The 55,799-nt window shown below is 72.0% G+C and carries 59 protein-coding genes (2 of these 59 only partly in view); 31 read left to right on the forward strand and 28 right to left on the reverse strand.

Features of this window, described 5'->3' with window-relative positions:
- Positions 1-144, reverse strand: partial view of a hypothetical protein gene (locus VIS07_06655; GenBank protein HEY8515173.1) — the 5' portion only. Its footprint begins 708 nt before the window's first position; only the first 144 of its 852 coding nucleotides appear in the window; it begins with the start codon at positions 142-144; its stop codon lies off the left edge, out of view.
- Positions 145-227: 83 nt separating this feature from the next.
- Here VIS07_06655 and VIS07_06660 point away from each other — a divergent pair, with 83 nt between their 5' ends.
- From VIS07_06660 to VIS07_06690, 7 genes are all read left to right on the forward strand, one after another.
- Positions 228-1,460 carry a glycosyltransferase family 1 protein gene (locus VIS07_06660; GenBank protein ID HEY8515174.1) on the forward strand — a complete coding sequence of 411 codons (1,233 nt, stop codon included), beginning with the start codon at positions 228-230 and terminating at the stop codon, positions 1,458-1,460.
- Positions 1,461-1,557: 97 nt separating this feature from the next.
- Entirely contained in the window at positions 1,558-2,085 is a 528-nt protein-coding gene (locus VIS07_06665; protein HEY8515175.1) for a nuclear transport factor 2 family protein, read from the forward strand.
- A 63-nt stretch (positions 2,086-2,148) separates the two neighbouring features.
- Positions 2,149-4,101 (forward strand): ABC transporter ATP-binding protein, encoded by a 1,953-nt coding sequence (locus VIS07_06670; GenBank protein ID HEY8515176.1) that lies wholly within the window; start codon positions 2,149-2,151, stop codon positions 4,099-4,101.
- A complete protein-coding gene (locus VIS07_06675) occupies positions 4,098-5,963 on the forward strand; it encodes an ABC transporter ATP-binding protein (GenBank protein ID HEY8515177.1) in 1,866 nt (621 codons plus the stop codon). Before VIS07_06670 ends, VIS07_06675 begins: the two co-directional genes overlap by 4 nt.
- Before the next feature lie 10 nt (positions 5,964-5,973).
- Complete coding sequence (locus VIS07_06680; protein ID HEY8515178.1) at positions 5,974-7,158, forward strand: aminopeptidase; 1,185 nt, start codon at positions 5,974-5,976, stop codon at positions 7,156-7,158.
- A gap of 10 nt (positions 7,159-7,168) precedes the next feature.
- Positions 7,169-7,699: a Mut7-C RNAse domain-containing protein gene (locus VIS07_06685; GenBank protein ID HEY8515179.1), complete on the forward strand. Its 531-nt coding sequence runs from the start codon at positions 7,169-7,171 to the stop codon at positions 7,697-7,699.
- Positions 7,692-7,976, forward strand: coding sequence for a hypothetical protein (locus VIS07_06690; GenBank protein ID HEY8515180.1), 285 nt, complete (start codon positions 7,692-7,694; stop codon positions 7,974-7,976). Before VIS07_06685 ends, VIS07_06690 begins: the two co-directional genes overlap by 8 nt.
- A gap of 41 nt (positions 7,977-8,017) precedes the next feature.
- Here VIS07_06690 and VIS07_06695 read toward each other — a convergent pair whose 3' ends face one another.
- Both VIS07_06695 and VIS07_06700 read right to left on the reverse strand, forming a co-directional pair.
- A complete protein-coding gene (locus tag VIS07_06695) occupies positions 8,018-8,467 on the reverse strand; it encodes a tRNA (cytidine(34)-2'-O)-methyltransferase (protein ID HEY8515181.1) in 450 nt (149 codons plus the stop codon).
- Entirely contained in the window at positions 8,458-8,931 is a 474-nt protein-coding gene (locus VIS07_06700) for a DUF1285 domain-containing protein (GenBank protein HEY8515182.1), read from the reverse strand. The genes VIS07_06695 and VIS07_06700 overlap by 10 nt, the downstream gene beginning before the upstream one ends.
- Positions 8,932-9,030: 99 nt before the next feature.
- On the opposite strand from VIS07_06700, the gene VIS07_06705 reads away from it, so the two are divergent.
- The gene (locus tag VIS07_06705; protein HEY8515183.1) at positions 9,031-10,305 is read left to right on the forward strand and encodes a prolipoprotein diacylglyceryl transferase family protein; all 1,275 of its coding nucleotides are present in this window, start codon (positions 9,031-9,033) and stop codon (positions 10,303-10,305) included.
- A 118-nt stretch (positions 10,306-10,423) separates the two neighbouring features.
- On the opposite strand, the gene VIS07_06710 is transcribed toward VIS07_06705, so the two are convergent.
- On the reverse strand, positions 10,424-10,819 hold the full coding sequence (locus VIS07_06710; protein HEY8515184.1) for an ACT domain-containing protein: 396 nt from the start codon (positions 10,817-10,819) through the stop codon (positions 10,424-10,426).
- Between the two features lie 207 nt (positions 10,820-11,026).
- Here VIS07_06710 and VIS07_06715 point away from each other — a divergent pair, with 207 nt between their 5' ends.
- From VIS07_06715 to VIS07_06770, 12 genes are all read left to right on the forward strand, one after another.
- A complete protein-coding gene (locus VIS07_06715) occupies positions 11,027-11,686 on the forward strand; it encodes an ATP-binding cassette domain-containing protein (protein ID HEY8515185.1) in 660 nt (219 codons plus the stop codon).
- Complete coding sequence (locus tag VIS07_06720) at positions 11,686-13,290, forward strand: peptidoglycan DD-metalloendopeptidase family protein (GenBank protein ID HEY8515186.1); 1,605 nt, start codon at positions 11,686-11,688, stop codon at positions 13,288-13,290. The genes VIS07_06715 and VIS07_06720 overlap by 1 nt, the downstream gene beginning before the upstream one ends.
- A 92-nt stretch (positions 13,291-13,382) precedes the next feature.
- Positions 13,383-14,792, forward strand: a complete 1,410-nt coding sequence (locus VIS07_06725) for a S41 family peptidase (GenBank protein ID HEY8515187.1) — start codon at positions 13,383-13,385, stop codon at positions 14,790-14,792.
- Positions 14,793-14,871: 79 nt separating this feature from the next.
- The gene (gene xseA, locus VIS07_06730) at positions 14,872-16,266 is read left to right on the forward strand and encodes an exodeoxyribonuclease VII large subunit (protein ID HEY8515188.1); all 1,395 of its coding nucleotides are present in this window, start codon (positions 14,872-14,874) and stop codon (positions 16,264-16,266) included.
- Positions 16,263-16,523 carry an exodeoxyribonuclease VII small subunit gene (gene xseB / locus VIS07_06735; GenBank protein HEY8515189.1) on the forward strand — a complete coding sequence of 87 codons (261 nt, stop codon included), beginning with the start codon at positions 16,263-16,265 and terminating at the stop codon, positions 16,521-16,523. The genes xseA and xseB overlap by 4 nt, the downstream gene beginning before the upstream one ends.
- Positions 16,520-17,428 carry a farnesyl diphosphate synthase gene (locus VIS07_06740; GenBank protein HEY8515190.1) on the forward strand — a complete coding sequence of 303 codons (909 nt, stop codon included), beginning with the start codon at positions 16,520-16,522 and terminating at the stop codon, positions 17,426-17,428. Before xseB ends, VIS07_06740 begins: the two co-directional genes overlap by 4 nt.
- Positions 17,406-18,146: a TlyA family RNA methyltransferase gene (locus VIS07_06745; protein ID HEY8515191.1), complete on the forward strand. Its 741-nt coding sequence runs from the start codon at positions 17,406-17,408 to the stop codon at positions 18,144-18,146. The genes VIS07_06740 and VIS07_06745 overlap by 23 nt, the downstream gene beginning before the upstream one ends.
- Positions 18,147-18,220: 74 nt before the next feature.
- Positions 18,221-18,664, forward strand: coding sequence for a hypothetical protein (locus VIS07_06750; GenBank protein HEY8515192.1), 444 nt, complete (start codon positions 18,221-18,223; stop codon positions 18,662-18,664).
- A gap of 153 nt (positions 18,665-18,817) precedes the next feature.
- Positions 18,818-19,012, forward strand: coding sequence for a DNA-directed RNA polymerase subunit omega (gene rpoZ / locus VIS07_06755; protein ID HEY8515193.1), 195 nt, complete (start codon positions 18,818-18,820; stop codon positions 19,010-19,012).
- Positions 19,013-19,056: 44 nt separating this feature from the next.
- Positions 19,057-20,148: a DnaJ C-terminal domain-containing protein gene (locus tag VIS07_06760; protein HEY8515194.1), complete on the forward strand. Its 1,092-nt coding sequence runs from the start codon at positions 19,057-19,059 to the stop codon at positions 20,146-20,148.
- Positions 20,145-21,296, forward strand: coding sequence for an RNA polymerase factor sigma-32 (locus VIS07_06765; GenBank protein HEY8515195.1), 1,152 nt, complete (start codon positions 20,145-20,147; stop codon positions 21,294-21,296). The genes VIS07_06760 and VIS07_06765 overlap by 4 nt, the downstream gene beginning before the upstream one ends.
- Positions 21,297-21,423: 127 nt before the next feature.
- Positions 21,424-22,245, forward strand: a complete 822-nt coding sequence (locus VIS07_06770; protein ID HEY8515196.1) for a hypothetical protein — start codon at positions 21,424-21,426, stop codon at positions 22,243-22,245.
- Positions 22,246-22,293: 48 nt separating this feature from the next.
- On the opposite strand, the gene ccrA is transcribed toward VIS07_06770, so the two are convergent.
- Genes ccrA through VIS07_06790 form a run of 4 tightly spaced genes read right to left on the reverse strand, consistent with a single transcriptional unit; the run spans position 22,294 to position 25,991 of the window.
- Positions 22,294-23,541: a crotonyl-CoA carboxylase/reductase gene (ccrA, locus tag VIS07_06775; protein HEY8515197.1), complete on the reverse strand. Its 1,248-nt coding sequence runs from the start codon at positions 23,539-23,541 to the stop codon at positions 22,294-22,296.
- Positions 23,542-23,580: 39 nt separating this feature from the next.
- Positions 23,581-24,270: an MBL fold metallo-hydrolase gene (locus VIS07_06780; protein ID HEY8515198.1), complete on the reverse strand. Its 690-nt coding sequence runs from the start codon at positions 24,268-24,270 to the stop codon at positions 23,581-23,583.
- Between the two features lie 13 nt (positions 24,271-24,283).
- Positions 24,284-24,940, reverse strand: a complete 657-nt coding sequence (locus VIS07_06785) for a cob(I)yrinic acid a,c-diamide adenosyltransferase (GenBank protein ID HEY8515199.1) — start codon at positions 24,938-24,940, stop codon at positions 24,284-24,286.
- 16 nt (positions 24,941-24,956) lie between these two features.
- The gene (locus tag VIS07_06790) at positions 24,957-25,991 is read right to left on the reverse strand and encodes a response regulator (protein ID HEY8515200.1); all 1,035 of its coding nucleotides are present in this window, start codon (positions 25,989-25,991) and stop codon (positions 24,957-24,959) included.
- On the opposite strand from VIS07_06790, the gene VIS07_06795 reads away from it, so the two are divergent.
- Positions 25,974-26,516, forward strand: coding sequence for a hypothetical protein (locus VIS07_06795; GenBank protein ID HEY8515201.1), 543 nt, complete (start codon positions 25,974-25,976; stop codon positions 26,514-26,516). The genes VIS07_06790 and VIS07_06795 overlap by 18 nt on opposite strands.
- Before the next feature lie 60 nt (positions 26,517-26,576).
- Here VIS07_06795 and folK read toward each other — a convergent pair whose 3' ends face one another.
- Positions 26,577-27,074, reverse strand: a complete 498-nt coding sequence (folK, locus tag VIS07_06800; protein HEY8515202.1) for a 2-amino-4-hydroxy-6-hydroxymethyldihydropteridine diphosphokinase — start codon at positions 27,072-27,074, stop codon at positions 26,577-26,579.
- A gap of 288 nt (positions 27,075-27,362) precedes the next feature.
- On the opposite strand from folK, the gene VIS07_06805 reads away from it, so the two are divergent.
- Entirely contained in the window at positions 27,363-27,656 is a 294-nt protein-coding gene (locus tag VIS07_06805) for an RNA-binding protein (GenBank protein ID HEY8515203.1), read from the forward strand.
- Positions 27,657-27,735: 79 nt separating this feature from the next.
- On the opposite strand, the gene dapB is transcribed toward VIS07_06805, so the two are convergent.
- From dapB to dapF, 3 genes are read right to left on the reverse strand one after another with little or no spacing between them, the layout of a single operon-like run.
- Complete coding sequence (dapB, locus tag VIS07_06810; protein HEY8515204.1) at positions 27,736-28,545, reverse strand: 4-hydroxy-tetrahydrodipicolinate reductase; 810 nt, start codon at positions 28,543-28,545, stop codon at positions 27,736-27,738.
- A complete protein-coding gene (gene dapA / locus VIS07_06815; protein HEY8515205.1) occupies positions 28,545-29,444 on the reverse strand; it encodes a 4-hydroxy-tetrahydrodipicolinate synthase in 900 nt (299 codons plus the stop codon). The genes dapB and dapA overlap by 1 nt, the downstream gene beginning before the upstream one ends.
- Entirely contained in the window at positions 29,441-30,280 is an 840-nt protein-coding gene (gene dapF / locus VIS07_06820; GenBank protein HEY8515206.1) for a diaminopimelate epimerase, read from the reverse strand. The genes dapA and dapF overlap by 4 nt, the downstream gene beginning before the upstream one ends.
- Before the next feature lie 142 nt (positions 30,281-30,422).
- Between dapF and lysA the strand changes: the two genes are divergently transcribed.
- Entirely contained in the window at positions 30,423-31,712 is a 1,290-nt protein-coding gene (gene lysA / locus VIS07_06825; GenBank protein HEY8515207.1) for a diaminopimelate decarboxylase, read from the forward strand.
- Positions 31,713-31,772: 60 nt separating this feature from the next.
- On the opposite strand, the gene VIS07_06830 is transcribed toward lysA, so the two are convergent.
- The 8 genes from VIS07_06830 to argB all read right to left on the reverse strand — a co-directional run bounded on the left by VIS07_06830 (position 31,773) and on the right by argB (position 39,899).
- Positions 31,773-32,204 carry a MaoC/PaaZ C-terminal domain-containing protein gene (locus VIS07_06830; GenBank protein HEY8515208.1) on the reverse strand — a complete coding sequence of 144 codons (432 nt, stop codon included), beginning with the start codon at positions 32,202-32,204 and terminating at the stop codon, positions 31,773-31,775.
- Between the two features lie 8 nt (positions 32,205-32,212).
- On the reverse strand, positions 32,213-32,686 hold the full coding sequence (locus tag VIS07_06835) for a hypothetical protein (protein ID HEY8515209.1): 474 nt from the start codon (positions 32,684-32,686) through the stop codon (positions 32,213-32,215).
- A complete protein-coding gene (gene argH / locus VIS07_06840) occupies positions 32,683-34,263 on the reverse strand; it encodes an argininosuccinate lyase (GenBank protein HEY8515210.1) in 1,581 nt (526 codons plus the stop codon). The genes VIS07_06835 and argH overlap by 4 nt, the downstream gene beginning before the upstream one ends.
- Before the next feature lie 70 nt (positions 34,264-34,333).
- Positions 34,334-35,455 carry a hypothetical protein gene (locus tag VIS07_06845; protein ID HEY8515211.1) on the reverse strand — a complete coding sequence of 374 codons (1,122 nt, stop codon included), beginning with the start codon at positions 35,453-35,455 and terminating at the stop codon, positions 34,334-34,336.
- A gap of 142 nt (positions 35,456-35,597) precedes the next feature.
- Positions 35,598-36,803 (reverse strand): argininosuccinate synthase, encoded by a 1,206-nt coding sequence (locus VIS07_06850; protein ID HEY8515212.1) that lies wholly within the window; start codon positions 36,801-36,803, stop codon positions 35,598-35,600.
- A gap of 35 nt (positions 36,804-36,838) precedes the next feature.
- On the reverse strand, positions 36,839-37,768 hold the full coding sequence (gene argF / locus VIS07_06855; protein HEY8515213.1) for an ornithine carbamoyltransferase: 930 nt from the start codon (positions 37,766-37,768) through the stop codon (positions 36,839-36,841).
- On the reverse strand, positions 37,765-38,991 hold the full coding sequence (locus VIS07_06860; protein HEY8515214.1) for an aspartate aminotransferase family protein: 1,227 nt from the start codon (positions 38,989-38,991) through the stop codon (positions 37,765-37,767). Before VIS07_06860 ends, argF begins: the two co-directional genes overlap by 4 nt.
- A complete protein-coding gene (argB, locus tag VIS07_06865) occupies positions 38,988-39,899 on the reverse strand; it encodes an acetylglutamate kinase (GenBank protein HEY8515215.1) in 912 nt (303 codons plus the stop codon). Before argB ends, VIS07_06860 begins: the two co-directional genes overlap by 4 nt.
- A gap of 137 nt (positions 39,900-40,036) precedes the next feature.
- Here argB and VIS07_06870 point away from each other — a divergent pair, with 137 nt between their 5' ends.
- From VIS07_06870 to VIS07_06885, 4 genes are all read left to right on the forward strand, one after another.
- Positions 40,037-41,233: a M20 family metallopeptidase gene (locus tag VIS07_06870; GenBank protein ID HEY8515216.1), complete on the forward strand. Its 1,197-nt coding sequence runs from the start codon at positions 40,037-40,039 to the stop codon at positions 41,231-41,233.
- A 97-nt stretch (positions 41,234-41,330) separates the two neighbouring features.
- Entirely contained in the window at positions 41,331-41,720 is a 390-nt protein-coding gene (locus VIS07_06875; GenBank protein ID HEY8515217.1) for a hypothetical protein, read from the forward strand.
- A gap of 225 nt (positions 41,721-41,945) precedes the next feature.
- On the forward strand, positions 41,946-42,992 hold the full coding sequence (locus tag VIS07_06880; protein ID HEY8515218.1) for a glycosyltransferase family 4 protein: 1,047 nt from the start codon (positions 41,946-41,948) through the stop codon (positions 42,990-42,992).
- A gap of 21 nt (positions 42,993-43,013) precedes the next feature.
- A complete protein-coding gene (locus VIS07_06885; protein ID HEY8515219.1) occupies positions 43,014-45,194 on the forward strand; it encodes an amylo-alpha-1,6-glucosidase in 2,181 nt (726 codons plus the stop codon).
- A 16-nt stretch (positions 45,195-45,210) separates the two neighbouring features.
- Here VIS07_06885 and VIS07_06890 read toward each other — a convergent pair whose 3' ends face one another.
- The 4 genes from VIS07_06890 to VIS07_06905 form a co-directional block, all read right to left on the reverse strand.
- Complete coding sequence (locus tag VIS07_06890; protein ID HEY8515220.1) at positions 45,211-45,426, reverse strand: hypothetical protein; 216 nt, start codon at positions 45,424-45,426, stop codon at positions 45,211-45,213.
- 80 nt (positions 45,427-45,506) lie between these two features.
- The gene (hslU, locus tag VIS07_06895) at positions 45,507-46,832 is read right to left on the reverse strand and encodes an ATP-dependent protease ATPase subunit HslU (protein ID HEY8515221.1); all 1,326 of its coding nucleotides are present in this window, start codon (positions 46,830-46,832) and stop codon (positions 45,507-45,509) included.
- A gap of 86 nt (positions 46,833-46,918) precedes the next feature.
- Positions 46,919-47,503, reverse strand: a complete 585-nt coding sequence (hslV, locus tag VIS07_06900) for an ATP-dependent protease subunit HslV (protein HEY8515222.1) — start codon at positions 47,501-47,503, stop codon at positions 46,919-46,921.
- Positions 47,504-47,576: 73 nt separating this feature from the next.
- Positions 47,577-48,485, reverse strand: a complete 909-nt coding sequence (locus VIS07_06905) for a tyrosine recombinase XerC (GenBank protein HEY8515223.1) — start codon at positions 48,483-48,485, stop codon at positions 47,577-47,579.
- A gap of 341 nt (positions 48,486-48,826) precedes the next feature.
- Here VIS07_06905 and VIS07_06910 point away from each other — a divergent pair, with 341 nt between their 5' ends.
- The 3 genes from VIS07_06910 to VIS07_06920 are packed head-to-tail and all read left to right on the forward strand — an operon-like array spanning position 48,827 to position 51,910.
- A complete protein-coding gene (locus VIS07_06910; protein HEY8515224.1) occupies positions 48,827-49,270 on the forward strand; it encodes a hypothetical protein in 444 nt (147 codons plus the stop codon).
- 58 nt (positions 49,271-49,328) lie between these two features.
- Positions 49,329-51,572 carry an AsmA family protein gene (locus tag VIS07_06915; GenBank protein ID HEY8515225.1) on the forward strand — a complete coding sequence of 748 codons (2,244 nt, stop codon included), beginning with the start codon at positions 49,329-49,331 and terminating at the stop codon, positions 51,570-51,572.
- Positions 51,569-51,910, forward strand: a complete 342-nt coding sequence (locus VIS07_06920; GenBank protein ID HEY8515226.1) for a DUF4911 domain-containing protein — start codon at positions 51,569-51,571, stop codon at positions 51,908-51,910. The genes VIS07_06915 and VIS07_06920 overlap by 4 nt, the downstream gene beginning before the upstream one ends.
- Before the next feature lie 31 nt (positions 51,911-51,941).
- On the opposite strand, the gene tatC is transcribed toward VIS07_06920, so the two are convergent.
- Together tatC and tatB are read right to left on the reverse strand one after the other, a co-directional pair.
- Positions 51,942-52,715: a twin-arginine translocase subunit TatC gene (gene tatC, locus VIS07_06925; protein HEY8515227.1), complete on the reverse strand. Its 774-nt coding sequence runs from the start codon at positions 52,713-52,715 to the stop codon at positions 51,942-51,944.
- A 48-nt stretch (positions 52,716-52,763) separates the two neighbouring features.
- Positions 52,764-53,267 (reverse strand): Sec-independent protein translocase protein TatB, encoded by a 504-nt coding sequence (gene tatB, locus VIS07_06930; GenBank protein HEY8515228.1) that lies wholly within the window; start codon positions 53,265-53,267, stop codon positions 52,764-52,766.
- Between the two features lie 79 nt (positions 53,268-53,346).
- On the opposite strand from tatB, the gene VIS07_06935 reads away from it, so the two are divergent.
- Entirely contained in the window at positions 53,347-53,796 is a 450-nt protein-coding gene (locus VIS07_06935) for a pyridoxamine 5'-phosphate oxidase family protein (protein ID HEY8515229.1), read from the forward strand.
- Between the two features lie 19 nt (positions 53,797-53,815).
- Here VIS07_06935 and VIS07_06940 read toward each other — a convergent pair whose 3' ends face one another.
- Both VIS07_06940 and VIS07_06945 read right to left on the reverse strand, forming a co-directional pair.
- Entirely contained in the window at positions 53,816-54,832 is a 1,017-nt protein-coding gene (locus VIS07_06940) for a histone deacetylase (protein HEY8515230.1), read from the reverse strand.
- A 56-nt stretch (positions 54,833-54,888) separates the two neighbouring features.
- Positions 54,889-55,799 carry the end of a PBP1A family penicillin-binding protein gene (locus VIS07_06945; GenBank protein ID HEY8515231.1) on the reverse strand. It continues 1,699 nt past the right edge of the window, so the window shows 911 of its 2,610 coding nt (coding positions 1,700-2,610); its start codon lies off the right edge, out of view — the gene reads right to left on this strand; its stop codon occupies positions 54,889-54,891.

Genomic DNA, 55,799 nt, shown 5'->3' on the forward strand with positions numbered 1-55,799 from the left:
CGCGTCGCACGCGGGCGCGACGACGAGCAGGCCGGCGAGGGCCGCGCGGGCGAGGGCCACGCCGCCGCGGGAGACGCGCGCGAGGGGCACGCCGCCGCGGCGCGCGCGCGCGAGGTCATGGACGCTGCGGTCGCGGATCGTCACGCGGCGCTTGTCGCCGCTTCGCGCCGCGTCCGCAAGGGCGCGCTTTTCCTGCGTCACCGCGTCCGCTAAACCGCCGCTCGACCGTGAGCGAGCGAGCAGGACAGCGCGAGGACGCGCGAGCCGTCTGGTTCGACGCCCGCGGTCTCCAGGTCGGCTTCAAGGAGCACGGCGGACGCGGCATCGGCACCTACGTCGCCGCGCTCGCCACCGAGCTCGACCATCAGGCGGCGCCCGATCGCCTGCGCATGCTGGTCGAGCGCGGCGCGGAGCTGCTGCACGGGGTCTCGCCGTCGCGCTTGCTGTACGTCCCGCGCGCGCTCGGCGGACGCGGCCCGCTCGCGACGCACCTCCACCAGCACGCGCAGCTCGCGGCGTGGCTTTCGGCGCGGCGTCCTGCGGCGGTGCACTTCCCGGCGCAGACCGACGCGCCCGCCGTGCTCGGCGTGCGCACGGTGGTGAGCGTGCACGACGTCGTCCTGCACCGCCACGGCGCCTGGTACGAGGCCGGGACGCCGGACTCGCTGCGGGCGCGCGCGCGACGCGCGCGCTTCCGCACGATGCGCTTGCTCGAGCGGCTCGCGATCGCGCACGCGTCGCGCATCATCGTGCCGTCGCGGGTGACGGCGGAAGAGCTCGTGCGCGAGCTCGCGGTGCCGCGCGCGAAGATCTCGATCATCCCGCTCGCGGCGGCGCCGCGCTTCTCGCCGGAGCCCGCGCCGAACGACGCCGCGGTGCGCGCCCGGCTGCGCTTGCCCGAGCGCTACCTGCTGCACACCGGCGGCGCCGATCCGCGCAAGCGCGTCCCCGAGCTGATCGACGTCTTCGACGCGATCGCACGCGACGACGCGAGCCTCGGCCTCGTGCTGGCGGGACCGGTCGCGAACGGCGCGGCCTATCCGGCGGTCCGGCAAGCGATCGAGCGCGCCGCCGCGCGCGACCGCATCGTGCTGCCCGGTGTGGTACGCGACGAGGAGCTGCCGGCGCTCTACCGCGGCGCCGCGGCGCTCGTCCTCGCGACGCGCTACGAGGGCTTCGGCCTGCCAGTGGTCGAGGCGTTCGCGTGCGGCACGCCGGTGGTCGCGACCGCGGCGGACGCGGTCCGCGAGGTCGCCGGCGACGCGGCGCTGCTCGTGCCGGTCGCGGAGATCGGCGAGCTGCGCCAGGCGGTGCGTCGCGTCTTGAACGACGCCGAGCTCGCGGCGTCGCTGCGCGAGCGCGGGCTCGAGCGCGCGGCGCAGTTTCGCTGGAGCCTCGCCGCGGCCGAGACGCTCGCGGTGTACGAGGAGGTCACCGGCGAGCACCTGCGCGCTGCTTGACGCGCGCCGCGGCGCGCTGCGGCGGCCGCTCGTCCGAGCTTCGGCGCTGCGCTGGGCGCGATTGACCTGCGCTCGACGACCCGGCTAGCACGGTCGCATGACGCCCGCCGACCTCGTCGAGATCGAGCTCATCAAGCGGCTCAAGTACAAGTACATGCGCTGCCTCGACCAGAAGCTGTGGGACGAGATGGCGGAGACGCTGACCGAGGACGCGGTCGCGTCGTACAGCGCGGGGAAGTACGAATTCCACGGTCGTGACGCGATCCTCGCGTTCTTCCGCGCCTCGATGGGGTCGCCGAGCTTTCTCTCGAGCCACCGCGTGCACCATCCCGAGATCGACTTGACGAGCCCGACCACCGCGCGCGGCGTGTGGGCGCTCGAGGACGTCGTGGTCGACCCGTCGCGCGACTTCGAGCTGCGCGGCGCCGCCTTCTACACCGACGAGTACGTCAAGCAGGACGGCCAGTGGCGGATCCAGCGGACGGCGTACAAGCGGACGTACGAGGAGGTGTGGAAGCGCAGCCAGGGCGCGCCCCGCACGCTCACCGCGAGCTGGTGGGAGACCGGCGGGCAGAGCCAGCTGCCGATCCCGGAGCACGTCGCGCACCTGATCACGAAGCGCTAGCGCGGCGCTCGAGCGGCGCTCCTGTGCTGAGCAGGACGCGTACGCTAGAGACAGTGGGATCGGATGCGCCGCCTCTGGAAGTATCTTGCCCGCTACCGAGCGCGCTACGTCGCCGGCTGCCTGTGCCTGATCGGCACCGCGACGCTCGCGATGACGATCCCGGTGCTGCTCAAGCGCGCGGTCGACAGCATCCCGGTCGCGGCCAACGTGGCGGCCGGTACGGCCGGCAGCGCGAGCACGGCCGCGTGGTACGCGCTCGCCGTCATCGTGATCGCGATCGCGCAGGGCGTCGTCCGCACGTTCTCGCGCTTCGTGATCTTCAACGTCGGGCGTGACGTCGAGTACGACCTGCGCAACGACCTCTTCCGCCACCTCGAGCGCCTGCCCTGGCAGTTCTATCAGGTGCACCCGACCGGTGATCTGATGTCGCGTCTGGTCAACGACATCTCCGCGGTGCGCATGCTGCTCGGGCCGGGCGTGCTGAACCTGCTCAACACGCCGCTCTACTACCTCTACGCGGTGACGATCATGGTCTCGATCGACCCGCTGCTGACGGTCGCGGCGCTGTCGCCGTACCCGATCATGCTGCTGGTCGTGAAGCGCTACAGCCGCCGCCTGATGGAGGGCACGCTGCGCGTGCAGGAGGGGCTCGCCGACATGAGCTCGCTCGTGCAGGAGAACGTGAGCGGCATCCACGTCGTCAAGGCGTACGTGCGCGAGGAGCACGAGATCGCGCGCTTCCGCGCGATGAACGATCGCTTCCGCGAGGTGAGCCTCGAGCTCGGGCGCGCGCGCGGCATCATCGCGCCGGTGATCCGCTCGGTGAGCGCGCTCGGCATCCTGGTCGTGCTCTGGCTCGGCGGGCGGCACGTCGCGCGCGGTCTGCTGACGATCGGCGACCTGGTGGCGTTCATCGGCTACCTGCACCTGCTCGCGTGGCCGACGATGGCGCTCGGCTGGATGCTCTCGACCCTGCAGCGCGGTCGCGCGGCGATGCAGCGCCTCGAGGAGCTGTTCGCGGTCGAGCCGGCGATCGCGGATCCGCCGGGCGTGCCGCGTCCGGCGTGGGCGGTGCCGATCGTCGACCTCGACGCGGCTGCGGCGAACGGCGCCGCGCCGAGCGTCGCCGCGTCCGACGGGGCTGCGCCGGGCGTCATGCCGACGAACGACGCGGTCGCCGCGCGCGACGGCGACGGCGAGCGCACCGCGGCTGGCAACGGCGCTGCCGCGCCGCCGGCGATCACGCGCGGCGAGATCGAGCTGCGCGGCGTGTCGTTCGCGTACCCCGGGCCGGCCTCGCCCAAGGTGCTGTGCGACATCGACGTGCACATCCCCGCAGGCGCGACGGTGGCGATCGTCGGCCGCGCGGGCGCCGGCAAGACCTCGCTGCTGAACCTGCTGCCACGGCTCTTCGATCCGACCGAGGGCGAGGTGCGCATCGACGGCCGCAACGTGCGCGACTACCCGCTCGCGACGCTGCGCCGCGCGATCGCCTTCGTGCCGCAGGATCCGTTTCTGTTCTCGACCTCGATCCGCGCGAACCTCGCGTTCGCGCTGTCCGAGCTCGATCCGGACGACGAGGAAGCGCACCGGCTCGTGCGCGAGGCGGCGCGCTGGGCGGCGGTCGCGGACGACATCGAGGACTTCCCGCGCGGCTACGACACCATGGTCGGCGAGCGCGGCATCACGCTGTCGGGCGGCCAGAAGCAGCGCGTGACGCTCGCGCGCGCGCTGCTCGCCGACGCGCCGATCCTGGTGCTCGACGACGCGCTCTCGAGCGTCGACACGCAGACCGAGGAGCGCATCCTGCGCGCGCTCGAGGAGCGTCGGCGCGGGCGCACGTGCCTGATCGTCGCGCACCGTCTGTCGACGGTGCAGGACGCCGATCTGATCCTCGTGCTCGACCGCGGCCGCATCGTCGAGCGCGGCGACCACCAGCAGCTGCTGGCGCGCGGCGGCCTCTATGCCGAGCTGTTCCAGCGCCAGCGCCTGACCGAGGAGCTGGAGGCGATTTGACGCGTCCCGCCGACAAGCGCGCCGTCCGTCGCGCGGAGACGCCGTCGGACAGCATCCACGCGGAGGAGCGCGTCACCGCGTACGACGCCGAGCTCCTGCGCCGGCTGTGGGGCTTCATCCGCCCGTACCGCAGGACCTTCTGGCTGAGCATCGCGATCCTGCCGGTGATCTCGGCGCTGATGCTCGTCCAGCCGTACCTGCTGAAGATCGCGATCGACCGCTACGTCGAGACCGGCGACGTCGCCGGCTTGACGCGCATCGCGATCCTGTTCGCGCTCGCGGTCGTCGGCGAGTTCGTCGCCCTGTACTACCAGTACTACTTGACGATGGTGGTCGCGCAGAAGAGCCTCGCCGACCTGCGCGTCGCGCTCTTCAGCCACCTCGAGCGCCTGCCGCAGCGCTTCTTCGACCGCAATCCCGTCGGGCGTCTGGTGACGCGTCTCACGACCGACGTCGACGTGCTGACCGAGATGTTCGCCTCGGGCGCGATGACCGTCTTCATGGACGGGCTCACGCTGGTCGGCATCGTCGCGATCATGCTGTGGATCGACTGGCGGCTCGCGCTCGTGACGCTGTCCGTCGTGCCGCTGCTGCTGATCGCGATCGACTTCTTCCGCAAGCGCGCGCGCGTCACCTACCGCCTGATCCGCGAGCGCATCGCGCGCATCAACAGCTTCTTGTCGGAAGCGATCTCCGGCATGCCGGTGATCCAGCTCTTCGCGCGCGAGGCGGCGACCTTCCGCGAGTTCGACGAGCACAACGCCGCGCACCGCGACGCCAACCACATGTCGAACATCTACGAGGCGGCGCTGTTCTCGATCGTCGAGGCGGTGAGCTCGATCTCGATGGCGCTGGTGGTCTGGTACGGCTCCGGGCAGATCCTGAAGGGCGTGGTCGCGTTCGGCACGCTGGTCGCGTTCATCGAGTACATCCAGAAGTTCTTCGTGCCGATCCGCGACTTCTCGACCAAGTACGCGGTGCTGCAGTCGGCGATGACGGCGGCCGAGCGCGTCTTCCAGCTGCTCGACACGCCGCTCGAGATCGCGTCGCCCGCGCAGCCGCGCCGCGTCCCGCCGGACTCGCCCGAGCGCGGCGCGATCCGCTTCGAGAACGTCTGGTTCGCCTACAAGGGCGACGAGTACGTCCTGCGCGACGTCTCGATCGACGTGCGTCCCGGCGAGACGGTGGCGCTGGTCGGCGCGACGGGCTCGGGCAAGTCGACGATCATCAAGCTGCTCGGGCGCAGCTTCGACGTCTCGCGCGGCAGCGTGAAGGTGTCGGGCGTCGACGTGCGCGAGTGGGACCTGCACGAGCTGCGGCGCGAGATCGGCATCGTCCTGCAGGACGCCTTCCTGTTCTCGGGCACCGTCGCCGGCAACATCACGCTCGGGCGACCGTTGCCGCAGGAGCGCCTCGAGGAGGTCGTGCGCGCCGCGAACCTGAGCGAGCTCGTCGCGAGCCTGCCGCGCGGCTTCGAGCAGCCGATCCGCGAGCGCGGCAACAACCTGTCCGTGGGGCAGCGGCAGCTGCTCGCGTTCGCGCGCGCGCTCGCGTACGACCCGCGCATCCTGGTGCTCGACGAAGCCACCTCGAGCGTCGACGCCGAGACCGAGCAGCTCGTGCAGGAAGCGCTCGACCGCCTGCTGCAAGGGCGCACGGCGCTGGTCATCGCGCACCGTCTGTCGACGATCGAGCGCGCCGACCGGATCGTCGTCCTGCACAAGGGCGAGGTGCGCGAGGTCGGCACGCACGCCGAGCTGCTCGCGCTCGGCAAGATCTACGCACGGCTCTACGAGCTGCAGTACGCGGGGCTGCGCGACGCGCGCGCGGCGGGTTCGGGTGCGGGTGCTGCGTCGTCCTGAGCGTCGCGCCGTGCTGCTCGCGCGCGTCGCGGTGCTGCTCGGTGCGCTGTCGTGTCTCGTCGGCTGCGGCGGCTGCTCGCCGCTCTACGTGCTGCGCTCGGCGTACGAGGAAGGACGCATCCTGCTCTCGCGGCAATCGATCGAGTCGCTGCTCGAGAAGCCCGAGCTCGACCCGGACACGCGCGCGAAGCTCGAGCTCGTCCTCGAGGTGCGGCGCTTCGCGCGCGACCGCCTCGGTCTCGCGGTGGGCGACGCGTACGCGTCGTTCTCGATCGTGCCGCCCGGCGCGCTGCTGCACGTCGTGTCGGCGGCGGAGCGCACGCGGCTCGAGCCGTACACCTGGTGGTTCCCGATCGTCGGCGACGTCGACTACAAGGGCTTCTTCGACGAGGCCGACGCGCGCGCCGAGGCCGAGCGGCTGCAGAGCAAGGGCTACGACACCTGGGTGCGTCCGTCGGTCGCCTTCAGCACGCTCGGCTGGTTCGACGACCCGGTGCTGTCGAGCTGGCTGCGCGCCGATCCGGTGCGGATCACCGAGCTGCTGATCCACGAGCTGCTGCACCGCACCTGGTACGTCTCGGGCGAGACCGAGTTCAACGAGTCGCTCGCGACCTTCGTCGGCCACGTCGGTGCGATCGAGTTCTTCCGCGCGCGCGACGGCGAGGACGCCGAGACCACGCGCCGGGCGGTCGCGGGCTGGGACGAGGCGCTCGCCGAGTCGCGTCTGTGGACCACGGCGGTCGAGGAGCTGCGCGCGCTCTACGAGGCGAGCGCGCGCGAGGGGCGTCCGGTCGACGAGGTGCTCGCCGCGCGCGAGAAGATCTTCCGCGCCATCGAGCGCGGCGAGCTCGACGGCGCGGATGCCTTCCCGGCGGCCGCGACGCAGCCGACGCCGCGGCGGCGCACGCCGATCCCGGTCAACAACGCGGTGATCCTCGCGAACTACGCGTACTTGAAGGAGCTCGACGCCTTCGACGCGATCTACCGCCAGGCGGGCGACCTGCGCGCGTCGCTCGCGCGGCTGCGCGAGATCGTCGACGACGCGGACGATCCGTTCGCGGCGCTCGCGCAGGCGGCGAGCACGGCACCGCCGCCGTCGTCACACGTTGATACCGCTCCCCCGTCGCAGAGCGGTGACGCGACGTCGTCACCGGCCGACGAGGCGACGTTGCCCGGCGCGGCGTCGCGCAGCTAGAGTCGTCTCCGTGCAGCCCCGCTTCGCCGTCGATCGCATGCTCGGCCGGCTCGCGCGCTGGCTGCGCATCCTCGGCTTCGACGCGGCCTACCGCCCGGAGATGCCGGGCGCCCGCCTGCTGACGCTCGCCGCGCGCGAGGGACGCATCGTCCTCACCCGCGACGCGCGCCTGCGCGACCCGCGCGGTCGCGTGCGCATCGTGCGCCTCGCCGCGGACCGCTTCCGCGACCAGCTGCGCGAGCTCGACCGGATCTTCCCGCTGGGCGGCGTCGAGCAGCGGCCGTCGCGCTGCGTCGAGTGCAACGTCGAGGTCGAGGCGCTGCCGCTCGAGCGCGTGCCGCAGACGGTGCCGGAGTACGTCCGCGCGACGCAGAAAGAGTTCCAGCGCTGTCCGCGCTGCCGCCGGATCTACTGGCCGGCGACGCACCGCGAGCGCATGCAGGCCGAGATCGCGGCGCTCGGCTTGAGCGAGCCCGAGCACGACCCCGAGTCCGCGCGTGCGCACGCGCACGCGCCGGCGGCAGGAGAGGCCAATGGCTGACGACGCGCGCGAGGTCCTGCTGTCCGACGCGGCGAGCGTGCCGGTCGCGCCGTGCCCGCGCTGCGAGCGCGAGGTGGTGGTCTACGTGGCCGCGGACGCGGCGGACGACGCGGGCTACGCCTGCGTGCACTGCGACGGTCCCGTGCGCGGCGTCTACCTGGTGTCGGAGTCCGAGCTCGACGCGCTCGGCTACGCGGTCGCGGATCCGCTGCGCGCCGGCTGCGGAACCGGCTGCGCGGCCGGCGGCTGCGGCGTCCGCCGTCCGACGGGTGCTTGACGCTCCGCCCGGCTCGCGCGCATCGACTCACGCGCCTCCGCTCACGCCCGCCCGAGCTGGCGCAGCGCCTCGTAGAGCACGATCGACACCGCGTTCGAGAGGTTCAGGCTGCGCACGCCGCGGCCGGACATCGGGATGCGGTAGAGCGGTGCGAGCTTGGCGCGCAGATCGTCGGGCAGGCCGCGCGTCTCGCCGCCGAAGACCAGCGCGTCGTCCTCGCGAAACTCGATCCGCGTGTACGACTCGACGCCGTGCGAGCTGAAGGCGAGCAGGCGACCGGGCGCGCGCGCGGCGTCGAACTCCTGCCAGCCGGCGTGCACGGTGAGGTCGACGTACGGCCAGTAGTCGAGGCCCGCGCGCTTGAGGTAGCGGTCCTCGAGCGAGAAGCCGAGCTTTCCGACCAGGTGCAGCGGGGTCTCGGTCGCGGCGCACAGCCGCGCGATCGAGCCCGTGTTCTGCGGAATCTCGGGCTCGACCAGGACTACGAGCATCGCGCCGCGTCTTGCGCGATCTCGTGCGTCCCGGACGGCAGGCGCAGGACGAAGCGGTCGCCGTCCATCTCGACGTGCGAGAGCAGCTCCGCCTGCGCGGCGCGCAGGAAGCGGGCGCGGAACGCGCCGCCCTTGACGTCGACGTAGAGCACGTCGTCCTTGCCGAGGGTGAGGGAGGACGCCGCGAGCGGCTCCGAGGTGCCGTCGTTGAGCGTGATGCGGAAGCCCGCCTCGGCGTCGCCGTCGACGCGCGTGACGACGTAGGGGGTGTCCTCGACGACGATCTTGGCGCGCTCGTCGCCGATGCGCAGCCACCAGCTGCCGTCCTGCTCGCGCGTGACGTGGCGCGAGAACAGGTCGGCGATGCGCTGGTTCTCGATCGGCGCGTCGTCCGCGTACCAGCGTCCGTCGCGCCCGAAGCGGATGCTCTTGTTCTCGATGGCCCAGAATCCAGCCTTCGGCATGCGCACATTCTGTCTGCGCCAGCGCGTCATGCAACGTCGCGCCGGGGGCGAGAGCATGGCGGGCGCGGGAGGGATCGGGTATGTCTCGTCGGATCCTCGATGGTCCCGGTCCTGGTTCAGATCGGTCCGCTCGCGCTCTACAGCTTCGGCGCGATGCTCGCCCTGGCGTTCCTCGCCGCAGGCTACGTGCTCGGCAACCTGCTCGAAGCGCGCGGCCTCGACCGAGGGCATGCGTCCTCGATCGTCTGGTGGGCGGCGATCGGCGGCCTCGTCGGCTCGCGGGTGCTCGCGATCATCAACGACTGGAGCGGCTTCGTCGCGGCACCGCTGAGCTCGCTGCTGACCGGCGCGGGCTTCGTCTGGTACGGCGGCCTGGTCGGCGGCTTCGTCTCGGTGTCGGCGTACATCCGCATGCGCGGGCTGCCGTGGCTCGTGGTGGTCGACGCGATCGCGCCGGGGCTCGCGCTCGGGCAGGCGATCGGCCGCATCGGCTGCCAGCTCGCGGGCGACGGCGACTGGGGCACGGCGTCGACGCTGCCGTGGGCGATGGCCTATCCGCGCGCGATCTACGGCTGGACCGAGCCCGTGGGCGTCCGCGTCCACCCCGCACCGGTCTACGAGAGCCTGCTCTACAGCGGGATCTTCGTGGCGCTGCTGCGCATGGCGCGTCAGCCCGGGCGCTGGGCGGACGGCTCGGTGCTGTTCGCGTACCTCGTGCTGTCGGGTGTCGCGCGCTTCCTGGTCGAGTACGTGCGCATCGAGCCGCGTCTGTGGCTCGGTCTCACCGAGGCGCAGTGGTTCGGGATCGCTAGCGTCGTGGCGGGCGGCGCGGGGCTGCTCTGGGCGCGCGGCCGTCGCGCGGCGCTGTCACCGCTCGCCGGCATCGCCGCGCTGCTGCTGCTCGCGGGCTGTCAGTCGGGCGGCAAGATGGCGCCCGACTTCGTCGCCCAGGACCTGAACGGTCAGGCGGTGCGGCTCTCGCAGCACCGCGGCAAGGTCGTGTTCCTCAACTTCTGGACGACCTGGTGTCCGCCGTGCCGCGCGGAGATGCCGGCGATGGAGGCGCTGTCGAAGAAGTTCGCCGCCGAGGACTTCGTGATGCTGGCGATCAGCGAGGACGATGGCGGCGCGCCGGTGGTGAAGAAGTTCGTCGAGGAGATGAAGCTCACCTTCCCGGTGCTGGTGAGCCCGACCGGCGAGATCGGACGCGCCTACGGCGTCTTCGGCTACCCCGAGACCTTCATCATCGACCGCGAGGGGCGGCAGGTGGCGCGCTACATCGGTCCGCGCGACTGGAAGGATCCATCGTTCGAGCAGGACCTGCGCACGCTGATCACCGAGGGGCGCTGGCCGAAGGGGCCCGACGGGAACTGATTCCACGAGAAGGCGCTGCCCTCTCGCCCCACGCGGCAAAGCCGCGGCCCCACTCACCCGCTCGCTACGCTCGGCCGCGCGCTGCGCGCGCGGAGTCCGTTGCGCACCCGGGCGTCGGTCAGCGATAGCCCTTCAGCGCCTCGCCCGCGCGCTTGACGTTGCTCACCGCGAGGAAGATCACCGCCTTCCCGCGGTCGGGCGTGCTCGCGTACATGTAGTCGATGTTGACCCGCGCCTTGCCGAGACGGCGGGCGATGGCGGCGAGCGTGCCGGGGCGGTTCTCGACCGGGACCGCGACGATCTCGTTCTCGAACACCAGCACGCCGGCCGCGCCGAGCAGGTGCATCGCCTTGTCGGGGTCGCTCACCACGACGCGCACGGCCGAGTGGTCGACCAGGTTCTCGACGTAGATGCCCTTGATGTTGATCTTCGCCTGCGCGAGGTCCGCGCAGACGTCGGCGAGAACGCCGGGGCGGTTCTCGAGGATCAACGTGAGCTGCCGCTCCACCCGCATGACCGCACCTCCATCTCGCGGCCTAGCAGCGGTCGCGGAGCCAAGTCAAAACAGGGCAGGGCAGTGAGCGCGGCACCGTCGTGCGCTTCGCCTTGCGGTCGCGGTCGCTTCCTGGCTAAGACGGCGCAGGTATCGCGCAGCGTCTTGCGGGGGGCGCGGTCGATGGTGCGGTTCATTCACGTTGCCCGGTCGTATCCGGACGCAGAGGTGCTGCTCGATGTGAACCTCTGCGTCGATACCGGCGACGCGGTGGTGGTGAGCGGTCCGGCGGGAGCGGGGAAGAGCACGCTCGTCCGCCTGCTGCTCGGCCTCGAGGAGCCGACGCACGGCTGGATCGTGGTCGACGATCTCGTGCTCGGCGGCAGCTCGCAGGAGGTTCTCGCCGCGCACCGGCGCCGCATCGGGCTGATCCCGCAGCGACCGCTGCTGGTCGACGACTTGACGGTCGAGCAGAACGTCGCGCTCGCGCTCGAGGTGACCGGCGCCCTGCCGCAGCAGGCGCGCGCGTCGGCGGCCGCGGCGGTCGAGCGCGTCGGCTTGACGCACCTGCTGCACCGCCGCGCCGCGACCCTGTCGGAGTCCGAGCGGCGCTGGATCGGCATCGCGCGGGCGCTCGCGCGTCGCGAGGCGTCGCTGATCGTCGCCGACGAGCCGGCGGCGGGCTTCGACGCGCGTGAGACGCGCGCGCTCGGCGCGCTGCTCGCCGAGGAGCGCTCGTTCGGCAAGACGGTGCTGATCGCGAGCCGCGAGCCGGGCCTCGCCGGGCTCGGCGCCCACCGCGTCGCCATGCTCGACGGCGGCCGCATCACGCTCGAGACCGCGGCCCCGACGGGCCGCGTGCGCAGCGTCGCGGGACGGCAGTCGTGATGTGGTCCGTCGGCGCCGCGCGCCGCATGGGCGGGGCGCTCGCGCTCGCCTTCGTCCTCGCGCTCACGGCGGGCATCCTGGTGACGGCCGGCGGCGCGCTGCTCGCGCGCGCGCGCTCGCTCGGCGACGCCGCGACCGGCGACGTCCGCTTCTACGTCGTCGCCCGCGGGCCGCTCGCGGAGGCGACCCGCGAGGGCATCGCGCTCCACCCGGAGATCCGGCTGATCGGCGAGCACAGCATCGATCAGCTCATCGGCGAGACCGCGTTCGAGCGCCGCGGCGACATGCTGCGCGTCCTCGAGGTCGCGGTGCCGCGCGGACCGGACGGCGACGTCGCCGAGCGGGTCGCGACGCTGCAGCAGATCGACGGTGTCGTCGAGGTGATCGCGCTCGGCGCGGTCGACGTCGCGGCGGCGCCGAAGGCGTCGGGTCGCCTGGGGGGCGCGGGCATCGCGCTGATCGCGCTCGGCTGCGCGCTGTTCGTCGCCGGCGTGACGGTCACCTCGACGATGGCCGTCCGGGCGCGCGCCGACGAGCTCGCGGTGCGCTGGCTGCTCGGGACGGAGCCCGTCGCGCTGTGGCGTCCGGTCGGCGCGGTGCTCGGCGTGACGGCGCTGGCCGGCGTGCTGGGGGCGCTCGGCGCAGCGCTGCTCGTCGTGCGCTTCGTCGCGCCCGACGCCGCGACGAGCCTCGCGAGCAGGGGCACGGTGCCGCTGCCGAGCTCGCTCGGCAGCGCGCTCGCCGCGCTGGTCTTCGCGCTCGGCGCCGTCGGCTCGGCGGCGCTCGCGGCGCGCCGCGCGCTGCTGCGCTTGACCGCCGAGCCGGCGCGGCTCGTCGGCTGGGCGGCGACGCTGCTGCTTCTGTCGTCCGTGCTGACGTCGGCCGCGGTCGGCTCGGCCGCGACCCTCGACGCGTCCGCCACGGTGCCCAGCGAGTGGCAGATGCTGCGCGGCGTGGCGCGCGAGCTCGCGGCCTGCCGCAAGGGCCTGCACGAGGCCGAGAAGACGCTCGCCGAGACCGAGCTCGTGGCGCTCCGCGCGTACGCCAAGGAGGATGCCGTGCTGCTTCGCCTCGCCTCCGCGCAACGCGAGGCGGACGCGCGCCTCGTCGAGCGCTGGCGCGAGTCCTGCGCCGCGCTCGAGGCGAGACGGCTCGAGCTGCGCGCCCAGCACCGCGCGAGCCTGTTTCCCGGGCCGCCCATCGAGCCGCGTCTCGCGCCGGTCGCCGGACGCGTCGAGGTCGCCTTCGGCGAGGCCGGGCTGCCGGGCAAGCCGCGGGCGTTTCGCAACGGCGTCGGGCTGCGCACCCGTCCGGGCGAGATCGTGCGGGCGAGCGCGCCGGGCAAGGTGGTGTTCTCGGGCGACCTCGCGGGCGCCGGACGGGTCGTCGTCGTCAGCCACGGTCGGCGCACCTTCAGCGTCTACGGCCGAGTTGCCGAAGCATTGGTCGTGCGGGGAATGGAGGTCGAGGCGGGCGAGCCGGTCGCGCGGGCCGGGGAGGGCGGCACGCTCTACTTCTCGGTGCGCGAGCGCGGCAAGGCGGTCGATCCGATCGCCTGGCTCCGCATGGAGCCCACGGCCGTGCAGACCGGGACGGGCGGCTGAAAATCCGCCTTCCGACGGGCGAACGGTTCGCTTATGAGATATGGTGCGAAAGCATTGCAATCCGGAGAGAGATCTCCACGAAGAGGAAAGGCATGAGGCAGTTTTCCAGCACCCGACGCCGGCGCGCTACGCTGACGACGCTCGCTTTCGGCGTCTGCATGGCGGTGCTGTTCTCCGGAGGGCGAGCGGTCGAGCGGGTGTCGGCGGTCCCACAGGAGACCTACGACGAGCTCGAAACCTTCACCAACATCCTATCGATCGTTCAGAAGAACTACGTCGACCACGTCGACACCAAGCAGCTCCTCGAGGGCGCGGTGAACGGCATGCTCGGGTCGCTCGACCCGCACAGCGCCTACTTGACGCCCGAGCTCTACAAGGAGCTGCAGGTCGACACCAAGGGGAGCTTCGGCGGTCTCGGCATCGAGATCACCAACCGGGGTGGTGTCTTGACGGTGGTGTCGCCGATCGAGGACACGCCCGCGTCGCGCGCCGGCATCCTGCCCGGTGACCAGATCATCAAGATCGACGGCGAGTTCACCAAGGACCTGACGCTCGCCGACGCCGTCAAGAAGATGCGCGGCCCGCGCGGCTCGAAGGTCGTCCTGTCGATCAAGCGAGAGGGCGTGCCCGAGCTGCTCGACTTCACGCTGGTCCGCGAGAACATCCAGATCCAAAGCGTCAAATACAAGGATCTCGGCGACGGCTACGGCTACATCCGCATCACCCAGTTCCAGGAGCGGACCGCGGCCGCGCTCGAGGAGGCGCTCGCGCAGCTCTCGGCGAGCAACGACGGCAGCATCCGCGGCCTGATCCTCGACCTGCGCAACGATCCCGGCGGGCTCCTGTCGCAGGCGGTCAAGGTCGCCGACACCTTCCTCGACTCGGGCCTGATCGTCTACACGGACGGCCGGCTCGACAGCCAGAAGCAGAAGTACTTCGCGCACAAGCCGGGCAGCTACACCGACTTCCCGATGGTGGTGCTGGTCAACGGCGGCACGGCGAGCGCGGCGGAGATCGTCGCGGGCGCGCTGCAGGACCACAAGCGCGCGCTCGTGCTCGGCACGCAGACCTTCGGCAAGGGGTCGGTGCAGACGATCCTGCCCCTCGACGACCAGTCTGCGCTGCGCTTGACGACCGCGCTCTACTACACGCCGAGCGGACGCTCCATCCAGGCGACCGGCATCACGCCGGACATCATCATGGAGAACAACGTCCAGCTCCAGAAGATCGACGCGAAGAAGTCGCCGCAGTCGCAGTTCCTGCGCGAGGAGAACCTGCCGAAGCACCTCGAGAACGGCAATCGCGATCAGGACGGCTCGAAGCTGACGCCGAAGCCGATCAAGAACGAGCCGGAGATCGAGGAGCCCGAGGACGCGCCGTCGGACGACGGCAGCTCGTCGCAGACGATGGGCGAGCTCGGCAAGGACCCGCAGCTCGACCGCGCGCTCGAGCTCCTGAAGAGCTGGCAGGTCTTCAAGACGCTGGTCGCGAAGAGCAACTGACCGGACCGCTCTTGCGCCCGAGCAGCACGACCCTCGCGCGTCGCGTCCGCTCGCTTCCCGTGTCGGTGGCCGTCCCAGGATGACGTTCGCGGCGGCCCCGAAGCCGGTCCGGCGCGCGCTCACCGTCCGCGAGCTGGCGGCGCGTCTGCAGGGCGTGCTGCAGGAGCGCTTCCCGACCCGCTTCTGGGTCGAGGGCGAGCTCTCGAACGTCAAGCCGGCGCGCAACGGCCACGTCTGGTGCTGTCTCAAGGACGGCGACGCGCAGATCGAGGCGGTGATCTGGCGCGACGACCTGCGCGCGCTGCGCTTCTCGCCGGCGGACGGCATGCACGTCCTCGCGCTCGTTCGCCGCGTCGACTTCTACGCGCCGTCCGGACGCCTGCGGATCCAGCTCGAGCGCATCGAGCCGCAAGGCATCGGCGCGCTCTACCGCGCGCTCGAGGAGCGCAAGCAGCGGCTCGCCGCGGAAGGGCTCTTCGACGAGGCGCGCAAGCGGCCGTTGCCGTTCCTCCCGCGCACGGTGGGCGTGGCGACCGCCGCCACCGGCGCCGCGGTGCGCGACATCCTGCGCATCCTCCTGCAGCGCTTCCCCGACCGTCACGTGATCGTGCGGCCGTGCCGCGTGCAGGGCGAGGGCGCCGCGGCGGACGTCGCGGCGGCGCTCGACGATCTGAACCGCGACGGCGCGGCCGAGGTGATCATCGTCGGCCGCGGCGGCGGCTCGATCGAGGATCTGTGGGCGTTCAACGAGGAGGTCGTCGTGCGCGCGATCGCGCGCTCGCGCGTGCCGGTGGTCTCGGCGGTCGGGCACGAAACCGACTGGACGCTCGCCGATCTCGTCGCCGACGTGCGCGCGCCGACGCCGACCGCGGCCGCGGCGCTCGTCATGCCGCAGCGTGACGAGCTCGAGGAGCGTCTCGCGACCAGCGCCCTGCGTCTCCGGCGCGCGCTCGCGCAGCGCGTGGAGCGCGCGCGCAGCCGGCTCGCCGCGGCGGACGTGGTGCTCGCGGATCCGCGCCGTCTGGTGCGGGAGCGTCGCCTGCGCCTCGAGTCGCTCGCGCGCCGGGCGCGCGAGGCGATGCTGACGATCCCGGTCTCGCGACGCCAGCGCATCGACCGCATCGCGGCGCGCCTCGGCGGCTGCGCGCCGCAGCCGCAGGCGCGACGGCTCGAGCTCGAACGGCTCGGGCAGCGCATGACCGCCGCCTGGGAAAGGCGCTTCGCCGGCGCACGTCACGAGGTCGACGCGCGCGCTGCGCAGCTCGACGCGCTGTCGCCGCTCGCGGTGCTCGGCCGCGGCTTCGCGCTCGCGCGTCGCGAAGGCGGCGCGGTGGTGCGCGACGCGACGACGCTCTCGGTCGGTGAGTCGCTCGATCTGCGCTTCGCCCGCGGCAGCGCGCGTGCGCAGGTGCTAGAGACGTCGGCCGAGAGCGGCGCCGAGGTGCCGCGAGGAACGTTGCGGAGGGGGAAGTGAGCGAGCAAAGGGACACCGCGCAGGCGGCGGCGAGGCCGACGTTCGAGGAAGGGATGCGGACGCTGGAGAGCATCGTGAGCCGCCTCGAGGCCGGTAACCTGCCGCTCGAAGAGTCGCTCGAGGCGTTCGAGCAGGGCGTGGCGATGCTGCGCACGCTGCACGCCCAGCTCGGCGAGGTCGAGCGCCGGGTCGAGATCCTTCTCCGCGACGCGGGCGGCGTTCTGCGGACGCGCGACGGCAGCGAGCTCACGCGGTGACGGCGGCCGAGCTGGAGCGTTACCTCGCCGCGCGCCGGCGCATCATCGAGCGAGCGCTGCGCGGCTATCTCAAACGGAGCGGGCGTCCGCCGCAGCTCGCGGAAGCGATGCGCTACGCGGTGCTCGGGCCGGGCAAGCGCGTGCGTCCGGTGCTCGCGCTCGCCGCGGCCGAGGTGGTCGGCGGGAGCGCGGCCGCGAAGCGCGCGGTGCCGTTCGGCTGCGCGATCGAGATGATCCACGCGTACTCGCTCGTGCACGACGACCTGCCGGCGATGGACGACGACGACGAGCGTCGCGGTCGGCCGTCCCTACACGTCAAGTATGGCGAGGCGCTCGGCATCTTGACCGGCGACGCGCTGCTCACCGAGGCCTTCGCCGTGATCGCCAGCGCCGCGAACGGCAAGCGCGGCGAGGAGGCGCGACGTGCGCTCACCATCGTCGCCGAGGTGGCGGAGGCCGCGGGCGCGGACGGCATGGTGGCGGGCCAGGTGGTCGACCTCGCGAGCGAGGGGCTCGCGAACGTCCCGCTGCGCACCGTCACCGCAATCCACCGCCGCAAGACGGGCGCGCTGATCCGCTGCGCCGTGCGCGCGGGCGCGATCGCCGGCGGCGCCACGCCGCGCGAGCTCGAGCGTCTGACCGCGTACGGCGAGGCCATCGGGCTCGCCTTCCAGATCGCCGACGACATCCTCGACGCGACCGACGCCCGCGCGCTGATCGGCCGCAAGGGCGGCAAGGACGCAGCGAAGGGCAAGGCGACCTACCCAGCGGTCCTCGGCGTCGAGGGCGCGCGCCGTCGCGCGCGCCAGGCGGCGGACGACGCCTGCGAAGCGCTGCGCGCGTTCGGCTCGCGAGCGGAACCGCTCGCGGCGCTGGTGCGCCATGTCGTCGAGCGCGCGTCTTGACGTGACGCTTGCGGCCCGCGGGCTCGCGCCGAGCCGCGAGCGGGCACGACGCATGATCCTCGCTGGCTGCGTGTACGTGAACGGCCAGCGCGCGCGCCACGCCGGCGATCTGGTGCGCGAGGACGCCGAGATCACGGTGACGGGGCCGGATCACGAGTACGTGTCCCGTGGTGGCGTCAAGCTCGCGGCCGCGCTCGACGCCTTCGCGCTCGACGTCACGGGCCGCATCTGCGTCGACGTCGGCGCGTCGACCGGCGGCTTCACCGACTGCCTGCTGCAGCGCGGCGCGGCGCTCGTGCACGCGGTCGACGTCGGCTACGGGCAGCTCGCCTGGAAGCTGCGCACGGATTCGCGCGTGCGCGTCCACGAGCGGACCAACATGCGCAACCTGCCGCCCAGCGCGCTCGACCCCGCGCCGTCGCTCGCGGTGATCGACGCGTCGTTCATCTCGCTGCGGCTTCTGCTGCCGGCGACGCGCGCGCAGCTCGTGCCGCCCGCGGAGATCGTGGCGCTGGTCAAGCCGCAGTTCGAGGTCGGGCGCGAGAAGGTGGGGAAGGGCGGCGTGGTGCGCGACGAGGCGGCGCGCGAGGAGGCGGTCGCGGCCGTGGTCGCGGCGGCGGCGGAGCTCGGGCTCGCGCTGCGCGGCACCTGCGTGTCGCCGCTGCCGGGCGCGAAGAAGGGCAACGTCGAGCTGTTCGTCTACCTCGCGGCCGCGTGAAGGGGCCGCGCATCCGCGTGCCGCGTCTGCGCCTGGTTGACAGCCGCCCCCCGCGCCGATAACCGGCCCCCTCGGTGGCCTGGTTCAAGAGCGAAGAGGAGCGCGTCGCGGACGAGCTGCAGGCGCTCCAGGCGGAGTACCGCCGCCTCGCCCGCCAGCTCGAGTCGCACGCCGAGCTCGCCCCGTACCCGCACGTCGCCGAGCGGCTGCAGCGGCTGCTCGACGCGGAGGAGCGGAACGCACGGACCGTCGCCGAGCGGCTCGCCGCGCTCGGCCGCCACCCGCGCCCGAACGGCATCGAGCACGTCCGTGGCGGCCGCAACTCGTGGGAGCGCCTGGTGGCGACGCTCGAGGACTACCGCGCGCTGGAGCGCCGCCTCACGTCGCTGTACGTGCGCTGGGACGACGAGCACCCGGAGGACGCGGCGCTCGTGCGCTCGCTGCGCGACTTGGCCGCCGCGCACCGCGAGACCATCGCCGATCTGATCGCGCGCAGCGACCCGCACGCGACCAACTGATCCTGCCGGGACACGGGCCCGCGTTCCGCGGTTCGCGGGCGCCCGGGCGACCTTCGCCCCACGGGGCTTTGTATCGCCGCCAGGCATTCGTTAGGTTGGACGGGTCCGCGCGACTCCACGCGCGGACGCCAGACCAGGAAGAATGGGAGCGACATGGCCCGCGTAACGGTCGAGGACTGCCTCGAAAAGATCCCCAACCGATTCGAGCTCGTGATTCTCGCGGCTCGCCGGGCGAAGCAGCTCTTGAAGGGCTCGCGGCCCCTGGTCGAGACGACGAACAAGGAAGTGGTGAGCGCGCTGCGCGAGATCGCCGCTGGCAAGGTGACGGCCCGCTATCCCGACCAGTGACGGGGCAGCGCCTCCGGTCGGGCGGGCGCTACGATCGGTGACGGATGGCCAAACGCGATAGCGAGGGCGGCTCCGGTCGAGCCGGCGCGAGCGATCTGTACGCCGTGCTCGGCGTGCCGCGTGACGCCACCGCCGACCAGATCAAGAAGGCCTACCGCAAGCTCGCCCGCAAGTACCATCCGGACGTCAATCCCGGGGACAAGGCGGCCGAGGAGCGCTTCAAGGAGATCTCGCGCGCGCACGACGTCCTCTCCGACGAGAGGATGCGCAAGCTCTACGACGAGTTCGGCGAAGAAGCCCTGCAGGCCGGCTTCGACCCCGAGAAGGCGCGCGAGTACCGACGCTGGAAGGAGGAGGCGTCGCGCATGCGCGGCGCCGGCTTCACCGCGCGCGGCGCGCGAGCGAGCGCGCGCGGCTTCGAGGACCTGTTCGGCGGTCGCGCGGCGGGCGGCTTCCACGGCTTCGAGGATCTGTTCGGTGACGTCTTCACGCGCGCCGCGACGATGCCGCAGCGGGGCGCCGACATCGAGGTGCCGATCCGCGTCGAGTTCATGGAGGCGATCCGCGGCACGACCCGCTCGATCAGCCTGCGACGGCCCGAGGCGTGCCCGACGTGCAAGGGCATGGGCCTCGTCGCCGGCAACCGTCCGTGCTCGCGCTGCGGCGGCGACGGCGTGATCGAGGAGTCGGTGCGCCTCAACGTCAAGATCCCGCCCGGCGTCGACAACGGCTCGCGCGTGCGCGTGCCGGGAAAGGGCGGAGCGGGCACCAACGGCGCGCCGCCGGGCGACATCTTCCTCGTCGTCGAGGTCGGCGAGCACCCGCTGCTGAAGCGCGACGGGCTCGATCTGACGCTCGAGGTCCCGCTGACCGTGCCCGAGGCCGCGCTCGGTGCGACCGTCAAGGTGCCGACGCCGGACGGCGAGGTGTCGCTCAAGATCCCGCCCGGGACGCAGAGCGGCAAGCGCTTCCGGCTGCGCGGCAAGGGCGTCAAGTCGCTGCACGGCAACGAGCACGGCGACTTCTACGTTCGCGTCCTCGTGCACGTGCCCGACCGCGCCGAGCAGGCGCGTGAGCAGATCGCGCAGCTCGAGAAGTACTACTCGCGCAATCCGCGCCAGGGGCTGCGGCTGTGAAGACGAAGGAGCCCGGCTCGCCGACGCCGAGGTCCGGAGCACGTCGCGAGCGACGCGCGAAGGGCCGCAAGCCGGCGGCCGCGCGCCCGGTCGAGCCCGAGGTGGTCGAGGAGGAGCCCGAGGTCGTCGACGAGGTCGAGGAGGTCGAGCCCGAGGTCCTCGACGCCGGCGACGTCGAGATCCTCGACGCGGAGACCGTCGAGCCGGTCGACGGCGCCGAGCCGGCAGCGGCGTCGGACGCGGAAGGTTCCGCATCCGGGGACCGCGACAGCGGCGGCGCGCTCGTCCCGACCGATCCGCTGCAGCGCTACCTCGCGGAGATCCGCCGTCACCCGCTGCTGGATCCTGCCGAGGAGCACGAGCTCGCCGTGCGCTGGCGCGAGCACGGCGACCGCGCCGCGGCGATGCGCCTGGTCACGGCCAACCTTCGCCTGGTCGTGATGATCGCGCGGCAGTACCAGCAGGCGTTCAAGAACCTGCTCGACCTGATCCAGGAGGGCAACATCGGCCTGCTCGAGGCCGTCAAGAACTTCGATCCGTACCGCGGCGTGCGCTTCCCGTCGTACGCGATCTGGTGGATCCGCGCCTACATCATCCGCTACGTGATGAACAACTGGCGCCTGGTGAAGCTCGGCACGACGCAGGCGCAGCGCAAGCTGTTCTTCAACCTGCAGCGCGAGAAGGATCGTCTCGAGCGCGAGGGCTTCCGGCCGGATCCCGATCTGATCGCCGAGCGTCTGTCGGTGAAGCGCTCCGAGGTGATCGAGATGGAGCAGCGCCTCTCCGGGCGCGACGTCTCGGTCGACGCGCCGGTCGGCGACGGCGCCGACGCGACGATGCTCGATTTCCTCTCGAAGGGCGACGACACCGAGGCGCGCGTCGGCGAAGCGGAGATGCGTCAGCTGATCAGCGAGAAGATCCGCGAGTTCGGCGAGACGCTGCGTGACAAGGAGAAGGTGATCTTCGACCGGCGCATGGTCGCCGAGGATCCGCTCACGCTGCAGGAGATCGGCGAGCAGTACGGCATCAGCCGCGAGCGCGTGCGGCAGATCGAGGAGCGGATCCGCAAGCGGCTGCGCGCCTACCTCGTCGAGCAGATCCCGGACATCAGCGACGTCGACGTGCGCATGAGCCTCGGCGGGAGCTGAGGCCGCCGGGAGAGGCGACGCAGGTCTCGCCTGCGCGCGCGAGCCGCCGTGCCGTGGTTGCTTGACTGCGCGTGCGCGGCGGGAGGATGCTCATCCGCACGCGGTCGCGTGCGAGAAGGGAGGGGCGATGCGACGCATCCCGTTCGTCGCGCTTCTGGCGCTCACGCTGCTGCCGGCTTGGCTCACGCCGACGCCGGTCTCGGCCGCGCTCTCCGGTGCCGAGCGCTGTCGGATCGCGAAGCTGAACGCGATCGCGGCCGAGGTCAGACGGCTGCTGCAGTGCGAGGCGCAGGCGATCCGGCGCGGGCAGGAGCCGGCAGGCTGTCTCGTGCCCGCGCCGCCGAGCAGGCTGCAGCGCGCGTTCGAGCGCGCGGAGAAGCTCGGCACGTGTCCGCCGACGCTCGCCGAAGCGCAGCTCGCGACCCTCTCGTTCGCTCTCCAGATCCGCGGCGGGGTTTCGGCGACGCCGACGCCCGCGCCGACCGCGACGCCAATCCTGACTCCGAGCGCGAGCCCGAGCCCGACGCCAACCACGCCCGCGACCTGCGGCAACGGCGTCGTCGATCCGGGCGAGAACTGCGACGGCGGGCCCTACTGCGACGCGGCGTGCGACTTCGCCTTCCCCGCGCTGTGCTGCGAGGTCGCCACGCTGTGCGTCGCTCCCGCCGACATCGCGGAGGCCGAGCAGTGCTTCCTCGCCGGCGGAACGCTGCGTCTCGGCACGACCTGCACGCGCGAGGGCGCTCCGTGCCCGCCGGGGCAGCTCTGCGGGGGAGCCTGCGAGGCGACGACCTTCCCGCCGACCGCGTTCTGCTGCGACGGCGGCGGTGCGTGCACGCAGAGCACGCACTCGAGCACCGAGAGCCTCGCGAGCTTGCTGCTACAGTGCGGGCCGGAGGCGGTCGTCGTGGGGACGTGCGTGAACGGGAGCTGCGTGCCGGGCGGCTGATCTCGCTCGCCGCCCGGCACGTCAGCTTCTCGGTGCTCGTCTAGGAGATCACTCGCCGACGCCGAGCCCGGTGCGCGGCGCGCCGACCAGGCACGCCATGTTCCCGTGCGGGTGGCGGTTCTCGTACATCGCCTGGTGGACGCGAGGGATGTCGGCGAAGCTGCCGACCTCCGCGAGACAGGGGTCGACCTGCTTCGCGATCACCATGTCGTTGAGCGCCTTCGCCTGCTCGTCGTTCGCGAAGTGCGAGCCCTGGAAGCGCTTCTGGCGCATCCACAGGTAGCGCAGGTCGGCGACCGCGTTGTAGCCGGTCGTCCCGGCGCAGATCACCACCATGCCGCCGGTGTCGCAGACGAAGATCGAGGTCGGCACGGTGTCCTCGCCCGGGTGCTCGAAGACGATGCGCGGGTTGCGGCGCGCTCCGACGACGTCCCAGATCGCCGAGCCGAAGGCGCGCACACCCTTGAGCCACTTGCCGTAGGCCTCGGTGTCCTTCCAGTGGGGCATCATCCCCCAGTGGTCGAACTTTTTGCGATTGATGGTGCCCTTGGCGCCGAGCTTGACGCAGAAGTCGTGCTTCTCCTCGCCGGAGATCACCGCGACCGGGATCGCGCCGCGCGCCGCCGCGATCTGGATCGCCTGGCAGCCGAGTCCGCCGGCGCCGCCCCAGATCAGCACGACGTCGTCCTTCTCGACCTGGTGCGGCGGCCAGCCCATCAGCATGCGGTACGCGGTCGCGCCCACGAGCATGTACGCCGCCGCGGCCTCCCAGGTCAGGTGCTTCGGCTTCGGCAGGCACTGGTGCGCCTGCACGCGCGTGAACTGCGCGAAGCTGCCCCAGTTCGTCTCGTAGCCCCAGATCTTGAAGCTCGCGCCGAACATCGGGTCCTTGCCGGCCTTCACCACCGGGTCGTTCGCGTCCCAGGTGCCGCAGTGCACGACGACGCGGTCGCCGACCTTGACGTTCTTCACCTCGGAGCCGACCGCCCAGACGATGCCGGACGCGTCGCTGCCGCCGATGTGGAAGCCCGTCGTGTCACCCTCGCGCTCGCGCTGCTTGATGACGTCGACCGGCGTGCCGAGCGCCGCCCACACGTTGTTGTAGTTGATGCCGGCCGCCATGACGTAGACGAGCACTTCGTCCGGCTTGATCTCCGGCACCGGGACGCGCTCGATCTCGAAGGCCTTCATCGGCTCGCCGAAGCGGTTCTGACGGACGACTTGCGCGTACATCTCCTCGGGAACGGCGCCGAGCGGCGGCATCTCCCCGAGCTCGTAGATCTTCTGCGTGGCCATGAGATTCCCTCCTGCGTGTACCGGTGCGCGAAGCGGTGCCTAATATCCCATGATTGACAGGAAGTCCTGCAAACGATCGAAGCGCATGTACGGGTTGCGGCGCGTCTCCTCGCCGATCGTCGACGTCGTGCGGCCGGCGGCGTAGTTGTGCCCCGGGTAGAGCACGGTGTCCGGCGGCAGCGCCTTGAGCGTGTGGTTCAAGCTGTAGAAGAGCTGCTCGGGGCTCGAGCCCGGCAGGTCGACGCGTCCGCACGAGCCGATGAACAGCGTGTCGCCCGAGACCAGGTTGCCGTCGACCAGGAAGCACTGCGAGCCCGGCGTGTGCCCGGGCGTGTGCAGGAACTTGATCGTGAGGTCGCCGACCTTGAGGTCGTCGCCGGCTTCGGTGAAAACCAGGTCGGAGTCCGAGAGCCCTGCGACGCGGTGCGCGTACGGCGCCTCGCTCTTGTGCATGTAGATCTTGACGGGACGCTTGCCGAGCAGCTCGGCGGCGCCCTCGATCTGCATGCCCATCATCGACCCGCCGAGGTGGTCGGGGTGGAAGTGCGTCACGAGCCCGCCGACGAGCTTCATGTCGTCGCGATCGAGCACGTCGAGGATCGCGTCGACGTCCCACGCGGCGTCGACGACGACGGCCTCGCGCTTCTCCCGGTCGCCGATCAGATACACGAAGTTCTGCATCGGCCCGACCTCGAGCTGGCGAAGATAGAGTCGTGGCTCGGCGGTCATCGTCGTCTCTCTCCTATGACTTCGCTTGGCGCGCCGCCCGCTTGCCGAGACGCAGGCCGCGCTCCCAGAGGTACTCGGGCGTGCCGGAGTGCAGCGCGATCCAGCGCGACAGCACGAAGAGCAGGTCCGACAGCCGATTGAGGTAGCGCAGCGCGCCGGGATCGATGTCCTCGGCGCGCGACAGCTCGAGCACCCGCCGCTCGGCGCGTCGGCACACGGTGCGCGCCTGATGGAGGAAGGCCGCGACCACGCCGCCGCCCGGCAGGATGAACGACTCGAGCGGCTGCAAATCCTTCTGACAGCGGTCGATGCACTTCTCGAGCGCCGTCACCTCGGCGTCGCCGACGACCGGCATGCCGGGATACTCCGAGCCGCGCGGCGTGGCGAGCTGGCTGCCGAGATCGAAGAGCTCGTTCTGCAGGCCGCGCAGGATCTCGTCGAGCTCGCGGCGCGCCTTGCGCGCGCCGTCGGGCGCGTCGGGATCGGCGTCCGCGGCGGCGAGCTCCTGCTCGTTGAACGTCCGCGCGAGGCCGAGGATCGCGTTCAGCTCGTCGAGCGTGCCGAAGGCCTCGATGCGCGGCGAGTCCTTGGCCACCTTCTCGCCGCCGACGAGCCGGGTCGTCCCCTTGTCGCCCGTCCGGGTGTAGACGCGCGTGATCCGGATGGGCATGACGCCGACTCGATGCCTACCGCTTGCAGCGCTCGCGAACGACCTGGACCAGCCGCTCGGGATCGACGGGCTTCTTGAAGATCACGCCGTCGAGACCTGCGACCTTGGCGCGCTTGATGATGTGGTCGCGGTCGTAGAAGAAGGCCGTCATCAGGACGACCGGCACGTTCGGGTAGCGCTCGCGGACGTGCATGTACAGGTCGTACCCGTCGATGTCGGGCATGACAACGTCGCTCAGCACGAGATCGAAGGTTTCGCGCGCGAGCGCCTCCTCGGCCTGGCGTCCCGAGAACACCATCCTGACGTCGGCGCCGCGCGCCCGCAGAATCTCGCTCACCGACTGGCAGACGGCGAGGTCGTCGTCCGCGACCAGCACGCGAACGCCCTCGAGCGTGCGATCGATGCGCAGCGGCGTCGTCAAGCGCGACACCGCCGCAGAGTCGCCGTCCTTGCTGCGCAGGTCGGTCATCTGCGTGCCCGGGAGGTACTCGCGCGTGCCGTAGGCGGCGCCGCCCGCGAGGTCCGCGAGCCGGTTCACCGCGCTTTGGATCTTGCCGACGCTGCTCTCGATCGAGTCGAGACGCTCCGCCTGCACGTCGTACAGCGGATCGTCCGCCATCTTCCGCATGTCGGCGCCGATCAGCGCGACGTTGTTCAGCACCGCGAACAGCGGGTTGTTGATCTCGTGCGCGACGCCGACCGCGATCTCGCCGAGGGTCGTGAGCTGGTTCTGACGCTGGATCTCGGCGAGATCCTTCGCGAAGCCGATCGAGCCGATCTCGTTGCCCTGCTCGTCGTGGATCAGCGCGCCGGAGATCGCGACGTTGATGCGCTCACCCGAGCGCGTGACGAAGGTCGTCTTGAAGTTCCGCACCTTGCCCGGCGAGTCGACGTTCGGATCGCGCATCGCCCGCATGACGGCCTTCGCGTCCTCGATCGACGGGTAGAAGATGCTGACGTGCTTCCCCAGCACCTCCTCCGCCTGGTAGCCGAGCGCCGTCCGCGCGCCGTCGTTGTAGAAGACGATCTCGCCATGCCGGTCGACGGCCACGATGATATCCGGAGAGTCTTCGAGCAGACGCTCGAAGTAGATCGGAGGCAGTGCGGGCATGTCCGTGCAGAAACTCTGCTCATGCTAAGGGCCGGCTTCTGGAGGGTCAAGGCGGCCTCGGCGTACGTGCTGCTCGCCTGCGCGCTCCTCCTTGCGCTCGGAAACGGCTGCTTTTCGCGCCGTTACGCGCCCATGATGGAGACCCACCTCGAGGTGCTGAGCGCGTATGCGACGAAGCTCGAGACGCTCGCGCAGGACCAGCGCACGGTGCCCGCGCAGGACTGGGGCGAGTTCACCTATCCGCTGACCCGCGCCCGCCAGTTCGCGCAGCTCGCCGCGTCGTACTACCCGGAGCGCGGGTCGCTGCGCGCATTTCAGGCCGCGGTCGACGCCTACGCGACGCTGACCGCCGATCCCGACGTGCTCGAGCGTCCGGACGCGGAGCAAGTGGTCGCCGCCGAGGTGGCGCGCTTTCGCGCCGCGGTCGCGAAGACCCGCGACGCGCTCGCCCGCGAGACCGAGTAGCGCCGCGTCGCGCGGCTCCGGCGCGTCCGGGCGAAAGGGGAGGGCTTCCGCTCGCGCCGCCTACTTCGGCGGCAGCAGGACGACGCGCTTGGTGTCCTTGGTGGTCGCGAGCAGCTGCGACACCGTCTGCCCGAGCTCGGGGTGCGTGTGCTGCGGCGCGACCTCGGCGAGCGGCAGCAGGACGAACTTGCGTCCCGGCAGCTCGGGGTGCGGGATCTTCAGCGTCCGCGTCGACACCGTCTCGTTGTCGAAGAACAGGATGTCGAGGTCGATGACGCGCGAGCCCCACTTCTTGCCCTTCACCCGCTTGCGCCCCATGGCCTGCTCGATCGCCTTGAGGCGCTTCAGCAGCTCGGCGGCGCTGAACTCCGTCTCGAGCTCGAACGCCGCGTTGACGAACCACGTCTTGGCGTCGCCGTGCGGCTCGCTCTCGTAGAGGGACGACATGCGCACGATCCGGCAGCCAGGCAGCTTGCCGACGCGGTCGAGCGCCTCGGCGATGTTCGCCTTGCGGTCCCCCAGATTCGACCCGACGCCGATGAAGGCGCGGTGCGGCATGTGCTCGGTGCTCCCCCCAACCGCCCCGACCGCCCGGCTTGCGTCGGGCGGGACCGTTCTGGCCCGGCAGGGCGGGGGTTCCTTAGCGAACTTTAGTTGACCCCACAACCGTAAAGCTCGGGTTTTGGGCAGCTCGCCGCGTCAAGATGCCTTGCCACTCCTTGACAACGGGTCTAGAGTCCGCCGCGGCGAACCCGGCGGGTGGGCTGGGGACGCCCCGGAGGCGTGATCGGCTCGCTTCAGGTTGGACCGCATCCCGAGCGTCGCGCGCGGGTAGCAGGAGCAGATGTGAGACTGTTCGTCGGAAACCTACCGTACAACGTCTCCAGCGAGGACCTGGAGAAAGCCTTCGCCCAGGCGGGGACGGTCACGTCGGCCCGCGTCATCACGGACCGCGAGACGGGGCAGTCGCGCGGCTTCGGCTTCGTCGAGATGGGCTCCGCAGCCGATGGCCAGAAGGCCATCAACATGTGGAACGGTCAGGAGCTGAACGGTCGGGCGCTGACGGTCAACGAGGCCCGACCCATGGGCGAGGGCGCCCGCGGCGCGGGCGCCGGCCGCGGCGGCGGACGCCGCTTCTGAACGACCACCGGCTGCGGCGCGAGCGCTCGCCGGGACGCCCGCCCGCCGCCCTTGCTCGGGGACCCGGCCGACGTCGCCGCTAGGCCGCGACGTCGCGCATCGAGTACAGGCCCGGCGCGCGCCCGCTCAGCCAGCGCGCCGCGCGCAGCGCGCCGGCAGCGAACGCCTCACGGCTCTGCGCGCGGTGGGTGAGCTCGATGCGCTCGCCGGTGCCGAAGAAGAACACCGTGTGGTCGCCGACCACGTCGCCGCCGCGCAGCGCGAGCACGCCGATCTGCTCGGTCGGCCGCTCGCCGACCATGCCCTCGCGCCCGTAGACCGCCCAGTCCTCGAGGCGCGCGCCGCGACCACGCGCCGCCGCGCGCGCGAGCGCGAGCGCGGTGCCGGACGGCGCGTCCTTCTTCTTGCGGTGGTGCGTCTCGCTGATCTCGATGTCGAACGCCGCGCCGAGCCGCCGCGCCGCCTCCTCGACGAGGTCGAGCAGCACGGTGACGCCGAAGCTCATGTTCGGCGCCTGCACGCAGGGGACGCGCTTGGCGAGCTCTTCGATCTCGCGCTGCTGCTCGGCGGTGAAGCCAGTGGTGCCGAGGACGACGCCCAGGCCGCGCTCCGCCGCCTCGCGCAGGTGCGCGAGCGACGGCTCGGGCGCGGTGAACTCGATCAACACCGTGCCGGGAGCGATCTCCGGCAGCGCGTCGGTGAGGACGACGCCGAGGTCGACGCCGCCCGCGAGGCGTCCGAGGTCGGTGCCGAGGTCGGGGTGCCCCGGCGCCTCGATGCCGCCCGCGAGGCGAAGCCCGTCGTCGCGCGACGCGAGCGACACCAGCATCCGCCCCATCCGTCCGGCGGCGCCGCCGATGATGACCGGAACGCGCGTGGCCGTGCCCATCACGCGACGAGCTCGAGACCGTGGTTCTCGAGCGCCGCGCGCAGACGCGCGCGCGGTCCCTCGCTCATCGGCAGCAGCGGCAGACGCAGCTCGTCGCGGCAGCGGCCGAGCATCGCGAGGGCGGCCTTCACGGGGATCGGGTTGGTCTCGAGGAAGCAGGCGCGCATGATCGGCAGCACCTGGTAGTGGATCTGCCGCGCCTCGTCCCAGCGCCCGGCGAGCGCCGCGTCGGTGAGACGCGCCATCTCGGCGGGGATCACGTTCGCGACCGCGGAGATCACGCCGACGCCGCCCATCGCGATCGTCGCGAGCGTCAGCGAGTCCTCGCCCGAGATCACCGCGAAGTCCTTGCCGCACGCGGCGATGGTGTCGATGACGCGGTCGAGCGAGCCGGTCGCCTCCTTGACGCCGACGATGCGCGGGATCTCGGCGAGCCGCGCGAGCGTGTGGGGCTCGATCGTCGAGCCCGTGCGGCCGGGGATGTTGTAGACGATCAGCGGGATGCCGGTCGCGTTCGCCACCGCGCGGTAGTGCTCGACGATGCCGTCCTGCGTCGGCTTGTTGTAGTATGGCGAGATCAACAGCGCGCCCGCGGCGCCGGCACGCTCGGCCTCGCGCGTCAGGCGGATCGCTTCGGCGGTCGAGTTCGAGCCGGTGCCGGCGATCACGGGGACGCGTCCTGCCGCCACCTTGATCACGGCCTCGACCACCTCGATGTGCTCGTCGTGCGTCAGCGTCGCCGACTCGCCCGTCGAGCCGCACGGCACGAGCGCCTTCTGCCCCGACGCGATCTGCCACTCGACGAGCGCCTCGAGCGCCGGGTAGTCGATCGCGCCGTCCTTGAACGGCGTCGCGAGCGCGACGATCGAGCCGCGCAGCCAGGAGAGATCGCCGCTCATACCTCCACCTCCCCCGAGAACACCTCGGTCGCGGGGCCGGTCATGTAGACGTGCCCGTCGGACTCGCGCCACTCGATCTGCAGATTGCCGCCGAGCAGCTCGATCTCGACTCGACGCGGCGCGCGTTCGGTGAGGTGCGCGGCGACCGCGACCGCGCAGGCACCGGTGCCGCACGCGGCGGTCTCACCAGAGCCGCGCTCCCACACGCGCATGCGCAGACGCGCCGACGGCGCCGGATCGAGCAGCTGGACGAATTCTACGTTGACGCGCTTCGGGAAGAACGGATCGGTCTCGATGCGCGGACCGAGCGTCGTCACCGGCGCGCTCGCGGTGTCGTCGACGAAGAGCACGCAGTGCGGGTTGCCCATCGACACGCACGTGATCCGGTAGCTCGTGCCGTCGACCTCGAAGGGCGCGTCGATCACGCGACCCTCGGCGCGCACCGGGATCGAGGCGCCGTCGAGGATCGGCTCGCCCATGTCGACCGTCACGCTCGCGACGCGGCCGTCGCGGACGTCGAGCTTCAGCGTCTTCACGCCGGCGTCGGTCTCGATCTTGAGCTCGGGCTTGCGCGCGATGCCGTGGTCGTAGACGTACTTCGCGACGCAGCGGATGCCGTTGCCGCACATCTCGCCGCGGCTGCCGTCCGCGTTGTACATCTCCATGCGCGCGTCGGCGACGCTCGACGGGCAGATCAGGATCAGCCCGTCGGAGCCGATGCCCGTGCGTCGCGGCGACACCAGGCGCGCGACGCGCGCCGGATCGGGAACCTGGTGCGCGAAGGCGTCGACGTACACGTAGTCGTTGCCGATCCCGTGCATCTTGGTGAAGGGCAGCCGCATATCCCGGGCTCGATACCAGCGATTTCGCAGCCGTGCCACAAACCGGACGCGCGCGCACGCGCGGGCTTTCGACGGCCGTCGAGGCGCGTCCGGCGTCACCTTGAACCCGCACGTCCCGGGTGGCAGTGAAGCCAGGATGACCGCGCTTCCGCTCTCGAGCCGCAGCGAGCTCGCGCGTCTCGCTGCCCAGATCGGCACCCCCTTCTACTTCTACGACGCGGCGGTGATCGCCGATCGCATCGCCCGCGTGAAGGAGCAGATCTCCGCGCCCGGCCTGCAGGCGCGCTACGCGATGAAGGCGTGCTCGGCGCACCTCGTCCTGAAAGCCGTCCGCGAGGCGGGCCTGTGGATCGACGCCGTGTCGGGCAACGAGGTGCTGCGCGCGAAGCGGGCGGGCTTCGCGATGGGCGCGGAGCCGCCGGTCGTGCTGCTCACCGCCGACGTCTTCCGCGACAACGCGCTCTCGGTCGTGCGCGAGGAGCGCGTGCTGCCGAACCTGGGCTCGCCCGGTCAGCTGCGCGAGCTGCAGGCGGCGGGCTACCGCGGTCCGATCGGCCTGCGCGTCAACCCGGGCTTCGGCCACGGCCACGTGCAGGAGTGCGACACCGGCGGCCCGAGCTCGAAGCACGGCGTGTGGATCGACGACGCGCTCAGGGTCGCGGAGGAGGCGCGCGCGGCCGGGCTGCCGGTCGTCCTGCTGCACGCGCACGTCGGCAGCGGGCCGCAGATCGACGAGCTCTACGCGAACCTGCAGCGGCTCGCCCGCGAGCTCGGCTCGCTCTTGCCGAAGCTGCCGGACTGCGTCGCGGTGAACCTCGGCGGCGGCATCCCGCACTCGTACCGCGACCCGAGCTGGGTGCCGGATCTGGCGCCGCTCGGCCGCATCCTGCGCGAGGCGCGGGCGCACTTCTGCGAGCAGGCCGGGCGCGAGATCCGCGTCGAGATCGAGCCGGGGCGCTTCTTCGTCGCCGCGGCGGGCACGCTGGTCGCACGCGTCACCGACGTCAAGCACACGCAGAGCAACGAGAAGGGCAAGGGCCACGGCTTCATCATGGTCGACGCCGGCTTCTGCGACCTCGTGCGGCCCGCGATGTACGGCTCGTACCACCGCATCTCGGTGGTGAGCGACGAGCCGGGTCCGGTCGCGCCGTTCGCGGTCGCGGGACCGCTCTGCGAGTCGGGCGACGTCTTCACGCGCGACGCCGCGGAGCTGATCGAGCCGCGCGAGCTGCCGACGCCGCGTCCCGGCGACTTCGTCCTGCTGCACGACGCGGGCGCGTACGGCTACTCGATGAGCTCGAACTACAACTCGCTCGGCCGCGCGCCGCAGGTGTGGTGGGAGAACGGTCGCGCGGTGCTGATGTCGCGCCGCGAGACGGTGGAGGATCTGGTCGCGACCGAGTGCGAGCAGCCGCTGTCGGCGTAGCGGCGGCGGGGCGTCGAGCGTGCGCCGTGGCGCCGCGGCTGTCGCTCCGCCGCGCGACGCTCAGCGCGCGACCAGCAGCGTCACCTTCTGCGTCAGCACCGCCTCGTCCCGCGGGTTCACGATCTCGTCCTGCAGGACGACGACGCCGCGGTCGGGCTTCGAGCGCGACGCGCGCTTCTCGATGCAGGTCGTGAAGTAGCGCAGCTCCTCGCCGGGGCGCGCCGGCCGCGGCAGCCGCACCTCGTCCTTGCCCAGCATGGCGAGGGTCGCGATCGGCTCCTCCATGTCGAAGAAGAGCCGCGTCGCGATCGCAAAGAGGTGCAGCGAGCACAGCGTGAGCCCGCCGTAGATCGATTGCCGCGCGGCCTCCTCGTCGACGTGGTAGGGCTGCGGCTCGAAGCGACGCGCGAGCTCGATCGCTTCTTCCCGCGACGGCGTCGTGCGGCCGACCAGCAGCCGCTCGCCGACGACCAGATCGTCGAGACGCCGCACGCGGCCCATCACGGGATCGCGCCCGGGATCGTGCGCACGATGTCGGCGCTCTCGGCGGGCGGGCTCGCGTACTCGTCGAAGGTCATCGCGATCACCTGGTAACGGCACGACACGCCGAGCGGCGCGTCCGAGTCGAGCAGCGTGAAGATGCTCGCCTTGCGAAAGCGCTGCTGGTCGGTGACCGGCACGACGGCGATTTCCTGGAACGTCGCCTCCGGCTGGCACGCGCGCAGGACGACGAAGCGCGCGAGGTCGTCGAGCGGCTCGCCGTCGACGTACTCGCGCGGGCGCCGCCACGTCACCTTGACGCCGTCGGCCGCGCTCTCGACCTCGACCGGATCCGCGGTCTTCGGGATCACGTACTCGGGCGGGCGCGGCGGCCCGACGCGTCCGCAGCCGGCGACGGCGAAGGCGCCAGTCAGCGCGAGCGCGAGCCCGAGCGCGGCGGCGACGTCGACCGGCTGGCGGCGTGCGCGCGTCATCGCTTGCTCGAGCGCGCTTTGGCCCGCGCGTTGGACCGCGTCTTCGGCCGCGCCTTGGAGGACGTCTTGGAACGCGTCGCGCCCGCGCGCGCAGCGGCCCGCTTGCCCGCAGCAGCTCGCTTGCCCGCAGCGGTGCGCGTGCGCGTGCGCACGCCGGCGCGCGCCGGCGCGGCAAAGCCGGCGGCCTCGAGCGCGGCGAGGCGTCGCTCGACGTTGGCGCGTGCCGTGCCGCCGATGAGCTTGCGGCGCGCGAGCGCGGCATCGAGCGTCAGCGCGCGGCGGGCGCGACCGTCGAGCAGCGGCGAGAAGCGCCTGAGCTCCGCCGCGGAGAGGCTCTCGAGCTCGCGCCCTTGGTCGACGCACCAGCGCACGACGTTGCCCACCACCTCGTGCGCCTGCCGGAAGGGCAGGCCGCGCTCGACGAGATGGTCGGCGAGCTCGGTCGCGAGCGCGAAGCCGCCCGCCGCGTTGCGCATCGTCGCGCTCACCACCTTCAGGCGCGGCAGCATGCGCTCGAACACGGTGAGCGAGGCGCGCAGCGTGTCGACCGCGTCGAACAGCGGCGGCTTGTCCTCCTGCAGATCGCGGTTGTAGCTCAGCGGCAGACCCTTGAGCAGCGTGAGCAGCGCGATCAGCGCGCCGTACACGCGACCCGTCTTGCCGCGCACCAGCTCGGCGACGTCGGGATTCTTCTTCTGCGGCATCATCGAGCTGCCGGTCGCGAAGGCGTCGGGCAGCTCGAGGAAGCCGAACTCGGAGGACGACCACAGCACGATCTCCTCGCCGAGGCGCGACAGGTGCATCGCGAGGATCGATCCCGCGGCGAGCACCTCGACGACGAAGTCGCGGTCCGACACGGCGTCGAGCGAGTTCTCGCTGACCGCGTCGAAGCCGAGCTCGGCCGCGACCCGACGGCGGTCGAGCGCGAAGCCGGCGCCGGCGAGCGCGCCCGAGCCGAGCGGCAGGACGTTGACGCGCTTGCGCGCGTCGAGCAGACGCTCGCGGTCGCGCAGCAGCATCTCGACGTAGGCGAGCCAGTGGTGCGCGAGCAGCACCGGCTGCGCGCGCTGCAGGTGCGTGTAGCCCGGCACGACGACGTCGAGGTCGCGCCGCGCGCGCCCGACGAGCGCGCCGATCAGCCGCTCGATGCCCGCGACCAGGGCGTCGATCTCGTCGCGCAGCCAGAGCCGCAGGTCGGTCGCCACCTGGTCGTTGCGGCTGCGGCCGGTGTGCAGCTTGCCGCCGACCGGGCCGACGAGCTCCGTCAGGCGGCGCTCGACCGCCATGTGCACGTCTTCGTCCGCCGGCGCGGCGCGGAAGCGGCCGCTCTGGATCTCGCGCAGCACCGCCGCGAGTCCGCGCTCGATCGTCGCGGCCTCGCGCGGCGTCAGCAGCCGCGCGCGCTGCAGCGCGTGGACGTGCGCGATCGAGCCGCGCACGTCGTGCGCGGCCATGCGCAGGTCGGTGCGCAGCGAGTTGGTGAACTGCTCGACGGCGGGATCGGTGGGCTCGCGGAAGCGTCCGCCCCAGGGCTTGCGGGCGGCGTTCCGGGTGGTGCGCTTGCTCGGGGCCGGCATCGCCGCAGCGCTTACCACGCGGGCGACGAGCGCTCCACGCGCCGCACGCGACGCGACGCCACGCGAGCGATCAGAGCGCGTCCAGGAACTCGAGCAGCGTGCGCGTGTTGAGCGCGCGGTCGCGGCCGAGCACGAAGCGGTACGGACGCGCGCGCGCGACCAGCCGCAGCGCGCTCGCCGTGCGCGACGCGACGACGCCGCTCTGTCCGGCGAGCTCGGAGAGGCCGCGCTCGAGCAGGAACTCGAGCCCCTGGTACACGCCCAATCCCACGATCATGTGATTGACGAGGGCGCGAAACGCGGCGGGGTTCGAGGTCGGGACGATCTCCGACACCGCACCCGAGTTGCGCTCGCCGACGAGCAGGATGCTCGCCGGCACGACGTCGCCGATGCGGCCGCGGAAGTACTCGAGGTCGATCAGCGTCTTCGGATCGAACTCCATGCGGCGCACGGTGCGCAGGTACTGCGGCGGGATGTCCGGCCGCTGCTCGGGACGCACGCCGAGGCGCAGCGGGAAGGGCAGGATGCGCCCGCGCCGGTCGACGAGCGGCGTGTCCTCGCTGAGCAGGAAGAAGCCGGGCCGCGACAGCAGCTCGAGCGCCATCGTGCTCTTGCCGCCGCCCGACGGCAGCAGCAGCAGGAGGCCTCGGCCGTGATGGCTGACGCCGAGCGCGTGCACGCGGTGCAGGCCGCGCGCGTCGAGGTGCTGTCCCACCGACGACAGCAGGAAGAGGTAGCCGATCTCGTGCGCGAGGTCCGGATCCGGCGAGTAGACGACGCAGGTCCGGTCACGCCGGTCGAGGATGGCGAGGCCGCGTCCGAAGTAGTCGAGGTAGGTGAGCACGCCGTCGGTGAACGACACGTTGCGCGGCGTGAACACCGAGGCGGGCAGCGCCGGAACGGTGTCCCAGGGCGGCTCCTCGAGCCGCAGCTCGACGCGCAGGTCGGCCTTGCCGCTTGCCGCCTCGCCGCGGCGGAAGAACGCGAAGTCACGCCGCAGCTGGTCGGTGAGCTCCGCGGGCCGGCTCTCGACGGCGACCGTCAAGCCATAGAAGTCGAAGCACTCGTGGGCGCTCGGCGGCGCGTCGGGGCAGGGGAGGGCGCGCGCACCGTCGGACGAGCTCGGCGGTGCGTCGTTGGGCACGGCGGACGGCGCGTCCGCCTGCTGCCAGTCCTGCGGAAGGAACACCACGCGGTGGTCGTCGCTTTATGCGAATTCCCCCACGCGTGGAAGCGTGCTCGCGTCGCTACCGTGCGGGGCACGACGGGCGCGTGCCGCTTCTGCAGCCTCACGACTCCACGTGCGACGCGCGCCGCGCCGCACGCGTCACGCTTCAGCCCTGCTTCAGCTTGCGCAGCTTGAGACGCAGACCCGAGAGCGCGATGAAGCCCGTCGCGTCCGCCTGACGGTAGCCGCCCGCCTGATCGAAGCTCGCGATGCCCGGATCGAACAGCGAGCGCTCGGCCTTGCGCCCGACGACGATCACGTTGCCCTTGTAGAGCTTGACGCGCGCCGTGCCGGTGACGGTCTTCTGCGCGTCGTCGATCGCGGCCTGCAGCATCTCGCGCTCGGGCGCGAACCAGTAGCCGTTGTAGACCATCTCGGCGTAGCGCGGGATCAGCGAGTCGCGCAGGTGCATCACCTCGCGGTCCATGGTCAGCGACTCGACCGCGCGGTGCGCGACGTGCAGGATCGTGCCGCCCGGCGTCTCGTAGACGCCGCGCGACTTCATGCCGACGTAGCGGTTCTCGACCATGTCGACCCGCCCGACGCCGTGCCGGCCGCCGATCTCGTTCAGGCGTTCGAGCAGCTTCGCCGGCGAGAGCCGCTCGCCGTCGACCGCGACCGGATCGCCCTTCTCGTACTCGATCTCGACGTACTGCGGCTCGTCCGGCGCCTTCTCGGGCGACGTCGTGAGGACGAACATGTCGTCGTACGGCTCGCGCCACGGATCCTCGAGGATGCCGCCCTCGAAGCTCATGTGCAGCAGGTTGCGGTCCGACGAGTACGGCTTCTCCTTGCTGACCGGGATCGGGATGCGGTGCTGCTCGGCGTAGGCGATGAGGTCGTTGCGGCCCTCGAACGTCCACTCGCGCCACGGCGCGATGATCTTGAGCTGCGGCGCGATCGCGGCGAAGGTGAGCTCGAAGCGCACCTGGTCGTTGCCCTTGCCGGTCGCGCCGTGGGCGACCGCGTCCGCGCCGTGCTCGAGCGCGACCTCGGCCTGACGACGCGCGATCAGCGGGCGCGCGATCGAGGTGCCGAGCATGTAGGTGCCCTCGTAGAGGGCGTTGGCGCGCAGGATCGGAAAAACGTAGTCGCGAGCGAAGTCCTCGCGCAGGTCCTCGATGACGACGTGCGACGCGCCGCTCGCGCGCGCCTTCTCCTCGACCGGGGCGAGCTCCTCGCCCTGGCCGACGTCGGCGCAGAAGGCGATCACCTCGGCCTGGTACTCGTGACGCAGCCAGCCGAGGATCACCGACGTGTCGAGCCCGCCCGAGTAGGCGAGGACGATCTTCTTGACGTTCTGCTTGCTCACTTCTGCTCCGGAGACCGCTGCGGAATTGCCGGACGTCAGGCGTCCGGCCGCGAGCGGTTGCTGAGCCACACCATGACGGCCTTCTGCGCGTGCAGCCGGTTCTCCGCCTGGTCGAGGACGACCGAGTGCGGACCGTCGAGGACGTCGGAGGTGATCTCCTCGCCGCGGTGCGCGGGCAGGCAGTGCATCACCAGCACGTCCTCGCGCGCGTGCTGCAAGAGCGCCGCATTGACCTGGTAGCCCGCGAACGCGACGCGACGCACCTGCGTCTCCGCCTCCTGGCCCATGCTGACCCAGGTGTCGGTGTAGATCGCGTCGGCGCCGCGCGCCGCCTCGACCGGATCGTGCAGGATCTCGATCTTGCCCGGCTGCATGCGCTGCGCGCGCTCGAGGATCTCGCGGTTGGGCTCGTAGCCCGGCGGGCAGGCGAGGCGGAAGCGCAGCCCGAAGAGCGCCGCCGCGTTGAGCCACGAGTTCACGACGTTGTTGCCGTCGCCGATGAACGCGACCGTCAGCTTCGAGAGGTCGCCGCGCTTCTCGCGCAGCGTCATCAGGTCGGCGAGCACCTGCGCGGGGTGCAGCAGGTCGGTGAGGCCGTTGATCACCGGCACCGTCGCATGCTGCGCGAGCTCGAGCAGCGAGCGGTGCGCGAACGTGCGCGCGACGATCAGATCCACCCAGCGCGACAGGTTGCGCGCGATGTCGGCCACCGTCTCGCGCTCGCCGAGGCGGATGTCCTCCGGCGCGAGGTAGACCGACGCGCCGCCGAGCTGCTTGATGCCGGTCTCGAAGGTGACGCGCGTGCGCAGGCTCGGCTTCTCGAAGATCATCGCGAGCGTGCGCCCGACGAGCGGACGCGCGCCCTTGCCGGCGCGCAGCTCCGCCTTCAGGCGGTCGGCGTCGTCGAGCATCGACTCGACGTCCTCGCGCGAGAAGTCGGCGAGCGAGACGAAATCGACTTTCATGCTGCGAGCGCCCTCCCGAGGATCGCGAGACCCTCGTCGATCTCGGCGTCGGTGACGACGAGCGGCGGCGCGATGCGCAGCACGCGCTCGGCGGTGACGTTGATCAGGAGGCCGTCCGCGAGCGCCTTCACCGCGACGTCCTTGGCGAGATCCGCGTCGCGCAGCACCATGCCGAGGAGCAGCCCGAGGCCGCGCACCTGCTCGACGCGCTCGGGATGCTGCTGGTGCAGCTTCTCGAGCCCGGCGCGCAGGCGCTGCGCCGCCGCACGCGCGCGCGGCAGCGTCTGACCGTCGGACAGGACCTCGAGCGTCGCGACCGCGGCGGCGTTGGTCAGGCAGTTGCCGCCGAAGGTCGAGCCGTGCGCGCCGAGGTCGAGCCCCGACGCCGCGCGCGCGTTGCACACCATGGCGCCGACCGGAACGCCGTTGCCGAGCGACTTCGCGAGCGTCATCACGTCGGGCACGCAGCCCATCTGCTCGTACGCCCACAGCGTGCCGGTGCGGCCGCAGCCGGTCTGCACCTCGTCGAGCATCAGCAGCAGGTCGTGGCGGTCGCAGATCTCGCGCAGCGCCTTGAAGTAGCCCGGCGGCGGCACGTTGACGCCGCCCTCGCCCTGCACGGGCTCGACCAGGATCGCGACCGTGTCCTTGCCGATCGCCGCTTCCATCGCGGCGGCGTCACCGAATGGCACGTAGCGGAAGCCCGGCAGCAGCGGCTCGAAGCCGCGCCGCACCTTCTCCTGTCCGGTCGCGGCGATGGTCGCGAAGGTGCGGCCGTGGAACGAGCCCAGCGTCGTCAGCACCTCGAAGCGTCCGCCGTTCGCGTGCCCGTAGCGCCGCGCCGCCTTGAGCGCCGCCTCGTTCGCCTCCGCGCCGCTGTTGCAGAGGAAGACGCGCTCGCCGAACGAGAGCTCGCACAGCAGCTCGGCGAGGCGCATCTGCGGCTCGCTGTAGTGCAGGTTCGAGACGTGCACGAGCGTCGCCGCCTGACGCGAGATCGCCTCGGTCACCTTCGGGTGGCAGTGGCCGAGGTTGGTGCAGAGGATGCTCGAGAAGAAGTCGAGCACGCGTCTTCCGTCCGCGTCCCACAGCACCGCGCCCTCGCCGCGGACGAACGCGATCTCGGTGCGCGCGTACACCGGCACGAGCGCCTTGCGGCTGCGCGCGATGATCTCGGCGCTGCCGCCGGCAGCGGCTGCCGTCGGGCTCGACGCCGGCTTCACTGCTCGCTCCGCGCGTTCGCCGCGCGCTTGACGGTGACGTCGCTCGGGCTGTCGCGCCGCACCTCGGTGCCGACGCCTTGGTCGGTGAACAGCTCGAGCAGGACCGCGTGGCGCACGCGGCCGTCGATCACGTGGACTTTCTTGACGCCGCCGCGCAGCGCCTCGAGGCAGCACTCGACCTTGGGAATCATGCCCTTGTTGACCACGCCCTCCGCGATCAGGCGGCGCGCCTCGCTGGTCGACAGCGTGCGGATCAGCTCGCCGTTCGCGTCCTTGATGCCCTCGACGTCGGTGAGCAGCAGCAGCTTCTCCGCCTCGAGCGCCTCCGCGATCTTGCCCGCCGCGATGTCGGCGTTGATGTTCAGGCTCTCGCCCTTGGGGCTCGCCGCGACCGGCGCGATCACCGGGATGAAGTCCTGCTGCTGCAGCGCCTGCACGAGCTCCGGGTTGACGCCGATCACCTCGCCGACCTGACCGAGGTCACCGTTCTCGGAGTTGGCGCGGCGCGCGACGATCAGGTTGCCGTCCTTGCCCGAGAAGCCGACCGCCTTGCCGCCGGCGAGGTTGATCATCGACACGATCTGGCCGTTGATCTCGCCCGCCAGCACCATCTCGACGACGCGCATGGTGTTGGCGTCGGTGACGCGCATGCCGCGCACGAACGTCGAGCTGATGTTGAGGTCGGACAGCATCTTGTCGATCTGCGGTCCGCCACCGTGCACCACGACCGGGTGGATGCCGACGTACTTGAGCAGCACGATGTCGCGCGCGAAGGCCTGCTTCAGCGCGTCGTCCGTCATCGCGTGGCCGCCGTACTTGATGACGACCGTCTTGCCCGCGAAGCGCCGGATGTAGGGGAGGGCTTCGAGCAGGACCTCCGCCTGGTCGATCGGCTTCGCCGTGGTCACGTCGCGCGGATACGTAACCAGGTCGCCGAACGCAACTTTCCGCGGCCGCTTGGCGCCGCGCGCGAGCGGCCGACGTTTTCACGATCGGACGACGCGTGCGGTTGCCCTGCGCCACGGTTGTGGAATGATCGCCCGCCGTGATCGACCAGGGCTTGATCGAGGAAGCGCAGGAGCTGCTCCCGGACGCCGTCGCGCTGCGCCGTCGCCTGCACCGCAACCCCGAGCTCGGGCTCGAGCTGCCGGCGACGCAGCAGGCGGTGCTGGAAGCGCTCGACGGTCTGCCGCTCGAGATCGAGACCGGGCGGCGCACGACGTCGGTGCTGGCGACGCTCACCGGCGGCAAGCCCGGCCCGACGATCCTCCTGCGCGGCGACATGGACGCGTTGCCGCTGCACGAGGACACCGGGCTCGAGTTCGCCTCGGCGGTCGACGGGCGCATGCACGCCTGCGGTCACGACGCGCACGTCGCGATGCTCGCCGGCGCCGCCCGCTTGCTCGCGCGCCGTCGCGACGACCTCGCGGGTCGGGTGATGTTCATGTTCCAGCCCGGCGAGGAGGGGCACTTCGGCGCCCGCGTGATGCTCGAGGAGGGGCTGCTCGACCGCGAGCACCCGCCGTGCGCGGCGTTCGCGATCCACGTCGTGCCGACGATCCGCGCCGGCACGATCGCCACCCGGCCGAGCGCGCTGCTCGCGTCGAACGACGATTTCGCGGTGACGATCCGCGGGCGCGGCGGGCATGCGTCGATGCCGCACGACGCGCTCGACCCGATCCCGATCGCCTGCGAGATCGTGCAGGCGCTGCAGACCTACGTCACCCGCCGCGTGAACGTTTTCGAGCCGGCGGTGATCACGGTCGCCCACATCAAGGCCGGGACGACGTTCAACGTCATCCCCGAGGTCGCGACCATGCGCGGCACGATCCGCACCGTGTCCGAGGCGACGCGCAAGCAGGTGGTCGGCGACCTGCGCGGTCTGATCGAGGGCATCGCGCGCGCGCACGGCGCGAGCGCCGAGCTGCAGCTCTGGGAGGGCTACCCGGTCACGGCGAACGACCGCGACTTCGCCGGCTTCACCCTCGGCGTCGCCCGCGACCTGCTCGGCGAGCGTCGCGCGATCGAGCTGCCGAACGCGTTCATGGGCGCGGAGGACTTCTCCTACGTCCTCGACCGCTTGCCGGGCGCGATGGTGTTCCTCGGCGTGCGTCCGCAGGGCGTCTCTCGCCCCGCCCCGAACCACTCGAACCGCATGGTGCTCGACGAGGACGCGATGGCGACCGGCATCGCGATGCACGCCGCGGTCGCGCTCCGCTGGACGCAGCAAGCGACCGCTTGACACGCGTGCCTTCGCGCTTACCGGCAAGCGCGAAAGGAGGCACGCGACGCGACACCGCGGAGTCCACGCGAGGCGGAGGCGCCGACGCGTCTGGTGCATGTTCGGCGCGCTCGCGGCCGCCGTCCCCGCAGCGGCGGCCGACGACGCGCTCGAGCGCCGCGCCGGCGGGAGCGCGCCGGTCGACGACCTGGTGTGCTGCGCCGAGGTCGAGGCGTTCTGCCGCGCCCTCGACGGCGCCGCGGCGGTCGTCGCGGACTCGGCGCGCGTGCGCGGCCTCGACGATCCGGAGACGATGACCCGCATCGCGGAGCTCGCCGCGCTCGCCCGCATCGGCGACGGCTACGAGCGCGACGGCGCCTTCGTACGCTGCGGCGACGAGGTCGCACGCACCTGCGGGGCGAGCGTCGCGCGCGCGATGGCGTCGCTCGCCGACGCCCTGCGCCGCGCCGAGGAGCAGCGGCCCGCGCCCGAGCGCGACGACACCTGAGGCGGGCCCGCCGGCGCCGGACGCCCCCGGGGACGGGCCCGAGGGCGTCGGCGCGCGGTGATCGCGGCGTCCCCGGCGAGCGCCTCCGACGACGCCGCGCCCACGGCACCGCGCGCTCCCGCGCCGCGCGGGAAACCCTTGCGCCTCGAGGGGTCGAGCTTAGCTTTTCGCAGTCCGCGCCGGCGCGGCTCGGCTGCGGGCGAGCAATTTTCGGAGAGAGGCGAGATGAGGATTGCGCAGGTTGCACCCCTGATCGAAGCAGTGCCGCCCAAGCTCTACGGCGGCACCGAGCGGGTCGTCTCCTATCTCACCGAGGAGCTGGTCCGCTTGGGACACGACGTGACGCTGTTCGCCAGCGGCGACTCCCGCACCGCCGCCCGTCTGGTCGCCGGCGTGCCGGAGGCCCTGCGGCTGGCGGGCGTGCACGCCGCCGAGCCGTACCACATGCTGCTCGCCGACCGTGCCTTCGCCCTCGCGGATCAGTTCGACGTCATCCACTTCCACATCGACTACCTGCACCTGCCGCTCGCCGAGCGCGAGCAGGTGCCGACCGTGACCACCATGCACGGACGCCTCGACCTTCCCGAGGTGGGGGCGATCTTCCGGCGCTACTTCGACGCGCCGCTGGTCTCGATCTCCGACGCGCAGCGCGAGCCGCTGCCGTTCGCGAACTGGGTGGGCACCGTCTACCACGGCTTGCCCAAGGACCTGCATCCGTTCAACGAGCGTTCCGACGGCTACCTGGCGTTCCTCGGCCGCATCTCGCCGGAGAAGGGCGTCGACCGCGCGATCGAGATCGCGCGTCGCGCCGGAATCCCGCTGAAGATCGCCGCCAAGGTCGACCGCGCCGACCGCGAGTACTTCGAAACGCAGATCGCCCGGTTGCTCGATCAACCGGGGATCGAGTATGTCGGGGAGATCGGTGACGGTGACAAGGGACGCTTTCTCGGCAACGCGATCGGGCTGCTGTTCCCGGTCGACTGGCCCGAGCCCTTCGGCCTGGTGATGATCGAAGCGATGGCGTGCGGTACGCCCGTGGTGGCGTTCCGACGCGGGTCGGTCCCCGAGGTGATCGACGAAGGCGTGACGGGCTTCGTCGTCGAAAACATCGACGAGGCGGTGCGTGCGGTCGGACGTCTCGACCAGCTCGACCGTCGCACGTGTCGGACGGTGTTCGAGAAGCGCTTCAGCGCCGAGCGCATGGCTCGGGAGTACGTCGAGATCTACAAGCGTTTGATCGCTCGCGACAGGCGGACCACGCTCGCTGCATGAGCTGCATGAGGTGAGGTGTCGATGGGGGACGGCACGCGTGCCGACGTCATCCGCGTCGAGGACCAGTACTACATCCTTTCGACCTCCTCGCGCGTCGACGACCGCACGCGGGTCCTCGCGGATGGCGTGTCCTTCGCCGTGTTCGACCGCTACGGCGACATGCATCGCCTCGGGCGGCTCGGCGAGCAGGGGCTCTACCGCGACGGGACGCGGTTCCTGAGCGGCTTCGAGCTGTCGTTCGCGAACGAGCGCGCGCTGCTGCTGAGCTCGGCGGTGCGCGACGACAACACGGCGCTCGCCGTCGACCTCGCGAATCCGGATCTGCCCGGCAACGGCATCGCCGTCCCCGCCGACACCATCCACCTGCACCGCTCGCTGTTCCTCTGGGACGGCTGCCTCTACCAGGCGCTGCGCGTGCGCAGCTTCGGTCTGCAGGACGCGCAGGTGACGGTGCGTCTCGGCTTCGCCGCCGACTTCGCCGACATCTTCGAGGTGCGCGGCGTGCAGCGGAAGCAGCGCGGCCGCGCGTTCGCCACCGTGCTCTCCGCCGACACCGTCGAGCTCGCGTACGACGGTCTCGACGGCGTGCGGCGCACGACGCGTCTCCAGTTCGAGCCGCCGCCGGCGCGGCTCGACACCGGCGCCGCCGAGTGGGAGGTGCACCTGCGGCCGCGCGGCGAGCTCACGCTGCGGACGCGCGTCATCACGCACATCGGTCGCGACACGAAGCGCGAGGCGCCGACGCACGACGACGCGTGGGCGTGGGCGCACGCGACGCGACGTCAGTCGCTCGAGCAGGACGCGCGGGTCAGCACTTCGAACCCGCAGCTCGACGCCTGGCTCAGCCGCGCCGCCGCCGATCTGCACATGATGCTCGCGCGCACGCCGCACGGCATCTACCCGCTCGCCGGCATCCCCTGGTACGGCACGCTGTTCGGCCGCGACTCGCTGGTCACCGCGTGGCAGACGCTGCTCACGAGCCCGCAGCTCGCCCGCGGCGTCCTGCGGTCGCTCGCCGCCCTGCAGGCGCAGGAAGTCTCCGAGGAGCGGCAGGCGGAGCCGGGCAAGATCGTGCACGAGGTGCGCGGCGGCGAGATGGCGGCGCTCGGCGAGATCCCGTTCGGCCGCTACTACGGCACGGTCGACGCGACGCCGCTCTTCGTCCTGCTCGCCGGCGAGTACTACCAGCGCACCGGCGACCGCGAGTCGATCGAGCGCCTGTGGCCGAACCTCGAGGCCGCGATGCGCTGGATGGCGACCTACGGCGATCCCGACGGCGACGGCTTCCTCGAGTACCGCAGCCACGGCCGGGGGCTCGTCAATCAGGGCTGGAAGGACTCGTCGGACGCCGTGTTCCACGCCGACGGGGAGCTCGCCGAGGGCCCGATCGCGCTCGCCGAGGTGCAGGCGTACGCGTACGCGGCGTGGCGTGCGGGCGCGCGCCTCGCGGGCGTGCTCGGTGATCGGACGCGGGCGAGCGAGCTCGACGCGAAGGCCGACGCGCTACGCGAGCGGTTCGAGCAGGCGTTCTGGAACGACGAGCTCGGGACCTACGTGATCGCGCTCGACGGCGCGAAGCGCCAGTGCCGCGTCAAGGCCTCGAACGCGGGCCAGGTGCTGTTCTCCGGCATCGCGTCGCCCGAGCGCGCGCGCCGGGTCGCGGACGTGCTGCTCGCCGACGACATGTTCTCCGGCTGGGGCGTGCGCACGGTGGCGCGCGGCGAGTCGCGCTACAACCCGATGTCGTACCACAACGGCTCGGTGTGGCCGCACGACAACGCGCTGATCGCGCTCGGGCTCGCGCGCAACGGCTGCCACGAGCACGCGATGAAGATCTTCTCGGCGCTGTTCGACGCGTCCGCCTTCATCGAGCTGCGCCGCCTGCCCGAGCTGTTCTGCGGCTTCGTGCGCCGCCAAGGCGAGGGGCCGACGCTCTACCCGGTCGCGTGCTCGCCGCAGGCCTGGGCGACGGGCGCCGTGTTCCAGCTCCTGCAGGCTTGCCTCGGCATCTCGTTCGAGGCGAGCGAGCGGCGCATCGTGCTGACGCAGCCGACGCTGCCGCCGTTCGTGGAACAGGTGCGGATCTCGCACCTGCGCGTCGGCGACGCCTCGGTCGACGTGCTGCTGAGCGGCCGCGGCCAGGACGTGTCGGTCGAGACGCAGCACCACCGCGGTCAGCTCGACGTCGTGATGCGGGCCTGAGCCCGCGGCATCCCGCTCAGCGCCTGCTCGACACGAGCAGGGAGACGAAGCCGACCGCCAGCACGACGCCCGCGGCGATCAGGAAGTAGGGCAGGATCCGCCACGGATTGCCCTCGGTCTGCGCGGCCTCGATGATCCACACGCCGGCGAAGCCGAGCGTGAGCAGCAGCAGCGCCGCGATCAGCAGGGTGCCGCGGCTCGACGGGTAGAGCGCCACGAGGGGACCGTACACGCCCTGCGGGGCCGCCTGTCAATGGCCGGACGTGCCGGACGGGGCAGGGCGGGCTCGGTCGGGTCCGACGTCGCGCGAGATCAGAGGATGAAGCGCGACAGGTCCTCGCTCGCCAGGATCGGATCGAGCTCGGCGCGCACCATCTCGCCGGTCACCGTCACGCTCTGCCCGCGCATGTCGGGCGCGTCGAACATCAGCTTGTCGAGCAGCCGCTCGAGCACCGTGTGCAGGCGGCGCGCGCCGATGTTCTCGGTGCGCTCGTTGGCGAGCGCCGCGATGCGCGCGATCTCGGCCACCGCTTCGTCGGAGAAGCGCAGCTCGACGCCTTCCGTCGCGAGCAGCGCCGCGTACTGACGGATCAGCGCGTTCTTCGGCTCCGTCAGGATGCGCACGAAGTCCTCCTGCGTGAGCGGCTCGAGCTCGACGCGGATCGGGAAGCGGCCCTGGAACTCGGGGATCAGGTCCGACGGCTTCGCGATGTGGAAGGCGCCGGACGCGATGAACAGGATGTGATCCGTGCGCACCGGGCCGTGCTTGGTGTTGACGGTCGAGCCCTCGACGATCGGCAGCAGGTCGCGCTGCACGCCCTCGCGCGACACGTCGGGTCCGCCGGTGTGCGAGCGGCCGGCGATCTTGTCGATCTCGTCGAGGAAGACGATGCCCGAGGTCTCGACCCGCCGGATCGCCTCGCGCACGACCTTCTCCATGTCGACGAGCCGCGTCGCCTCCTCCTGCGTGAGCGCCGCGAGCGCGTCGGGGACGCTCATCTTCCGCCGCTTGGTCTTCTTCGGCAGGAGGTTGGAGAACATCTCCTTGAGGTTGAAGCCGACCTCCTCCATGCCCTGCGGCGTCATCACCTCGATGCTCGGCATCACCTGCTCGGCGAGCTCGATCTCGACCTGACGTGCGTCGAGCTCTCCGGCGCGCAGCTTCTTGCGCAGCCTCTCGCGGGTCGCGCTCGCCGACTCCTCCTCGACCGCCGGTCCCATGCCGATCGAGCGCGGCGGGAGCAGCAGGTCGAGCAGGCGATCCTCGGCGGCCTCGCGCGCGCGCAGCGAGACCTTCTCGCGCTCCTCGTGCCGCACCATGTTGATCGCGACCTCGACCAGGTCGCGGATGATCGACTCGACGTCGCGCCCCACGTAGCCGACCTCGGTGAACTTCGACGCCTCGACCTTGATGAACGGCGCGCTCGTCAGCCGAGCGAGCCGCCGCGAGATCTCGGTCTTCCCGACGCCGGTCGGGCCGATCATGATGATGTTCTTCGGGATGATCTCGTCGCGCAGCTCGGGCGGCACCTGCTGACGTCGCCAGCGGTTGCGCAGCGCGATCGCGACCGCGCGCTTCGCCGCGCGCTGACCGACGATGTAGCGGTCGAGCTCGGAAACCACCTCGCGCGGCGTCATCGCGACGGCCGCCGTCGTGGCGTCGTCGTCGCCCGTGCTTCGCGCGCTGCCGCTCAGCACCAGCGCGCCCTCGGCATCGTTCGCGTTCATGTCGTTTCCGTGCGGCCGGCGATCTCTTCGATCACCAGCGCGTCGTTCGTGTAGATGCAGATCTCGGCCGCTGTCCGCATCGCCGCTTCGGCGATCTGACGGGCGTCGAGCGTGGTGTGCGCGAGCAGCGCGCGCGCCGCGGCGAGCGCGAAGTTGCCGCCCGAGCCGATCGCGATCGCGACGTCGCCGCCCGGCAGCGGATCGGGCTCGATCACGTCGCCGGTGCCGGAGATCACCAGCGCCTGCTCGGCGTCGACCGTCAGCAGCATCGCCTCGAGCCGGCGCAGTGCGCGGTCGGTCCGCCAGTCCTTCGCGAGCTCGACCGCCGCGCGCCGCAGCTGGCCGCGGTACTCCTCGAGCTTCTGCTCGAAGCGCTCGAACAGCGTGAAGGCGTCGGCCGACGCGCCGGCGAAGCCGGCGATCACCTGATCGCGGTAGAGGCGGCGCACCTTGCGGGCGCCGTGCTTCAGCACCGTCGCGCCGAAGCTCACCTGGCCGTCGCCGGCGACGCAGGCTCTGTTGCCGCGCCGGACCGCCAGGATGGTCGTCGAATGGAACACCGGCTCGCGCGACTCGCTCACCCTTTTCTGTCTACGGATCCGCCTTCGGCTTGTCGATGGGCGCGGCGTACCGCCGCGGCGGCGGAGGCGCGCGTCAGGCGCGCGGGTGGAAGCGCTGGTACGCCGCCCGCAGCTGCTTCAGGCTCACGTGCGTGTAGCGCTGCGTCGTCGCGAGGCTCGCATGGCCGAGCAGCTCCTGGATCGAGCGCAGGTCGGCGCCGCCGTCGAGCAGATGCGTCGCGCAGCTGTGCCGCAGCGCGTGCGGATTGACCGGCTCGACGCCGGCGTCGCGCATCGCGCGTGCGACGATGCGCGCGACGCTGCGCACGTCGAGGCGCGTGCCGCGCAGGTTGCGGAACACGGGCTCGCTGCCCGCGGCGCGGCCGCCGCTGACGTCGGCGAGGGCCTGGAGCGCCGCGCGCGCGGCGCTGGTCAGCGGCACGATGCGGTCCTTGTTGCCCTTGCCGGCGCGGACGTGGACCTGGCGCTGCGCGAGCGACACGTCGCGCCAGTCGAGCGCGACCACCTCGCTCGCCCGCAGACCGCTGCCGTAGAGCACCTCGAGCAGCGCCGCGTCGCGGGCCGCGCGCCGATCGCCGATCGGCCGCTCGGGATCGAGCACGCGCGCGAGGTCGCGCTCGGAGACGAAGCGCGGCAGCGTGCGGGTGAAGCGGGGCGTGCGCAGCGTCGCGGCGGGGCTCGCCTCGATCGTCCCGCGCCGCTTCAGGAAGGCGAAGAAGCTGCGCAGCACGGCGACCGTGCGCCCGAGCGAGCGCCGGCCCACGGTGGCCCCGCGGTCGGCGAGGAAGCGGCGCAGGGCGTCGGCGTCGACCGCGCACCAGTCGACCGGCGCGCCGCCCCGGTCCTCGACCAGGCGGGCGAGCTCGGTGCGGTAGGCGCGCAGCGTGTGGCGCGAGGCGCGGCGCTCGACGCGCAGGTGCTCGAGGTACGCCGCGACGCCCGGATCGAGCTCGTCCGGCCGCTCCTCCTCGTGCTCCGCCATCCGGCACCTCCCCCGGGGGACCGCGCGTCGCGCTGTCCCCTTCGCCGGGCCTGTGTTACCACCGCGGGGAATGCCGACGCCAACGGCCGTGCCGTGCTGCCATCGCTGTGGCGCGCCGCTTCCGGCGGGTCGCCCGGCGCGACACGACGTGTGTGCGTCGTGCGGCGAGGACGTGCGCGTCTGCCGCAACTGCGCATTCTACGCGCCCGGGATGCACAACGACTGCCGCGAGCCGTCGGCGGAGCGGGTGGTCGACAAGGAGCGCGCGAACTTTTGTGAGTATTTTGCGCTTGGCGCCGTCGGCGGGATCGCCGGCCGAGGATCGGGAAGCGAGGACGCACGTGCGGCTCTGGAAGCCTTGTTCCGCAAGCCCTGAGCGGACGAGCCGCCGCGCCTTCCTGAGGGGCGCCGCGGTCCTGCTCGCGACGTCGGGATGCACGAGCGACGACCCGGCGCGTGCCGCGGCCGAGCGCTTCATCGATCACTACTACGTCGAGATCAACCTTCGCGCGGCGCACGACGACGCCGTCGGGCTCGCCCGCGAGAAGGTCGAGCGCAGCATGAAGCTGCTCGAGGGCATGGAGCCGGCCGAGGACGCGGCGCGGCCGCGCGTCCACTACCGCTTTCTCGAGCAGCAGGATTCGAACCGCGACCGCCGCGGCTTCCTCTACGAGCTGACCATCACCTTCGACGGCGGCGACCAGACGCAGCGCCGCGCGCTGGTCACCGTGCGGGAAGAGGAGGGCGGCGTGTGGCGCGCGGCGAACTTCCAGGAGTTCGAGTGAGCGCCCGGCCGCGAGAGGACGCGCGCCGCGCGCGCAGCCGACGAAAGGACGCGCGCGCGTGAGGCGCGGAAGTCGGTCACGCTGGCTCGCGCTCGGGGCGCTCGCCGTGCTGCTCGTCGCCGGCGTCGTGACGCTCGCGCTGTTCCGCATCCGCACGGTGCTCGAGAGCCGCAGCGACGAGCTCGTCGCCGCGGTCGGCGAGGCGGTCGGCCTGCCGCTCGCGGCCGACGGCGTGTCGGTGTCGTGGTGGCCGCCGGGCGTCACCGCGCACGGCGTCGAGATCCCCGACCGCTCGCCGTACGGACCGGGCGACCTCGCGCGGATCGACGAGGCGCGTCTGCAGGTCGCGTTCCTGCCGCTGCTGCGCGGCAAGGTGGTGGTGACCGAGGTGCGGCTCGTGTCGCCGGTGATCTACGTCGTGCGCGGCGTCGACGGCGGCTGGAACGTCGGCGCGACGCCGGTGCGCGAGCGGGTCGCGCCGGGACGGACGAGCGCGATGGCCCGCCCCGCGGCCGAGGTGGTGATCGACTCGGTCCGCGTGCGCAACGCGCGCGTGCTGTACAGCGACCGCGCGATCCCGGGGCTCGGCGAGCTCGAGATCAGGGCCGTCAACGCGCTCCTGCGCCGGGGCGACGACGCGTACCGCATGGACTTCAACGCGCAGGCGCTCGGCGGACCGGAGGAGAACGTCGAGGGCTTCGTCGTCGTGCCGCGCGACGCGAAGCCCGAAGATCGCGCGCGTCTCGAGGTCGCGGCGCGCAGCCTCGCCGGGCACCGCTTGCCGGAGGTGATCGCGCTGCTGCGCGGCGACGTGCCGTTCGGGATCGAGCTCGCGGGCGACGTCCGCGCGCACGTCGTCGCCGAGATGCCGGTCGGATGGCCGCCGACCCGCGCCGCGGGACGCCTCATGCTGGATGCGGACGAGGCCTCGCTGCACGCCGCGAACGGCTGGGTCGTGAAGGCGCCGGGGACGCCTTTCGACGTCGACCTCGAGCTGCGCGCGGGCGACTTCGGCCTCGCGGTCGACGGCGCGAGCGTCGAGAGCGAAGGTCTGCGCTTGACGGCGACCCGACCCGATTCCGCTCCCGTCCCTCCCGACGCGGGACAGCAGCCGCTCGTCCTCACGGTCGAGGGGCTCGACGCGAGCCGGCTCGCCGCCTGGGTGCCGGCGCTGAAGGTGGCGGACCCGCGCGGGCCGCTGACCTTCGAGGGGCGCGTCACGCCCGGGCTCGACGGCGTCGCGACCGACCTACGCGTGGTCGCGGGTCGGCTCGAGCTCGGCGAGCGCGACGAGCGCGTGACGCTCGGCGGCGCGAGCCTCGACCTCGCGCTGTCGCACGACGGCACCGGACTGCTCGGCACGCTGCGCGTCTCCGAGGTGGCGAGCCCCGACGGCGGGCTCGGCAGCGCCGTGGTCGAGGTCGCGGGGCTCGTGGAGCGGCCGCTCGACGTGCGCGTGAGCGGCGCGCACCTCACGCGCAACGGCGCCTCGCTCGACGCCGTGTCGCTCGACGCCGTGATCGGCAAGGAGCAGACGCGGATCCGCAACCTGCAGGTGAGCGGCCTCGGCGGCACGCTCGCCGCGCACGGCGAGGTGTCGCGCACCGAGGACGGCGCGTTCGCGATCGCGCTCGAGCCCGAGTGGAACGGCGTGCAGCTCGCCGGGCTGATGCAGCTCTTCGGCGAGGCGGACGGCGGTAGCGGCACGTTCGCGGGGCGGGCGCGTCTCGCCAGCACGGGCGCGAACGTCGATGCGGTGCTCGCCAACCTGTCGGGCAGCTTCGAGGCGCGTCTCGGCAACGGCTCGCTGCCCGGGCTCAACGTCGCGCGCGCGACGCTCGACAGCCTCGACGCCGTGCCGCGTCTCAAGGAGGCCGTCGACCGCCGCGCCCGCGAGCGCGTGCCCGAGCTGCTCGCCCCGACCAGCGAGATCGTCGCGCTCGACGTCCAGGGAGCGTTCGAGCAGGGCAGGATCCTGATCGCCGATCTGCGCCTCGAGTCGCGCGACTACACGATCGACGCGCGCGGCCGCATCGCGTTCGACGGCGAGACGGAGCTCAAGGGACACCTCGTGCTCTCCGAGAGCGCGAGCCGCTCGCTGGTCTCGGGTGCGGGCATCCTCGAGGTGCTGGCGCGCTCCGGCGAGCAGATCCGCATCCCGATCTCGGTGCGCGGGCACTATCCGAAGCTGCGCAGCAAGCCGTCGAACGACTACGTCGCCGAGGCGACGGCGCGCGCCGTCAAGCTACCCGGCGGCGACGGTGCGGCGGGCTTCCTGCGGCGGCTGCTCGGCGAGCGATGAGCGCGCCGCGCGAGCCGTCCGTCGCGGGCTGGACGCCGCTGCGCGACGCCGAGCTGTGGGCGCGCGTCCTCCGCGTCGAGCGCGAGGAGGTCGCCTACTTCAAGTTCCTCTTCGAGTCCTACGAGGGCGTGGGGATCGTGCGCACCGTCGAGACGCAGAAGGACGGCACGGTGGTGATCGCGCTGCTCGCGCCGCGCGACTTCGTGGAGGTGGCCGAGGCGATCCTCGAGGACGTGCGCGAGCGCGGCGCGCGGCCGTTCACCTACGAGGAGCTGCCCGCCGTGTGCACCGAGGACTGGTTCCTCTCGACCTGGGTGCGCGACGCCGGCGCCGACTGACGCTCGAACGACGTCGCTCGGGTGACGGCGCTCAGGCCGGCTCGTCGCTCTCCTGCTCGGCCTGCTCCTCGCCGCGCGCCTGCTCGTTCCGGAACACGTACGCGACGCCGATGCTCACGCCGTAGAGCACGACGAGCGGCGCGACGAGCAGGAGCTGCGAGGCGACGTCGGGACCCGGCGTCAGCACGGCGGCGATCACGACGATGCCGATCAGCGCGTAGCGCCACGGGCGGATCAGCGTGTTGTGATCGATCATCCCGACGCGCGCGAGGAAGAAGGCGACCACCGGCAGCTCGAAGGTGACGCCGAACGCGAGCAGCAAGCGAGCGCTGAACGAGAGGTACTCGCTGATGCGCAGCGTGGGCTCGATGCCGATCGTCGCGTACTGCTCGATGAAGAAGCCGTAGCCGACCTCGAACACGAACGCGTAGCAGAACAGCGCGCCGGCGAGGAAGAAGAACGTGCCGAAGAAGACGAACGGCACGACGTAGCGCTTCTCGTTCTCGTAGAGTCCCGGCGCGACGAACTGCCACGCCTGGTAGAGGATCGCCGGCGAGGCGAGGAACACGCCGGCGATGAACGACACCTTGAGCTTGGTGAAGAACGCCTCGGCGACCCCGGTGCCGATCAGCTTGACGGGGTGATCACCGGCGGCGCGCGTGACCGGGCCGATCAGGATCTCGAATAACGTCTCGGCGAAGCCGTAGGCGAGGGCGAAGCCCACGGCGATCGCGAGCAGCGACTTGATGATCCGCCAGCGCAGCTCCTCGAGGTGCGCCGTCAGCGGCATCTCGACGTCGGCCATGCTCGCCCCGTCTCTCGCGAATCGGCTGCCGCCGCGCGCGGTGGCCCGTCAGGCCTTCGCGGCGGTTGCGTCGGCGGGCGCGGCGCTGCGTGCGCTCGCGCTCGGGTCGTCGGCGGTGCTCGCGCCGGCGGACGCGCTCGCGACGTCGGTCGCGCCGGCCGTGGCGCTCGTGGTGGGCGCGGCGTTCGTCGCCGGAGCGCTGGAGGTCGCTGCGTCCGAGGCTGGCGCGCTCGGCGTCGTGCCGTCCGGCGTCGCCGCGCTCGGCGTCGCGGCGCTCGCGTCGCTGCGCGCGACCGTCGCGTCGGCGGGCTTGGGGGTGATCGTGGTGCGCGCCCGCTCCGCCTTGCGCCGCGCGGCCTCGTGCTCGCGCGCCTCCTGCTCGATCAGGCTGCGCGCGCTCTCGAGCTCGCGGTTGACCTCGCCCGTCACGCGACGGAACTCCGCGAGCCCCTTGCCCAGCGCGCGTGCGACCTCCGGAAGGCGCTTCGGCCCGAGCACGATCAGCGCGACCACGAGGATCACGACGAGCTCGGGCATGCCGATGCCGAACATCACCGCGACGCTAACCGAAGGTCGGTTTCCCGGCAAACGCGTTTGCTTGAGCTGCGCGGTGCCTTTATCGGTTCTCACCATGTCGCTCGCGATGACGGTGGCCGAGAGAGAAGAGTTCCTGGCGCAAGTGCACGTCGCCGTCATCAACATCCCGGAGCCGGGGCGCGGCGGCCTCACGGTGCCGATCTGGTACGACTACACGCCCGGCGGGCCGCTGTGGTTCGTCACCGACGCGACGTCGCGCAAGGCGCGGCTCCTCGAGCAGGCGGGCTGCCTGAGCCTGTGCGTGCAGAGCGAGGCGCCGCCCTACAAGTACGTCAGCATCGAGGGCACCGTGGAGTCCATCGAGCCCGCCGACGTCGAGCGCCACGTCCGCCCGCTCGCGTACCGCTACCTCGGGAAAGAGTTCGGCGACCGGTACATCGAGGCGACGCGCGGTACCGGCAGCGCCGCGGGCAGCATCGTCGTGCGCGTCGCGCCGCGCCGCTGGCTGTCGGTCGACTACGCCAAGCAGTTCGGCTCGCTCTGAGCGCTCCCCGCGAAGCGGCTCAGAGGTGCCAGTGCGGCGCGAGGATGCGCCGCAGGCCGTCGAACGCCGGCGAGCGGTCGTTGTCGTGCTCGCTGCGCGGCGCCGGACGCGCGAGCTCGGTGAGCACGGCCTCGGTCGAGTTGCGGATCGCGTCGAGGTCGTAGCCGCCTTCGAGCACCGCGGCGATGCGGCCGTCGGCGACCTCGTTGGCGACCGTGATCAGGTTGCGCGCCATCCCGAGGAAGCCCTTCTCGGTCACCTGCATGCCGCCGAGCGGGTCGCGCCAGTGACAGTCGAAGCCCGCCGACACCAGGATGAACTGCGGCGCGTACTGCCTCAGCACCGGCACGATGATCTCGGCGAACGCGCGCAGGTAGCCCTCGTCGCCGACGCCGGCGCCGAACGGCACGTTGATCGTGTAGCCGAGCCCGGGGCCGCGGCCGATGTCGGTCGCCGCGCCGGTGCCGGGGTAGAGCGGCGACTGGTGCAGCGAGACGTAAAGCACAGACGGATCGTCGTAGAAGATCGCCTCGGTGCCGTTGCCGTGGTGGAGATCCCAGTCGATGATCGCGATCCGCTCGAGGCCGTGCTTGCGCCGCAGGTGCTGCGCCGCCACCGCGACGTTGTTGAACAGGCAGAAGCCCATCGCCTGCGACGCGGTCGCGTGGTGTCCGGGCGGGCGGACGAACGCGAAGCCGTTCGCGTAGGCGCGCGTCGCGACCGCGTCGACGAGCTCGAGCAAGCCGCCCGCGGCGAGCAGCGCGACCTCGAACGAGCGCGCGCTGGTCGTGGTGTCGGCGTCGATGCGCGCGCGCGGCGTGACCTGCGTGCGGCGGATGCGCTCGAGCAGATCCTCGGTGTGCGCGGCGCAGATCTCGTCGTCGTTCGCGACGCGCGGCTCGACGCGCTCGAGCGGCGAGCCCGACCAGCCGTGCAGCATGTCCTCGATCGCGAGCAAGCGCTCCGGACGCTCGGGATGTCCCGGCCCGGTGTCGTGCTCACGAAAGCGAGGGTCGATGACGATTGCGGTCTTCAACGTTCGGCGACGAGAGCGCTCGCGAGAGGAGTCGAGATGCGGGCGCTCTCGAGCTTCTAGTACACCCGCTCGGGAGCTGGTGCACGTCGCGCCGCGCCGGAAGGAGCGGACGCCGGCACCTCGCGCGCTCCCGCGGCGGCGCGCTGACGCCGCGCGACGCCGTCGATCGCCCCGCCGAGGTAGTACGCCGTGCTGCGCACCGGCGCGTCGGGCGGGGGCAGGGGAGCGGGACCGCTGCGCCACTCGCTGCGGCTCGCCGCGTCGCGCAGGTCGCTCGGCCGCGCGTCGTCCCGCGGCTGCGGCTCGCGCACCCGGGCGACGTTCTGCGACGGCTCCCGGTAACCCGGCGGCGCTTGCTCGGGCTCGGGCTCCGGCTCCCACGACGGGGCGGGCTCGGGCTCCGGCTCGACGAACGCGGGCTCGGTGCCGCGCTTGAACGCCTGGAAGACCGCTCCCGCCGAGCCCGGCGCCACGCGGCGTCCCGAGCTCTGGTCGACCGCGACCAGCGTGACCTCGTTCGGCACCGCGAAGTCGAGCACCGGCTGGTTCGCCATCGCCTTCTCCATGAAGGCGCGCCAGATCGGCGCCGCGGCGCGGCCGCCGGTCTCCTTCGGGCCGAGCGTCTTCTCCTGGTCGTAGCCGACCCAGACGCCGGCCACGAGCTGCGGCGTGTAGCCGATGAACCAGGCGTCGCGCTGGTCGTTGGTCGTGCCGGTCTTGCCGGCGGCCGGACGATCGAGCTGCGCGCGCTTGCCGGTTCCCTGCTCGACGACGTTCCGCAGGATGCTGGTCATCACGTACGCCGTGTCGGGCGAGATCGCCGGCCGACGCAGGACCGGCGCCTCCTCGATCAGCTCGCCGCGCACGTCGGTGATCTTGGTGATGAAGCGCGGCTCGACGCGCATGCCGAGGTTGGCGAAGACGCTGAACGCCTCGGTGAGCTCGAGCAGCGTCACCTCGGCGGTGC

The organism is Candidatus Binatia bacterium (genome assembly GCA_036563615.1).
Lineage (GTDB): Bacteria > Desulfobacterota > Binatia > UBA12015 > UBA12015 > DATCMB01.

Bases quoted from the DNA above. Each gene is read 5' to 3' on its own strand.
- VIS07_06665 (HEY8515175.1), top strand. From the start codon at position 1,558: ATGACGCCCGCCGACCTCGTCGAGATCGAGCTCATCAAGCGGCTCAAG.
- VIS07_06670 (HEY8515176.1), top strand. From the start codon at position 2,149: ATGCGCCGCCTCTGGAAGTATCTTGCCCGCTACCGAGCGCGCTACGTC.
- VIS07_06690 (HEY8515180.1), top strand. From the start codon at position 7,692: ATGGCTGACGACGCGCGCGAGGTCCTGCTGTCCGACGCGGCGAGCGTG.
- VIS07_06695 (HEY8515181.1), bottom strand. From the start codon at position 8,467: ATGCTCGTAGTCCTGGTCGAGCCCGAGATTCCGCAGAACACGGGCTCG.
- VIS07_06700 (HEY8515182.1), bottom strand. From the start codon at position 8,931: ATGCCGAAGGCTGGATTCTGGGCCATCGAGAACAAGAGCATCCGCTTC.
- VIS07_06705 (HEY8515183.1), top strand. From the start codon at position 9,031: ATGGTCCCGGTCCTGGTTCAGATCGGTCCGCTCGCGCTCTACAGCTTC.
- VIS07_06710 (HEY8515184.1), bottom strand. From the start codon at position 10,819: ATGCGGGTGGAGCGGCAGCTCACGTTGATCCTCGAGAACCGCCCCGGC.
- VIS07_06720 (HEY8515186.1), top strand. From the start codon at position 11,686: ATGTGGTCCGTCGGCGCCGCGCGCCGCATGGGCGGGGCGCTCGCGCTC.
- VIS07_06725 (HEY8515187.1), top strand. From the start codon at position 13,383: ATGAGGCAGTTTTCCAGCACCCGACGCCGGCGCGCTACGCTGACGACG.
- xseA (HEY8515188.1), top strand. From the start codon at position 14,872: ATGACGTTCGCGGCGGCCCCGAAGCCGGTCCGGCGCGCGCTCACCGTC.
- VIS07_06745 (HEY8515191.1), top strand. From the start codon at position 17,406: ATGTCGTCGAGCGCGCGTCTTGACGTGACGCTTGCGGCCCGCGGGCTC.
- rpoZ (HEY8515193.1), top strand. From the start codon at position 18,818: ATGGCCCGCGTAACGGTCGAGGACTGCCTCGAAAAGATCCCCAACCGA.
- VIS07_06760 (HEY8515194.1), top strand. From the start codon at position 19,057: ATGGCCAAACGCGATAGCGAGGGCGGCTCCGGTCGAGCCGGCGCGAGC.
- VIS07_06770 (HEY8515196.1), top strand. From the start codon at position 21,424: ATGCGACGCATCCCGTTCGTCGCGCTTCTGGCGCTCACGCTGCTGCCG.
- ccrA (HEY8515197.1), bottom strand. From the start codon at position 23,541: ATGGCCACGCAGAAGATCTACGAGCTCGGGGAGATGCCGCCGCTCGGC.
- VIS07_06780 (HEY8515198.1), bottom strand. From the start codon at position 24,270: ATGACCGCCGAGCCACGACTCTATCTTCGCCAGCTCGAGGTCGGGCCG.
- VIS07_06785 (HEY8515199.1), bottom strand. From the start codon at position 24,940: ATGCCCATCCGGATCACGCGCGTCTACACCCGGACGGGCGACAAGGGG.
- VIS07_06795 (HEY8515201.1), top strand. From the start codon at position 25,974: ATGCCGGTCGACGGCCACGATGATATCCGGAGAGTCTTCGAGCAGACG.
- folK (HEY8515202.1), bottom strand. From the start codon at position 27,074: ATGCCGCACCGCGCCTTCATCGGCGTCGGGTCGAATCTGGGGGACCGC.
- dapB (HEY8515204.1), bottom strand. From the start codon at position 28,545: ATGGGCACGGCCACGCGCGTTCCGGTCATCATCGGCGGCGCCGCCGGA.
- dapA (HEY8515205.1), bottom strand. From the start codon at position 29,444: ATGAGCGGCGATCTCTCCTGGCTGCGCGGCTCGATCGTCGCGCTCGCG.
- lysA (HEY8515207.1), top strand. From the start codon at position 30,423: ATGACCGCGCTTCCGCTCTCGAGCCGCAGCGAGCTCGCGCGTCTCGCT.
- VIS07_06835 (HEY8515209.1), bottom strand. From the start codon at position 32,686: ATGACGCGCGCACGCCGCCAGCCGGTCGACGTCGCCGCCGCGCTCGGG.
- argH (HEY8515210.1), bottom strand. From the start codon at position 34,263: ATGCCGGCCCCGAGCAAGCGCACCACCCGGAACGCCGCCCGCAAGCCC.
- argF (HEY8515213.1), bottom strand. From the start codon at position 37,768: ATGAAAGTCGATTTCGTCTCGCTCGCCGACTTCTCGCGCGAGGACGTC.
- VIS07_06875 (HEY8515217.1), top strand. From the start codon at position 41,331: ATGTTCGGCGCGCTCGCGGCCGCCGTCCCCGCAGCGGCGGCCGACGAC.
- VIS07_06880 (HEY8515218.1), top strand. From the start codon at position 41,946: ATGAGGATTGCGCAGGTTGCACCCCTGATCGAAGCAGTGCCGCCCAAG.
- VIS07_06885 (HEY8515219.1), top strand. From the start codon at position 43,014: ATGGGGGACGGCACGCGTGCCGACGTCATCCGCGTCGAGGACCAGTAC.
- hslU (HEY8515221.1), bottom strand. From the start codon at position 46,832: ATGACGCCGCGCGAGGTGGTTTCCGAGCTCGACCGCTACATCGTCGGT.
- VIS07_06905 (HEY8515223.1), bottom strand. From the start codon at position 48,485: ATGGCGGAGCACGAGGAGGAGCGGCCGGACGAGCTCGATCCGGGCGTC.
- VIS07_06920 (HEY8515226.1), top strand. From the start codon at position 51,569: ATGAGCGCGCCGCGCGAGCCGTCCGTCGCGGGCTGGACGCCGCTGCGC.
- tatC (HEY8515227.1), bottom strand. From the start codon at position 52,715: ATGGCCGACGTCGAGATGCCGCTGACGGCGCACCTCGAGGAGCTGCGC.
- tatB (HEY8515228.1), bottom strand. From the start codon at position 53,267: ATGTTCGGCATCGGCATGCCCGAGCTCGTCGTGATCCTCGTGGTCGCG.
- VIS07_06935 (HEY8515229.1), top strand. From the start codon at position 53,347: ATGTCGCTCGCGATGACGGTGGCCGAGAGAGAAGAGTTCCTGGCGCAA.